Annotated in this window: 49 protein-coding genes (1 of these 49 running past the window's edge); 17 read left to right on the forward strand and 32 right to left on the reverse strand. The window is 64.8% G+C overall.

Annotated elements, in window-relative coordinates:
• Positions 1–402 precede the first annotated feature (402 nt).
• The 8 genes from tmcA to AB6M95_RS08485 form a co-directional block, all read right to left on the reverse strand.
• Positions 403–804 (reverse strand): acidic tetraheme cytochrome c3 TmcA, encoded by a 402-nt coding sequence (gene tmcA / locus AB6M95_RS08450; RefSeq protein WP_371386297.1) that lies wholly within the window; start codon positions 802–804, stop codon positions 403–405.
• Positions 805–813: 9 nt separating this feature from the next.
• Positions 814–2,133, reverse strand: a complete 1,320-nt coding sequence (gene tmcB, locus AB6M95_RS08455) for an electron transfer complex ferredoxin TmcB (RefSeq protein ID WP_371386298.1) — start codon at positions 2,131–2,133, stop codon at positions 814–816.
• A 33-nt stretch (positions 2,134–2,166) separates the two neighbouring features.
• Positions 2,167–2,826 (reverse strand): TmcC family electron transfer complex membrane anchor subunit, encoded by a 660-nt coding sequence (gene tmcC / locus AB6M95_RS08460; protein ID WP_371386299.1) that lies wholly within the window; start codon positions 2,824–2,826, stop codon positions 2,167–2,169.
• A gap of 12 nt (positions 2,827–2,838) precedes the next feature.
• Complete coding sequence (gene tmcD / locus AB6M95_RS08465) at positions 2,839–4,098, reverse strand: electron transfer complex subunit TmcD (RefSeq protein WP_371386300.1); 1,260 nt, start codon at positions 4,096–4,098, stop codon at positions 2,839–2,841.
• A gap of 695 nt (positions 4,099–4,793) precedes the next feature.
• The gene (locus AB6M95_RS08470) at positions 4,794–5,963 is read right to left on the reverse strand and encodes a pilus assembly protein TadG-related protein (RefSeq protein ID WP_371386301.1); all 1,170 of its coding nucleotides are present in this window, start codon (positions 5,961–5,963) and stop codon (positions 4,794–4,796) included.
• 5 nt (positions 5,964–5,968) lie between these two features.
• Positions 5,969–6,358 (reverse strand): TadE/TadG family type IV pilus assembly protein, encoded by a 390-nt coding sequence (locus AB6M95_RS08475; protein WP_371386302.1) that lies wholly within the window; start codon positions 6,356–6,358, stop codon positions 5,969–5,971.
• Between the two features lie 2 nt (positions 6,359–6,360).
• Entirely contained in the window at positions 6,361–6,768 is a 408-nt protein-coding gene (locus AB6M95_RS08480; RefSeq protein WP_371386303.1) for a TadE family protein, read from the reverse strand.
• Between the two features lie 309 nt (positions 6,769–7,077).
• Positions 7,078–9,144 carry a methyl-accepting chemotaxis protein gene (locus AB6M95_RS08485; protein ID WP_371386304.1) on the reverse strand — a complete coding sequence of 689 codons (2,067 nt, stop codon included), beginning with the start codon at positions 9,142–9,144 and terminating at the stop codon, positions 7,078–7,080.
• 228 nt (positions 9,145–9,372) lie between these two features.
• Between AB6M95_RS08485 and AB6M95_RS08490 the strand changes: the two genes are divergently transcribed.
• The 8 genes from AB6M95_RS08490 to AB6M95_RS08525 are packed head-to-tail and all read left to right on the forward strand — an operon-like array spanning position 9,373 to position 15,758.
• Positions 9,373–9,678, forward strand: coding sequence for a c-type cytochrome (locus tag AB6M95_RS08490; protein WP_371386305.1), 306 nt, complete (start codon positions 9,373–9,375; stop codon positions 9,676–9,678).
• A 10-nt stretch (positions 9,679–9,688) separates the two neighbouring features.
• Positions 9,689–10,735, forward strand: coding sequence for an SCO family protein (locus tag AB6M95_RS08495; RefSeq protein WP_371386306.1), 1,047 nt, complete (start codon positions 9,689–9,691; stop codon positions 10,733–10,735).
• Positions 10,736–12,358 (forward strand): cytochrome c oxidase subunit I, encoded by a 1,623-nt coding sequence (gene ctaD, locus AB6M95_RS08500; RefSeq protein WP_371386307.1) that lies wholly within the window; start codon positions 10,736–10,738, stop codon positions 12,356–12,358.
• Positions 12,345–12,941 (forward strand): cytochrome c oxidase subunit 3 family protein, encoded by a 597-nt coding sequence (locus tag AB6M95_RS08505; protein WP_371386308.1) that lies wholly within the window; start codon positions 12,345–12,347, stop codon positions 12,939–12,941. The genes ctaD and AB6M95_RS08505 overlap by 14 nt, the downstream gene beginning before the upstream one ends.
• A 10-nt stretch (positions 12,942–12,951) precedes the next feature.
• Positions 12,952–13,245 (forward strand): cytochrome C oxidase subunit IV family protein, encoded by a 294-nt coding sequence (locus AB6M95_RS08510; protein ID WP_371386309.1) that lies wholly within the window; start codon positions 12,952–12,954, stop codon positions 13,243–13,245.
• A gap of 3 nt (positions 13,246–13,248) precedes the next feature.
• Positions 13,249–14,472 carry a cytochrome c oxidase subunit II gene (coxB, locus tag AB6M95_RS08515; protein ID WP_371386310.1) on the forward strand — a complete coding sequence of 408 codons (1,224 nt, stop codon included), beginning with the start codon at positions 13,249–13,251 and terminating at the stop codon, positions 14,470–14,472.
• A complete protein-coding gene (locus AB6M95_RS08520; RefSeq protein ID WP_371386311.1) occupies positions 14,469–15,317 on the forward strand; it encodes a protoheme IX farnesyltransferase in 849 nt (282 codons plus the stop codon). Before coxB ends, AB6M95_RS08520 begins: the two co-directional genes overlap by 4 nt.
• Before the next feature lie 18 nt (positions 15,318–15,335).
• Positions 15,336–15,758, forward strand: a complete 423-nt coding sequence (locus tag AB6M95_RS08525; RefSeq protein ID WP_371386312.1) for a hypothetical protein — start codon at positions 15,336–15,338, stop codon at positions 15,756–15,758.
• Positions 15,759–15,832: 74 nt separating this feature from the next.
• On the opposite strand, the gene AB6M95_RS08530 is transcribed toward AB6M95_RS08525, so the two are convergent.
• Positions 15,833–16,543: an SIMPL domain-containing protein gene (locus AB6M95_RS08530; RefSeq protein ID WP_371386313.1), complete on the reverse strand. Its 711-nt coding sequence runs from the start codon at positions 16,541–16,543 to the stop codon at positions 15,833–15,835.
• A 171-nt stretch (positions 16,544–16,714) separates the two neighbouring features.
• On the opposite strand from AB6M95_RS08530, the gene AB6M95_RS08535 reads away from it, so the two are divergent.
• Positions 16,715–17,260, forward strand: a complete 546-nt coding sequence (locus tag AB6M95_RS08535) for a TlpA disulfide reductase family protein (RefSeq protein WP_371386314.1) — start codon at positions 16,715–16,717, stop codon at positions 17,258–17,260.
• Positions 17,261–17,269: 9 nt separating this feature from the next.
• The gene (locus tag AB6M95_RS08540; RefSeq protein WP_371386315.1) at positions 17,270–17,863 is read left to right on the forward strand and encodes a peroxiredoxin; all 594 of its coding nucleotides are present in this window, start codon (positions 17,270–17,272) and stop codon (positions 17,861–17,863) included.
• A 1-nt stretch (position 17,864) separates the two neighbouring features.
• Here the strand turns inward: AB6M95_RS08540 and AB6M95_RS08545 are convergent, their stop codons facing one another.
• The 9 genes from AB6M95_RS08545 to fdhD form a co-directional block, all read right to left on the reverse strand.
• A complete protein-coding gene (locus AB6M95_RS08545; RefSeq protein WP_371386316.1) occupies positions 17,865–18,581 on the reverse strand; it encodes a response regulator in 717 nt (238 codons plus the stop codon).
• Positions 18,578–20,587 carry an ATP-binding protein gene (locus AB6M95_RS08550; protein ID WP_371386317.1) on the reverse strand — a complete coding sequence of 670 codons (2,010 nt, stop codon included), beginning with the start codon at positions 20,585–20,587 and terminating at the stop codon, positions 18,578–18,580. The genes AB6M95_RS08545 and AB6M95_RS08550 overlap by 4 nt, the downstream gene beginning before the upstream one ends.
• Positions 20,584–21,807 (reverse strand): ABC transporter substrate-binding protein, encoded by a 1,224-nt coding sequence (locus tag AB6M95_RS08555; protein ID WP_371386318.1) that lies wholly within the window; start codon positions 21,805–21,807, stop codon positions 20,584–20,586. Before AB6M95_RS08555 ends, AB6M95_RS08550 begins: the two co-directional genes overlap by 4 nt.
• A 290-nt stretch (positions 21,808–22,097) precedes the next feature.
• Positions 22,098–22,823, reverse strand: coding sequence for a 4Fe-4S dicluster domain-containing protein (locus AB6M95_RS08560; RefSeq protein ID WP_371386319.1), 726 nt, complete (start codon positions 22,821–22,823; stop codon positions 22,098–22,100).
• A 14-nt stretch (positions 22,824–22,837) separates the two neighbouring features.
• A complete protein-coding gene (fdnG, locus tag AB6M95_RS08565; RefSeq protein WP_371386320.1) occupies positions 22,838–25,864 on the reverse strand; it encodes a formate dehydrogenase-N subunit alpha in 3,027 nt (1,008 codons plus the stop codon).
• 24 nt (positions 25,865–25,888) lie between these two features.
• Positions 25,889–26,119 carry a hypothetical protein gene (locus AB6M95_RS08570; RefSeq protein WP_371386321.1) on the reverse strand — a complete coding sequence of 77 codons (231 nt, stop codon included), beginning with the start codon at positions 26,117–26,119 and terminating at the stop codon, positions 25,889–25,891.
• Between the two features lie 284 nt (positions 26,120–26,403).
• A complete protein-coding gene (locus AB6M95_RS08575) occupies positions 26,404–27,288 on the reverse strand; it encodes a transposase (RefSeq protein ID WP_442604684.1) in 885 nt (294 codons plus the stop codon).
• A 60-nt stretch (positions 27,289–27,348) separates the two neighbouring features.
• On the reverse strand, positions 27,349–28,236 hold the full coding sequence (locus AB6M95_RS08580; protein WP_371386323.1) for a formate dehydrogenase accessory protein FdhE: 888 nt from the start codon (positions 28,234–28,236) through the stop codon (positions 27,349–27,351).
• A 236-nt stretch (positions 28,237–28,472) separates the two neighbouring features.
• On the reverse strand, positions 28,473–29,258 hold the full coding sequence (gene fdhD, locus AB6M95_RS08585; protein WP_371386324.1) for a formate dehydrogenase accessory sulfurtransferase FdhD: 786 nt from the start codon (positions 29,256–29,258) through the stop codon (positions 28,473–28,475).
• A 294-nt stretch (positions 29,259–29,552) separates the two neighbouring features.
• On the opposite strand from fdhD, the gene AB6M95_RS08590 reads away from it, so the two are divergent.
• Entirely contained in the window at positions 29,553–30,023 is a 471-nt protein-coding gene (locus AB6M95_RS08590; RefSeq protein WP_371386325.1) for an EF-hand domain-containing protein, read from the forward strand.
• 211 nt (positions 30,024–30,234) lie between these two features.
• Here AB6M95_RS08590 and fliD read toward each other — a convergent pair whose 3' ends face one another.
• The 7 genes from fliD to AB6M95_RS08625 form a co-directional block, all read right to left on the reverse strand.
• Complete coding sequence (gene fliD / locus AB6M95_RS08595; protein ID WP_371386326.1) at positions 30,235–31,959, reverse strand: flagellar filament capping protein FliD; 1,725 nt, start codon at positions 31,957–31,959, stop codon at positions 30,235–30,237.
• 10 nt (positions 31,960–31,969) lie between these two features.
• A complete protein-coding gene (locus tag AB6M95_RS08600; RefSeq protein WP_371386327.1) occupies positions 31,970–33,163 on the reverse strand; it encodes a flagellin N-terminal helical domain-containing protein in 1,194 nt (397 codons plus the stop codon).
• 16 nt (positions 33,164–33,179) lie between these two features.
• Positions 33,180–35,189, reverse strand: a complete 2,010-nt coding sequence (flgK, locus tag AB6M95_RS08605) for a flagellar hook-associated protein FlgK (RefSeq protein ID WP_371386328.1) — start codon at positions 35,187–35,189, stop codon at positions 33,180–33,182.
• A gap of 24 nt (positions 35,190–35,213) precedes the next feature.
• On the reverse strand, positions 35,214–36,764 hold the full coding sequence (locus AB6M95_RS08610; protein ID WP_371386329.1) for a flagellar hook protein FlgE: 1,551 nt from the start codon (positions 36,762–36,764) through the stop codon (positions 35,214–35,216).
• A gap of 29 nt (positions 36,765–36,793) precedes the next feature.
• A complete protein-coding gene (locus AB6M95_RS08615) occupies positions 36,794–37,471 on the reverse strand; it encodes a flagellar hook assembly protein FlgD (protein WP_371386330.1) in 678 nt (225 codons plus the stop codon).
• Positions 37,468–38,052 (reverse strand): RNA polymerase sigma factor, encoded by a 585-nt coding sequence (locus tag AB6M95_RS08620; protein ID WP_371386331.1) that lies wholly within the window; start codon positions 38,050–38,052, stop codon positions 37,468–37,470. The genes AB6M95_RS08615 and AB6M95_RS08620 overlap by 4 nt, the downstream gene beginning before the upstream one ends.
• A gap of 331 nt (positions 38,053–38,383) precedes the next feature.
• Positions 38,384–39,244: a flagellin N-terminal helical domain-containing protein gene (locus tag AB6M95_RS08625; RefSeq protein ID WP_371386332.1), complete on the reverse strand. Its 861-nt coding sequence runs from the start codon at positions 39,242–39,244 to the stop codon at positions 38,384–38,386.
• Between the two features lie 258 nt (positions 39,245–39,502).
• Here AB6M95_RS08625 and AB6M95_RS08630 point away from each other — a divergent pair, with 258 nt between their 5' ends.
• From AB6M95_RS08630 to AB6M95_RS08655, 6 genes are all read left to right on the forward strand, one after another.
• Complete coding sequence (locus AB6M95_RS08630; RefSeq protein ID WP_371386333.1) at positions 39,503–40,219, forward strand: response regulator transcription factor; 717 nt, start codon at positions 39,503–39,505, stop codon at positions 40,217–40,219.
• A complete protein-coding gene (locus tag AB6M95_RS08635) occupies positions 40,220–42,136 on the forward strand; it encodes a TonB-dependent receptor plug domain-containing protein (RefSeq protein WP_371386334.1) in 1,917 nt (638 codons plus the stop codon). It begins immediately after the preceding gene.
• Positions 42,136–42,675, forward strand: a complete 540-nt coding sequence (locus AB6M95_RS08640; RefSeq protein WP_371386335.1) for a YfiR family protein — start codon at positions 42,136–42,138, stop codon at positions 42,673–42,675. Before AB6M95_RS08635 ends, AB6M95_RS08640 begins: the two co-directional genes overlap by 1 nt.
• The gene (locus AB6M95_RS08645) at positions 42,668–44,167 is read left to right on the forward strand and encodes an ATP-binding protein (RefSeq protein ID WP_371386336.1); all 1,500 of its coding nucleotides are present in this window, start codon (positions 42,668–42,670) and stop codon (positions 44,165–44,167) included. Before AB6M95_RS08640 ends, AB6M95_RS08645 begins: the two co-directional genes overlap by 8 nt.
• Before the next feature lie 173 nt (positions 44,168–44,340).
• A complete protein-coding gene (locus AB6M95_RS08650; RefSeq protein ID WP_371386337.1) occupies positions 44,341–46,509 on the forward strand; it encodes an adenylate/guanylate cyclase domain-containing protein in 2,169 nt (722 codons plus the stop codon).
• Positions 46,499–47,896, forward strand: a complete 1,398-nt coding sequence (locus tag AB6M95_RS08655; RefSeq protein ID WP_371386338.1) for an ABC transporter substrate-binding protein — start codon at positions 46,499–46,501, stop codon at positions 47,894–47,896. The genes AB6M95_RS08650 and AB6M95_RS08655 overlap by 11 nt, the downstream gene beginning before the upstream one ends.
• An 81-nt stretch (positions 47,897–47,977) precedes the next feature.
• Here AB6M95_RS08655 and AB6M95_RS08660 read toward each other — a convergent pair whose 3' ends face one another.
• The 7 genes from AB6M95_RS08660 to potA all read right to left on the reverse strand — a co-directional run.
• Positions 47,978–51,085 (reverse strand): efflux RND transporter permease subunit, encoded by a 3,108-nt coding sequence (locus AB6M95_RS08660; protein ID WP_371386339.1) that lies wholly within the window; start codon positions 51,083–51,085, stop codon positions 47,978–47,980.
• A 2-nt stretch (positions 51,086–51,087) separates the two neighbouring features.
• A complete protein-coding gene (locus AB6M95_RS08665; RefSeq protein WP_371386340.1) occupies positions 51,088–52,179 on the reverse strand; it encodes an efflux RND transporter periplasmic adaptor subunit in 1,092 nt (363 codons plus the stop codon).
• Entirely contained in the window at positions 52,176–52,859 is a 684-nt protein-coding gene (locus AB6M95_RS08670; protein WP_371386341.1) for a CerR family C-terminal domain-containing protein, read from the reverse strand. Before AB6M95_RS08670 ends, AB6M95_RS08665 begins: the two co-directional genes overlap by 4 nt.
• A 207-nt stretch (positions 52,860–53,066) precedes the next feature.
• Positions 53,067–54,101: an extracellular solute-binding protein gene (locus tag AB6M95_RS08675; protein ID WP_371386342.1), complete on the reverse strand. Its 1,035-nt coding sequence runs from the start codon at positions 54,099–54,101 to the stop codon at positions 53,067–53,069.
• Positions 54,098–54,865: a spermidine/putrescine ABC transporter permease PotC gene (gene potC, locus AB6M95_RS08680; protein WP_371386343.1), complete on the reverse strand. Its 768-nt coding sequence runs from the start codon at positions 54,863–54,865 to the stop codon at positions 54,098–54,100. Before potC ends, AB6M95_RS08675 begins: the two co-directional genes overlap by 4 nt.
• The gene (potB, locus tag AB6M95_RS08685; protein WP_371386344.1) at positions 54,862–55,713 is read right to left on the reverse strand and encodes a spermidine/putrescine ABC transporter permease PotB; all 852 of its coding nucleotides are present in this window, start codon (positions 55,711–55,713) and stop codon (positions 54,862–54,864) included. The genes potC and potB overlap by 4 nt, the downstream gene beginning before the upstream one ends.
• Positions 55,703–56,597 carry the 3' portion of a spermidine/putrescine ABC transporter ATP-binding protein PotA gene (gene potA, locus AB6M95_RS08690; RefSeq protein WP_371386345.1) on the reverse strand. Its footprint extends 224 nt past the window's final position, so the window shows 895 of its 1,119 coding nt (coding positions 225–1,119); its start codon lies beyond the right edge, outside the window; it ends in the stop codon at positions 55,703–55,705. The genes potB and potA overlap by 11 nt, the downstream gene beginning before the upstream one ends.

Consider the following 56,597-nt stretch of genomic DNA (forward strand, 5'->3'; position numbering starts at 1 on the left):
GGCTGTGCGGGCTGGGGTGCCAGCAACGAAATGCTCAATCAGACGACCGGATATATGAGCCGACAAACGCGATCTTTTTAGCCTCATAGTCCCCCCTAATACGACGAGAGATCTATGTCAGCCCCAAACTTTTTATCGCCGCTTCGCGGGGGCAGCCCCTCCCAAATAAGCAATAGCGCCTTTGGATGTCCCGGCATCCAAACATCGCCCAAAAGAAATTCCAGTCCTCGGACCAGCCATTTCGTCCTCCACCACGGAGCGATTCGGGTGCGCAGCACCCGACAGCAGCTCTTGCTTTCCCCGTCGTACTTGCGCCCTCGGAAGCCGCCCCCCACTATACCTAAGAAAAAAGGCGGCTCCCCTGTGGAGCCGCCTTATTTTCGGGGGGTCTATCCTAATCTATTAGGATTTGGGATGGCACTGGGCGCAGGCCACGGGGCCCTTGCCTTGCTTCTTGTGGCAACCCTGGCACTGGAGGTGGTAGGCGCGCATGAGCGGGGTGCCGCCGTCGGTGCGCTTCTCCGCGTGGCAGGAGCTGCAGGGCTCGCCCTCGGAGGATGTCTCCATGTTTCGGGTGCCGTCGTCGTTCTTGGAATGGTGGCAGACGATGCAGTCGTCCAGGCCGGCCTTTTCGTTGTGCGCGTCATGGGCGAAGGGCACGCGGGGGCGTTCAAGCTTGGCGAAGCCGTCCGTGGGCACCTGGGTCATGTCGTCCTGGGAAAAGGCCGTGGGGGCCATGTACACGACGACCAGCAGAATGACGGTCAGCATGGAGGCCGCGAGCGTGAAGTTGTACTTTTTCATGGCGTCCTCCTAGACTTCCGGTTTTTCCATCAGTTCGTAGATGAGGTCACTGACGAACTTGCCGTGCATCCCGAGATCGTAGTAGCCGATCAGGTCTTCGATGCCGCCGTGGCAGTTGTGGCAGGGGATGACCACGTCGTGCACGCCGGTCGCCTTGAGCTGTTCGGCCTTGATGCGGTTGCCGGTCATGCGGGTGTTCTTGAACGGCGGCCCGCAGTTGATGACGCCGCCGCCCGCGCAGCAGCAGTAGTTGTGCTCGCGGTTGGGGGTCATCTCGACCACTTCCTTGCACAGGAAGTGGACCACGTCGCGCAGCTTGTCCATGAGGCCCCGGCCGCGGATGATGTTGCACGGGTCCTGAATGGTCACCGGGTTCTCGTACTGGTGGGTGATCTTGATCTTGCCCTCGTTGATCAGCTCCCAGTAGAACTCGATGGCGTGGTTGACCGGAACCGGCATCTTCTTGTGGCCGAGCCAGCGGTTGCCCATGTCGTAGACCGAGCGGAAGGCGTGGCCGCACTCGCCCATGACGATGCGCTTGACGCGCAGCTTCTGGGCGGATTCGTAGTGGGCGCGTTTGAGGCGGCCCATGTTTTCATAGTCGCCCACGAACATGCACATGTCCGAGTTGTCCCAACCCGGATGCGACGGCATGGTCCAGTCGATGCCGGCCGCGTTCATGATGGCCGCGGCCTGGTAGATGAGCTGGGTCCGGAACTTGGGTTCCGGGGCGATGACCGAGTAGTAGACGTCGGCCCCTTCCTTGTCGAGCGGGATGCGCAGGTCGGGGAACTCGTCCCGGGCCTCGTCCTCCTGCCACTGCAGGGAGTCGATCCACTCGTCGTCCTTGACCCACATCTGGTTCATGGTCGAGGCGTGGGAGTGGGCGGTGTCGCGGATATACTGCGGGACTACGTCCAGCAGGTAGCAGATGCGGCGCACCATGGACATGATGTAGCCGGTGTCGATGCCGATGGGACAGTAGTGGGCGCACCGTTTGCAAAGGTTGCATTCGGTGTAGGCCATCTGGGCCATCTCGTAGATCCGCTGGGGCGAGACCTTGCCCTTCTTGTCCATCAGTTCGTACATGGTCTCGGTGGCCTTGTTCACGGGCGAGTAGCTCGGGTCGGCGTCGTGGGACATGTAGTAGTGGCAGCCCTGCGAACAGAGGCCGCACCGCATGCACGTCTCCTTGTACGCCCGGAGTTTGGCACCGGTTTCACCTTTGAGCATCCGGTTGACCACCTTCTCGATCTTGTCGGTGGTCAACGCGTCGACGCCGGCTTGAAGGCCGACATCGGCTATGATTCTGTCAGCTATGTGACTCATTATTCGTACCTCGCGTTACTGTGATGGTTTGGCCTACCAGTCGTTGGCATGGCGGACGCCGCCGAACTCGGAACCCATGTACGCCCTGGTGAACAGGACGAACAGCGCGTGACTCAGACGGGTGAACGGGATCAGGGCGAGCAGCAGTTCCCCGGAGAGTACGTGCAGGGTGGTCATGACCAGGGGCGAGCCCACCTGATGGTAGGCCAGCACGCCGGTGATGAACGGCAGGGCAACGAGGACCAGGGCAAACCAATCCTGGCAGCGGGTGACGCCTTTGACGTGCGGCAGCGCGAAGCGGCGGTACGCGAAGACGGCGCAGCAGGCCAGGGCCACGAAGCTGACGATGTCGCCGAACTGCGAGGGCAGGCTCGGGATGGTGATGCCGAACGCGGTGTTCCACAGGACCACGTGCGCACCCAGGAACACGGCCACCAGCAGGAAGCAGAGGTGGAAGATGAAGGTGGTCACGGTCATCAGGGGATCGGACTTCCAACCCATGGACTTGAACGGGACCATCCACGCCAGGATGGAGCGGAGCCCGTAGTACCAGCTCATGTAGGCGATGGAGGAGCCGTCCTTGGCCTTGGCCAGCGAATACATGCTGACCAACCGGTAGATGGCGCCCAGGATGAAGATGCCGAAGGCGATCCAGGCGAGGGGGCCGGTGGCGAAGACATAGAAATCAGTCATATCTGCTCCCCCTTAAAAGTCGCATACTTCCGCGACGATGCGGATGTAGCTGTTGTTCTCGATGGCGCGGATGAGCACCTTGGTGCCGTCCTCGCTGAAGATCGGGGGCCACACGGCGTCGAAGTCCCGTTCATAGGACTTGCCGTTGACCAGAATCCGGAATCTGCCGTTCTTTTCCACCTTGGCGGCGACCGTCTTGGAGTCCTTCGAAAAGACCGCGGGCCAGGCCATGTCGTAGGTGCCGGACCAGGGGGTGCCGTCCACCACGATGCGGAAGTCCTTGTTGCAGTCGGAGGCCAGGATCGCGGCGCGCTGGCCGTCGGGGCTGACCACCAGGTCGGACACGGTGGGCCAGGTCTCGTTCCAGGCGGCGTTGTTCACGCAGGCGGTGAACTGGCCGTAGCTGGTGGCCACCACGCCCCACAGCTTCTCGCCGGAGGCGTCGTACTGGAGGTAGAAACACTGGACGTAGCGGGGTTCCCACAGGGTCTGGCCGTCTTTGGCCACGCCCCACTTGCCGGCCACGCGGACCGGAGCGGCCACGCCGCCGTCCTTGGGACAGAAGACCGGTTCCCAGACCTGGTTGTAGCTGACTGGCCAGGGCTTGTCGTCGACCACGATGGTGTGATCGTACACCGTGGTCCGGCAGGTGGCCGCCAGGGAGTCGCCGGAGTCGTTGAACACCGGGTTCCAGATGTTGACGTAGCGGCCCTTCCAGGCCTCGCCGTCCACGGCCACGGTGTACACGCCGCGCTTGAACCCCTCGAGGTCGGCGGCGGCCAGGCTCTGGGCCTGGACCACGGTGGCGGTGTGCGCGCCGTTCTTGGACAGGGCGGGCATGTTGGCGTTTTCAAACAGGGTTTCCCACGGCTCGCCGTTGACGCACATGCCGTACCGTTCCTCGGACTTGTACATGGTGGCGATGACGGAGCCGTCCTCGCTGAACATGGTGTCCCAGATGTAGTCGGTGGTTTCGCCCATGGCTTCGCCGTCCACCGTCAGGACCCATTCCATGTCCTGCTGGCAGATGGCGGTCAGGCGGCCGTCAGGGGAGAATTTCGGATACCAGATCTTTTCGAACGTGGCTTCCCAGACCGAGTCGTTGGTTCGAACGGAGAATTCGCCGTCGCCGACCTTGACGATCGCGACGAAAGTCTCGCCGTCGGGCGAGACGTACGGCTCTTCCTGCCATTCGTGTCCTTCGAGGAGGGAGAGGGATTTAACGACCGTTTTTTGGCCGGGTTCCCAATCCCAAGAGGAGATTTTTCCCATAGCACCCCCTTGTGTTGTGACACCGCCCCCAGGGGGCGGCAAAAAATCATCCCGCCCATGGGCGAGACCGTTCATTCAACGCGGGGTCGTGTGCATCAGGCGGCGTTCACTCCGGGCCATCCCGACACGGACATCGGATTGCAGCCATCCTCCGGGCCACTGCGGGCGGTCCGGGGGGTGTGTCTGAATCCAAGGGATGCCCCGTCGACTGGTGGTGAAGCCGTCGGAAACGATCCGACCGGGATCGCCGCTTTCGACGCTTTCGACTCCCAAGGATTCGAGGCGGTCCGGCGGCCTGCGCCGTCCGAACCAGGAAGTGCATCCCTTCCCGAAGTGCACCCTCGATTCCGTTGCTGATACCAGCTAGAATCTCGGCCCCAAGGCACGGCTTTGCAGGAAATGCTCAAACATTTCCGCATGTTACCCACAACCCGCAACCTCTTGGCCTGAGACAGAGCTATGTATAAGCACATGGCAAGAAAATAGTCCATTCTTTTCAGAGTTAAATGGGTATTCCACACCTGTCAGGTTCGTTATTTTACAGTAAAATAGCCAAAAGAACCCCTGATTTGGCTCAACGGCGGGGTTGGGGGACGTTTTCCCCCTGAAAAAGGAGGATTCGCCAGGTTGCGGCAGGGACGGCGGCCGTGTCGGCCGACGTCCCTGCCGGAGGACGAATGGGGGGAGGAGAGGGGCTATTGTCTGCTTGAATCGAGCATGAGGCGGCTGATGCGCAGGAGGCAGTCCGAGCCGTCGGCATCGGGGTCCACGGCCACGGTGTTGATGAACCGCGCCTGGACGTTGCCCGAGCTGTCCACGTTCTCGATGAAGAAGGCGCCCATTTCGTAGACGATCAGGGTGTTGCGTCCGCCGCTGGGCGGGTAGCGCGGGTCGTAGAAGGAGATGATGACCACGCGCGGGCTGTCCATGGGATCGCTGAAGGAGCTGCCCTCGATGGCGTTGGTGGATTGGTCCCAGGCGGCGTAGGGGTCGAGGCCGATGAGGGTGGACGCCCCGGCCTTGACCGGGCCGGCGGAGTTGCCGGGCTCCAGCAGCAGCTCGTCGCCCGGGGCCACGGTGGCCAGGCTGTTGGAGCCGGTGCATCCCTCGATGTTCTCCTTGACCATGGCCGCGCCGGTGACGGGGTCGCCCTTGTTCACCGGGGGCAGGTCCACCAGGTTGTACTGGCCGGGCACGATGGTCAGGCTCGGGTCGCCGGGCTTGATGATGATCTGGGTGCCCACGTCGTCCTGGGTGTAGCCCAGCACGTTGACCGTGGCCATCTCCTGGGGGCTTTCCACGTCCAGGGTTTCGTTCTGGTAGTACTTGGTCCCGGGAGCGGCATCGTCGTCCCACTCGTACTTGGTGGGCACCACGAAGGGCTTGGCGCACTTGCTCGAGCACATGCCCGCCAGCCCGGCGCGCGAGGTTACGGTGATGTCCATGGAGGGGCGGCCCACGGCCTTGCCGAAGTACAGGGGGAAGGCGTTCTCGCGTTGTCCGGTCAGGGAGATGGTCACCTCCACCTGGTTGGGGGCCTGCTCGTCGGGCACGCCGTCGCGCAAAAAGACGATGTCCGCGTCGGTCAGGGCCTTGGCGGGCGCGTCGGCCTCGGTCAGGTTCCGGGTGGCGTAGTTGGTCACGATGAGGCGGAGCTTTTCCATGTCCCGGCCTTCGGCCAGCAGGGAGTTGGCCCCGGCCAGGGCCCCGGCGTCGGCCGCCGTCTGCAGGGCGCTGCGCTTCAGGTAGGCCCGCCCGAGGTCCACGGCCAGGGCGGTCAGGCCCATGAGGGCGGCCATGCACATGCTGACCAGCACGGTGGCGAAGCCGCGTTCGTTGTTCAGTCTGCGGAGAAAATCGCGCATGGCCGTTACTCCATCTTGGCGCGGGCCACCGTGGTCATCCCGCCGGGCATGAGGTTCTCCCAGGGGTACACGGTGCTGTCCGCGAAGTTGTAGTTCAGGGAGACCGAGACCTCTTGGCCCAGGTCGCGGTCCTCGGGGCCGACCTCGACGGACACGGTCAGGTTGTCCGCGGTCAGTCCTTCGGAGGCCACGTAGGCGCGCACCGTCTCGGCGGGGTCGTCGCCGCGCGAGGCCATGATCACGCCCTCGCGGGCGGCCCGGGTCAGAATCTGGTTCATGTCTATCATCCTGGCCGCGTCCCAGATACCGGCCAGGAGGGGGGCCAGGAGCAGGGACATGAGCAGGGCGAATTCGATGATCGCGCTACCGCGTCGGCTGTCGGTGTTCTTGCGCATGGCTACCTCTCGTGCGTCATGACGGCCGTGGCCGTCACCCGGCTGCACCAGTCCGCCATGGACGGGATCAGGTTGTCGATGACCAGGAAATCGAAGGGCACGGACACGGTCACGTCCACGGGCCGGGACGGCTCGCGCGGGCCGACCTCCACCGAGGAGTCCTGGTTGACGCCGCCGGCGAGCAGCTTCTCCCGGACTTCGGTCTCTATCTGGTCGAGGCTCGTCTCGTTGAGCACGGCCATGCGCGCCCCTTCGAACGCGGCGTCCCGGACCACTCCCTGGGTCCAGAACAGCCGGGCCGCGTCCATGACGCCCATCAGGAGCATCAGGAAGATGGGCAGGAGCATGGCCATCTCCACCGCAGCCAGCCCGAGCCGCTTCGTCCCGCTCGTGTCGCTTCGTCTCATCATCGCATCCTCCAATCGGAATGTGCATTGTACGAAGCAAGGGACATGCCATGAAAATGCCGCAAAAAAAGTTTATAATACACTTTAACTATTGAATAAAAAAATGTGACCGAATCGGTGATGTCGTCGTAGGCCGCCCTCGTCTTCCACGATTGATGGAGTAAAACAGGGCCACGAAGTCTATTTTTAATGGATACATGTGGCCTTTTGCAGTGAGGTCGGAGGGTTGTGTTCGTCTATATCGTATGGCGGGACGAAAAAAAGGCGGCCCCGATGCCGGGGCCGCCCTTTACAGGGTGCGGAACAGGGAGATCAGAACCGCTCGAAGGTGTCGTCCCCGTCGTCCAGGTCGATGTCCGCGCCGACCACGGGTTGGGGGGCCGAGGCCTTCCGGGCGGCCGGGGGGAGCATGGCGGGCCTGGAGCCGTTCCCGGACTTGGGCTTGGACGGTCCGGCAGGCAGGGCTCCGGTGGAGCCATGGCCCAGGTTGAAAAAGCCCATGGTCGCTTCGAGCTGCACGGCGTGAGACGACAGTTCCTCGGCCGTGGAGGCGATTTCCTCCGAGGAGCTGGCGTTGGTCTGGACAACGGAGTCCAGCTGCTGGAGGGCGCTGTTGATTTCGGTGGCGCCCGCGTTCTGCTCGTTGCTGGCTGCGGATATTTCCTGGATCAGCTCGGCGGTCTCCTCGATGCTCGGGACTATGGAGTCGAGCATCTTGCCGGCGCGGGTGGCCACCTCCACGCTGGAGGCGGACAGTTCGCCGATCTCGGCGGCGGCGGTGCCGCTGCGTTCGGCCAGCTTGCGCACCTCGGCCGCGACCACGGCGAAGCCCTTGCCCTGTTCGCCTGCCCGGGCGGCCTCGATGGCCGCGTTTAGGGCGAGCAGGTTGGTCTGCCGGGCGATCTCCTCGATGATGGAGATTTTCTCGGCGATCTGGGTCATGGCTTCCACGGTCTGACGCACGGCCTCGCCGCCCTTGCGGGCCTCGTCGGCGGTGCGCACGGCGATCGTCCCGGTCTTGTTGGAGCTCTCGGAGTTCTGGCTGATGCTTGAGGACATTTGCTCCATGGAGGCCGAGACCTCCTCCACGGCGGCGGCCTGTTCGGTGGCCCCCTGGCTCATGGTCTGGGAGGAACCGGCCAGCTCTTCGGAGATGGAGGCCACGTTGGAGGCCGAATCCTGGACCTCGAAGACGATGGCCCGGAGCTTGTCGATCATGACGCCGATGGCCTTGGCCAGTTGGCCGATTTCATCCTTGCGGTTCACGTTCAGGCGCACGGTGAAGTCGCCCCCGGACAGGGACTCGGCCACGCTCGCGGCCTGCTTCATGACCGAGGCCATTCTGGAGGAGAAGACCAGGGTGACCGCCACGGAGGCCAGGATGAACAGGAGCGAGATGAGCACGTAGGTCCAGATGGTCCGGTTGACCACCACGCCGAGGTCGGCCATGCGCGCCTCGACCCGGGCCACTTCGGCCTGGCCGAGCCGGTCGATGGACCCGCGCATGGCTTCGAAGGTCTTCTCGCTTTCGGCCAGCAGGGTGATCCGCTTGAGATTCTTGTCCGCGTTGGCCGTGGACAGGTCGACCACCGTCTTGCTGTGCGCGGCCCACGTGTCGAGCTGGGACTGGAAGTCCTTTTCAAATTTCTGGCCCTCGGGACCGAGGAGCCTCGCCCCCTGGATCACGCGGTCGCGGGTCTGTCCCAGATTCTCGGTAAAGGAGTCGGCCCATTTCTTGATCTCCGTCGGATCGATGCTGCGGATGACCAGGAGCTGGGCAACGTAGGCCTGGTAGGCGTCGCGATCGGCGTTGAGGATCAGGGAGAAGGCGTTTTCGGTGCGCATGCGCTCGCCCTCGGGCAGCAGGGAACTCTTCAGCCGCGTGTCGGCGATCTCGCCGAGCTCGTTGATGATTTCGCGCATGGAGTCGAAAGAGCCCACGGCCGCCTTCTCCTCCTTGTCGCGCTCCAGGTTGGCGGCCAGGGTCTCGGCGGTCAACGCCAGGATGGTGTTGTTGGCCGTTTCCCATTGCTTGAAATCCGTTTTGAAGGTGGCGAAGTCGCCGTCCATCTCCGGGCTGAAGTTCTTTCCCGGGCCGGTGATTCTGTCCCAGGTCTGCTGCATGTTCTCGACGCAGGCGGCCTTTTCCGCGTTCAGGGCCTCCACGGAGGACGCGGTTTCCGCCTTCATGACCGCCACCTGGGCCTGATAGGCGTCGCGGTCGGCGTCGATCATGGTGGCCCTGTCCATGTGCAGTCCGTTCACCGAAACCATGTTCGAGTCCAGGATGTTGAAACTGGTCAATCCCACGACGAAGATGATCAGGATGGCGGAAACCGGCAGGCCGGTGATCAACAGCAATTTCCATTTAATACCCATACAGTGCCTCCAAAGGTTCGTTGCCGGGTCGCGCAGACCCGGTTTTAATGACTATATGGTGTATGTGGTAAAATAGGCTATTAGAAAATTGACGAGATGGCGCAACGGGCGGCGAATTCCTGCCGAATCGTTATTATTGCGCGGCGGTGGTTTGAAAAAACTTGAAAAAAGTTTATTGTGGCCAATAGGAATCGCACTGTAACCCCCATTCTAACCGTAGAGGACGATATGAAAAAACTGCTGGCTGTATTGACCATCGTGTGTTGTTTCGGCGTGACCGCCGCCTTTGCCGTGGACGGCGGGGATCTCTACAAGAAACGGTGTGCGGCCTGCCATCGCGACGGAACCGAGTCTTCCAAGGCGGGCGGCGACGTGGTCCTGAAGGGACAGACCGCCCAGGAGATCGAGATGAAGCTCACGGGCTACAAGGACGGCACCTACGGCGGGGCCAAGAAGCGGACCATGGAGCGCATGGCCGGCCAGTTGACCCCGGAAGACATCAAGGCCCTGGCCGCCTACGTCGGTTCCCTCTAGGATAAGGCGAATGCGTTTACTGATTCCGTTGCTCGTTCTCGCCGCCCTGCTGGCCGCCCCCTGCTGGGCGGCCGGCGGGACCGAGGACAGGGACAAGGGCGTCGAAGCGGCGCGGGAATCCCTGGAACATGCGGGTCCCGAGGTGGACGGCCGCGACCTGGGCAGTCCCGACATGGGCAGTCCCGAGCTCGACCGCCGGGGCGGCCCGGACCTGGACGACCTGTCCAAGCCGGACATGGGCAGCTCGGACACGGACGGTCAAAGCGTGACTGGTCCTGACATGGGCGATCACGACATGGGCGACCAGTCCATGAACGAATCCCACGACCATGCCAAGATGATGGAGGAGGCCGGGAAGGCCGACCTCCCGGTGGGCATCGAGGAGCATCTCGGGGCCCAGCTCCCGGACGTGCCCTTCACCGACTCCGAGGGCAATCGGGTGACCCTGCCCGAGCTGGCCGACGCGCCCATCCTGCTGCTGCCCATCTATTACCGCTGCCCGGACGTGTGCAGCCTGCTCCAGGGCTCGGTGGCCTCCATCCTGCCCCAGGTGAAGCTGACGCCCGGCAAGGAGCTCAAGGTGGTCTCCCTGAGCTTCGACCCCCACGAGACCGTGAAGGACGCGGCCCGGGCCAAGCGCAACTACACGGCCATCGCGGGCGACGCCTTCCCGGCCGAATACTGGACCTTCCTGACCGGCGACCAGGCGTCCATCGACGCCACGCTCAAGGCCATCGGCTACACGGTCCAGAAGCAGGGCGGGCTGTGGGCCCACCCGGTGGCGGCCATCGCGGTGGCCCCCGGCGGCAAGGTGGTCCGCTATCTCTACGGCTCCAGTTTCCTGCCCTTCGACATCACCATGGCGGGCACCGAGGCCGCCCAGGGCAAGACCGGGCTGTCCGTGAAGCGGCTGCTTTCCTTCTGCTACAACTATGATCCCCAGGGGCGGCGGTACGTCTTCGACATCCTGCGCGTGTCCGGGTTCACCATCGTCGGGTTCGTGGCCATCTTTCTGGCCTGGCTGCTGCTCGGCGGCAAGAAAAAGAAGAGGCGCTAGATGGCGACGGAGGCGGTGAGTCCCGGTTTCATGGCATCGGGCGGCAAGTCCTGGGTCCGCGAGTGGCTGTTCACGCTGGATCACAAGCGCATCGGCATGCTCTACCTGTGGTGCATCACGCTCTTCTTCGCGATCGGCGTGTGCATCGGCATGGTCATCCGGATGGAGCTCTTCTGGCCGGGCAAGGATTTCATCGGCCAGCAGGCCTACAACGCGCTGTTCACCGTGCACGGGGTGATCATGATCTTCATCGTGGTCATTCCGAGCATCCCGGCGGCCTTCGGCAACCTCTTCCTGCCCCTGCAGCTGGGGGCCGAGGACGTGGCCTTCCCGAGGCTGAACACGTTCTCGTTCTGGCTGTACGTCATCGGCGGGGCCACGGCGCTGATCTCGCTGTTCACCGGCGGGGGCGCGCCCGACACGGGCTGGACCTTCTACGTGCCGTTTTCGGCCGTGACCACCACCAACGTGTCCGTGGCCGTGGCCGGGGTGTTCATCCTCGGCTTCTCGTCCATCCTCACGGGGTTGAATTTCATCGTCACCATCCACCGGCTGCGCGCGCCGGGGCTGACCTGGACCCGGCTGACCCTGTTCGCCTGGGCGCTTTACGCCACGGCCTGGATCCAGGTCCTGGCCACGCCCATCCTGTCCATCACCGTGGTCCTGATCATCGTCGAGCGGCTGCTCGGCCTGGGCATCTTCGACCCGGCCCGGGGCGGGGACCCGATCCTCTACCAGCACCTGTTCTGGATCTATTCGCATCCGGCGGTGTACATCATGATCCTGCCCGCCATGGGCGTCATTTCGGACATCATCCCGGTCTTCTGCCGCAAGTCCATCTTCGGCTACAAGACCATCGTGGGCTCGTCCCTGGCCATCGCCTTCGCGGGCTCCCTGGTCTGGGCGCACCACATGTTCGTGTCCGGCATGTCCGACACGGCGGTCATGGTCTTCTCGTTTCTGACCTTCATCGTGGCCGTGCCCTCGGCGGTCAAGGTCTTCAACTGGCTGTCGACCATGTACAAGGGGTCCATCCGGCTGGAGCCGCCGCTGATCTACGCGCTCGGCTTCATCTTCCTCTTCGCCATGGGCGGCATCACCGGCCTGGTGCTCGGCTCCGCGGGCACGGACATGCACGTCCACGACACCTACTTCGTGGTCGGCCATTTCCACTACGTCATCTTCGGCGGTACGGGGTTTGGCATGTTCGCGGCCATCCACTACTGGTTCCCCAAGATGTACGGGCGCATGTACAACCGCAAGCAGGCGATCACGGCGGCCCTCATCCTGGTCGTCGGCCTGAACGGGCTGTATTTCCCCATGTACCTCCTCGGGCTGGAGGGCATGCCCCGGCGCTACTACGACTACCTGCCGCAGTTCACCTCGCTGCACCGGCTGTCCACCTACGGCTCCTGGATCACCTTCGCGGGGCTCGCGCTGATGTTCTGGAACCTGATCCATTCGCGCTACCGGGGCGAGCCCGTGGGCCGCAACCCGTGGAAGGCGGCCACCCTGGAGTGGACCCTGCCGTCCCCGCCGCCCACGCACAACTTCGACACCGAGCCGGTGGTCACCCACGGACCCTACGACTTCAGCGAAGTGAGGGACGATGACCATGCATAGGGACTACCAGGGCGCCAAGATGGGCATGTGGCTCTTCCTGTTCACGGAGATCCTGCTCTTCGGCGGCCTGTTCGTGCTCTACTCGGTGACGTTCGGGCGCTACCCCACGGAGTTCCACGAGGCGAGCCTGCTTCTGGACGTGACCATGGGGACCACCAACACCGTGGTCCTGATCACCTCGAGCCTGTTCGCGGCCCTGGCCGTGGTCGGCCTGCAGCGGGGCGACCGCAGGCTGGCCCAGGTGTTCATGGGGGGGACCCTGATCCTGGCCTGCTGCTTCCTGGTCATCAAGTATTTCGAGTGGTCCCACAAGATCCACTTGGGCATCTACCCCGGCGGGGAGACGCTCATCCAGTGGGAGCCGGGCAAGCAGGCCTTTTTCGCCCTGTACTATGTCATGACCGGGCTGCACGGGCTGCACGTGATCATCGGCATGGGCGTGTTCCTGTGGGTCTGGACCCGCATCGCGGTCGGGACGTGCACCCCGGAGCATTCCGTGGCCCTGGAGAACGCCGGGCTGTACTGGCACCTGGTGGACCTGATTTGGATCTACCTTTTTCCGCTCTATTACCTCATCACCTAGGCGGGCAGGCATGAACGAGAACGAACAGACGAAACACCACGGTCCGGGCTACGGCCTGTTCGTGGCGGTATGGGCCGGGCTCATGGTCCTCACGGCCATCACCGTGGAGGTGTCCACCATCCACCTCGGCTTTTTCAACGTGATCTCGGCCATGACCATCGCCTCGATCAAGGCGTCCCTGGTGGTCTTCTTCTTCATGCATCTCAAATACGAGAACTGGACGCTCAAGACCATGGTCCTGGTGGCCTTCGTCATCCTGGCCATCTTCATCGGATTCACCTTTTTCGACACCGCGAACAGGTAGCCCATGTATCCGCAGATATTCACCGCCGCCGAGGGAGTGGACCAAGCCTTTCTGATCATCCTCGGATTCGCCGTGTTCATCCTGGTGGCCGTGACCGTGACCATGCTCTATTTCCTGTGGCGCTATCACTACACGCGCAACCCGCAGCCCACGGAGATCAAGGGGTCGGTCACCCTGGAGATCCTCTGGACCGTCCTGCCCCTGCTCATCGTGCTCGGCCTGTTCTGGACCGGCTGGACCTCGTTCAAGGCCATGCGCAACATCCCGGAAGGGGCCATGACCGTGGGCGTGGAAGGGCGCATGTGGTCCTGGCGGTTCACCTACGCCAACGGCAAGACCTCCAAGGAGCTGGTCATCCCGGTGGACACCCCGGTCAAGCTGGCCCTGACCACCCGCGACGTGATCCATTCCTTCTACGTCCCGGCCATGCGCGTGAAGTGGGACCTGGTGCCCGGCATGGACACCCAGGCCTGGATACAGTCCGACACCGTGGGCGACTTCGACATCTTCTGCGCCGAGTACTGCGGGCTCAAGCACGCGGACATGATCACCATCCTGCGGGTGGTGGACAAGGACGAGTTCGACTCCTGGCTGAACGGCGAGAAGGATCCCGCCGAGGAGGAGCTGGGCATGTCCCTGCTCGAGGAATTCGGCTGCTTCGAGTGTCACTCCATGGACCTGTCCTCCGAGTCGGCCCCGAGCCTGCTCGACCTGGGCAACCGCGAGGAGACCGTGGTCCTGCCCGACGGCAAGGAGAAGAAGATCCGGCCCGACGAGGCGTACATCCGCCAGTCCGTGCGCGATCCGGGCGCGGCCGTGGTCAAAGGGTGGGACGACATGATGCCGACCTACGGCAAGGAACTGTCCGACGCCCAGCTGGGCGTCATGGCCGCCTACCTGCTCAAGGGCGGGCAGGGCAAGGACAAGGGCGCGGCTCTGGCCGACGAGCTCGGCTGCCTGGGCTGCCACACCACGGACGGCACGGACGACGTGGGCCCGACCTTCCTCGGCCTGTACGGCAGCGAGCGCAAGGGCAAGACAGCGGACGGCAAGCCCTACGAACTCGAAGCGGACGACGGTTACATCCGCCGGGCCATCACCGACCCGGGGGCCGACGTGCCCGAGGGGTTCGACGACGGGATGCCCGCCTTCGACGACCTGGACGCGGCCTCGTTGGACCAGCTCGTCGGCTACATCAAGTCCCTGGGGAAGAAGGACGCCGAATGATCCCGGACCGTATCACCTCCGTTTTCCCGCTGATCCGGCCCAAGGTCAGCCTGGCCGTGGCCGCCGGGAGCCTGTTCGGCGCGCTCTACCACGTCCATCTGTACGGCGGCCCGGACCACGCCTTTCCGGCGGCGGCCGGGGCCTTCCTGCTCTGCGGCGGGTGCTCGGCCCTGAACCAGGTCCAGGAGCGCGGCCGCGACGCGCGCATGGAACGCACCCGGAACCGGCCCCTGGCCTCCGGGCGCATGACGCCCGCGCTCGGCCTGCTGTGGGCCGCGCTGTTCGGCCTGGCCGGGCTCGCACTGTTCTTTTGGGCCGGGGGGTGGCCGACGCTGCTCGCCGGGCTCGGCGTGGTCGCCGTGTACAACGGCCTGTATACCCCGCTGAAGCGGGTCTCGCCCATGGCCCTGCTGGCCGGGGGCGTGGCCGGGGCCGCGCCGCCCCTGACCGGCTGGCTGGCCGCCGGGGGAGGGTGGCTCGACCCGCACATCCTCGGGGTGGCCGTGATCTTCTACCTCTGGCAGGTGCCCCATTTCTGGCTGCTGGCCGAAAAGCACCGCGAGGACTACGGCCGCGCCGGGTTCGCCGTGCTGCACGTGGGCCTGTCCCCGGCCGTGCGCGCCGGGCTCATGGCCGTCTGGGTGGCCGCGTACTTCGTGGGTCTGAGCTGCTTCGCGGGCCTGGCCGGACCGGCCTCCCTGCGCTTCATCGTCCCGCCCGGGCTGCTTCTGGCCGGGGGTGCGGCCGCCTGGCTGGCCGCCTCGAACCGGCACAAGCCCGCCCTGGCGGCCATGCACCTGTCTCTGCCCCTGGGGCTCGCCCCGCTCCTGTTCGCCACCGTCTAACCCTCTTCAAGGACGACCATGCTCTGGATACATCCCCTCCTCCAGCTCGCGGCCCTGCTCATCGCCATCCGGGTCCTGTTCATGGGCATCAACCGGTTCCGCTTCCAGCATCTCAAACGGAAATGCCCCTTCGACTGGAAGGGGCACGTCAAATACGGCAAGGTCGCGGCCTGGCTCTGGATGGCCGGGCTGGTGCTCGGCCTGTACATGGCCCAGCAAAGCTGGGGCGCGCTGGGGCTGACCGGGCCGCACTATGACGTGGGCATGCTCATGTGGCCGTTCATCCTGGTCGGCCTGGTCACCGGCTACATCCTGCAGAAGCCGAGCGGCAAGCGCCCCGGCATGGCCCTGGTCCACGGCGCGTCCAACGCGGTCGCCTTTGTCCTGGCCCTGCACCAGACCTGGTCCGGGGTGGAGGCCGTCCGGCTCCTGCTGCTCTAGCCGGTCGATGGATTTCCGCAATACAAAGGCCGCTCCCATTGCCGGGAGCGGCCTTTGTGTTGTGTTGGCGGGGGCTAGTCCTCCAGGAAGTAGTCCACGCTGGTGACCACCCGGACCTTCTTGATCTCCGGGGTGTACTGGTCGCGGTCCTGGAGGGAGAAGTATCCCTGGGAGGCGCGCCGGATGCCGCCCACGCGGGAGCCGGAGTCCTCGGCGAACTGTTTGGCCGCGTCCCGGGCGTTGCGTGTGGCTTCGGCGATCATGTCCGGCTTGATCTTGTTCAGGCCGGTGAAGGCGAAGGTCGGGCGGAATTCATAGTTCTGGACCAGGAGCACGCCACGCGAAACCAGTTCGCCCGCCACGGACATGCCCTTCTTGACCTTGGCGATGTCGTTCGAGCGCACGGTGACGACCGCCTGGGCCGTGTAGCGGTGCACGGGCCGCTGGTTGGGCGAGTTGTACTGGTTTTCCTGCACCTGGGGGGCCGCGTTCATGATCTCGGCCTGGCCCAGCCCCTGTTCGTTCAGAAAGTCCAAAACCTTCTTGCGGGAGTCGGCCAGGGCGGCGTCGAGGTCGGGCAGGGTGTCGGCGGCCACGCTGAAGCTGATGGGCCACATGGCCAGGTCGGCGGGCACCTCGCGTTCGGCCAGGCCCTTGACCGAGACGAAACGGTCCATGGCCTTGAAGTCGACCAGGGCCCCGGCCAGGACCCAGCAGCCGGCCACGAAGCCGATGGCCAGGATGAAGCCTTTCAACAGGGAGGGGACGACGGGTCTCTGTTCCATGATGGTTCCTTTTTTTGTTGGGGATGCTGTCCAGTCTGGAACAATACCGCGATCCCCCGGGTCAGGCAAGGTGCGGAAGCGGCCGAGTGAGGCGTGTTGTTGCCGAATTCCGCGTTTTGGGATTATACTGGATATCTTGTACCGGACCCCTAACGCGACGAGGACGACGCCATGAAACGATATCTCCCGGCCCTGGCCGCCTGCCTGTTCATGGCGGCCGCAACGTTTGCGACCGCAGCCCCGGTCACCGACGTGTTCCCCGACGTGGCGCTCGAGGGCGAAATCAGCCCGGAGCAGCGCCAGTACCTGGGCGTCCACGACGGGGACATCCGCCTCTCGGACATTGATGCCGACTTCGCGTTTGTCGAGGTCTTCAGCATGTACTGCCCCATCTGCCAGCATGACGCGCCGGGGGTGAACGACATGTTTTCCCGGGTCCTGGCCTCGGACAAGGCGGACAAGGTCCGGTTCGTAGGCATTGCCGCAGGCAACACGCCCTTCGAGGTGGCCTTCTACCGCAAGAAGTTCGACGTCCAGTTCCCGCTCTTCGAGGACCCGGACTACGTTGCCCACAAGGCCGTGGGCGACGTGGGCACCCCGGCCTACTACCTGGTCGACCTGCGCGACCGCAAGCGGGCCATCCTGGTCTTCCACGAGGGCGAGATCAAGGACAAGGGAGCGTTTTTGAAGAATATGCTGGAATTGATCGGGAAGTAGGAGGGAGCCATGAAACGCGCACTGCTTTTCTCACTGCCGGTCTGGGGGCTGCTCGCCTGGGTCCTGCTGGCTTCGGCGGCCCTGGCCGGTCACGTGGAGACCTTCGACCCCGGCCGCCTCAAATCCACGGATTCGACCCTCAAGGTCAAGGTGGGCGACACGGCCCCGGACTTCACCTTGCCGTCCATCAAGGGGGGCACGGTCTCCCTGAGCGACTATCGCGGAAAGAAGAACGTGGTCCTGTCGTTCGTCCCGGCGGCCTGGACCCCGATCTGTTCGGACCAGTGGCCGGGCTACAACCTGGCCCTGGACATGTTCCACGGGCTCGGCGCCGAGGTCATCGGCATCAGCGAGGACAACATCCCGTCCCAGGCCATGTGGGTCAAGGCCATGCACGGCCTTGACTTCCCGGTGCTGTCGGATTTCTGGCCCCACGGCAAGGCGGCCGGGGCGCTCGGCATCCTGCGCTCCGACGGCATGGCCGAGCGGGCCATCGTGATCATCGATAAACAGGGCGTCATCCGCTACATCGACGTCCACGACATCAATTCGCGGCCCGACTTGGGCGGCATCATCCACGAGCTGGAAAAGCTCGCCCGGTGACCTAGCCCCCGGTCAGGTTCGTGGTCTCCTGGTCGAACAGTTCGGCGTACCGGGTGATGCCCAGGGCCTCGAACACGGACCGGAAGTTGCTCGACAGCCCGGCCAGGAAAATCCGCGTGCCCGAGCCAGCGTTGCCGCGCAGCAGCTCGGTCAGGCCGGTGATCCCAGCCCCGTTGATGGAGGCGTTCTTCTCGAATTCGATGAGCACGGCCTCCTTGTCCATGTCCACGGCCTTTTCAAACGCCTCGGTCAGCCGGGGCATGGTCATGGCCGAGACGTTGCCGCGCACGCCGATGACCGCGGCCCGGTTCTTCTCCTCCAGGACCACCTGTCCCTCCGCGTTGCGCGCGATGGTCATGCGCTCCTTGGCGCGGGTCAGGGCCTTTTCCAGGGCCTCGCGCTTGAGCGGCTTGTTGATGAAGTCCGTGGCGTCGAGGTTCAGGGCCTGGATGGCCAGGTCCATGTCGCCGTGCCCGGTGATGACGATGACCTCGGTGGCGGGGTTCAGCTTCTTGATGGCCTTCAGGGCCTCGATACCGTCCATGATCGGCATCTTGATGTCCGTCAGCACCAGTTCCGGGGCCTCGCGCCGGAATGTCTCGACCCCCTCGCGGCCGTTCTCGGCGGTCAGGACCTCGTAGCCGTAGGCCGAGAGCAGCAGGGTGAACATCTTCAGGGTGGGCCGTTCGTCGTCTATGACCAGTACTTTGTCGTTCATGCCTTGGACTCTCCTCGCGCGGTGGCGGCAGGGAACTCCATGCGGAAGACCGTGCCTTGTCCCTTGCTGCTTTCGATGCGGATCTCTCCGCCGTAATCCTTGATGATGCCGTAGGTGATCGCCAGGCCCAGGCCCATGCCCTGGCCCGCTTCCTTGGTGGTGAAAAACGGTTCGAAAATCTTCTGCCGATCCTTCTCGTCTATGCCGCCGCCCGTGTCCTCCACCTCGATGAACACCTTGCTCTCGTCGTCGCCGGTGCGGATGATGATCCGCCGGTCCCCGCCGCCGTCCGCGTGGGACACGTCGTTGATGGCATCGCGGGCGTTGGTCACCAGGTTGAAGATGACCTGCTGCAACCGGTTGGAGTGGGCCCGCACCGGGGACAGCCCCTCGGCCAGCTTGAGCTCGAAGCGGATGTTGTCCAGCTCGAACTGGCGGCGGACCATGGACAGGACCGCCCGCACCGGCTGGTTCAGTTCCACGGACTCCTCCATGAGGTCGGACTTGCGGCCGAAGGAGCGCAGGGTGTCGATGATCTCGGCGGCCCGGTCCACCTGGGCCGAGATCTCGTTGACCACCTCCTCGAAGTGTTCCTTGGGGATCTCCAGGTCCTCCTCGCGCATCATGGACAGGAATTCGCTGCCCACCTTGATGGCGTTGAGGGGCTGGTTGATCTCGTGGGCCACGCCGGCCGACATCTCGCCCAGCGACTTCATCTTGGCCGCCTGAATGAGCTGGGCGTCCTTCTCGATCAGCTCGGTGATGTCCGTGACCGCGATGATGATGGCCTGCTTGCCCCGGTAGGAGATGGGGCAGGCGTGCATGTTCACGAAGAAGGGCTCGCCGCCGTTCTTGTAGTGCAGCCGCTTGGGGTAGTAGACGCACCCGCCGCCGCCCTCGGTGAAAAAGTCCAGGCAGGCCGGGTTGTGCTCCGGGCCGAGGTCCAGGAAGGGCATGCCCAGCAACTGCTCGCGGGGGTAGCCGTAGAGCTCGGTGGTCCGGGGGTTGGCGTCCCGGATGGTCCCGCTGGCGCAGTCCACCACGAAGATCGGGTCCGGGCCGGAGTCGAACAGGGAGCGGTATTTTTCCTCGGACTCGCGCAACCTGCGGCGATAGAGCTTGATGGACCAGACCATGTTGCGGAAGGAGTCGCCGAGCTGGACCACCTCGTCGCCCTGGTGCTTGCGGTAGAAGGCGCAGTCCGCGCACTTGCGGTGGGTCTCGGCGGGCGTCTGGCCGCTGCGCGACTGGTCGAAGTGCCAGCAGGGCAGGTCCGTGTTGGTGAAGGCCGGGCACTCGGCCGAGTTCCAGTCCTCTCCCGAGCCGAGCTTGAGCGGGATGTCGAAGTTGCCCCGGCTGATCTCGTCGGACAGGCGGGTCAGGTCCGAGACCGGCTTGGTGATGTACTTGGACAGCCAGGAGGACAGGATGACGGTGATGACGACCACGGCCGAGATGAAGCCGAGGAAGGCCACGCGCAGCTTGCCCACCAGGGTGTCGATGTGGCGCTTGTTCAGCCCCACGTGGACCGTGCCGATGCGGTACAGCCCCTCGTTGATGGCCGCGGCCAGGTCGTAGACCTCCTGGTTGCCCAGCTCAATGAGCTTGATGGCGTCGGGCCGGCCCGGCGGCAGGGTGTTGGCGCGCAGGTTGTCGGGCAGCCTGTGGGTCAGGGTGTGGGCCAGGATGTTGCCCGCCTGGTCCTCGATGAAGATGTAGGCCACCAGGTCCTTGCGCTGCCGCAGCCTGGCCTCGTCGAAGATGAGCACCAGCAGCTTGGGGATGTCGTTGTCCAGGATGTAGGAACCGCCGCGCTCGGCCACGGAGTGGGCGATGGCGAATCCGCGCATCTCCAGCTCGTTGGTAAGGGAGGAGACCAGGATCCAGCGCGAGATCAGGGCGATGGCCACGGAGATGAACAGGACCGCGGCCAGCATGGAGAAGAGCAGCTTTTCGCGTAGGCCGATGCGGGTGAATCGGGCCGCCATGCGTTCGCCGAAGGTCATTGCGGCCTCCCCAGCTCGCCCTTGAACTCGGCCCAGTCCGTGAAGGGGATGAACTTGCCGTCGTGCAGCTTGGTGAAGTGGATGGCGTCCAATCCCTGACGGTCATAGGGGCCGTAGGTGATGGTCAGGTTCGGCCCGAGCTTGAAATCCTTGATGGATTCGATGGCCCGGATGAACCCCTCGCGGGTCAGGTCGCGGCCCGCCCGGCGCAGCCCCTCGACCAGGATCTCGGCGTTGAGGAACCCTTCGAGCCCGACGAAGCTCGGGGTGTCGTCCGGGTAGTAGCGCCGGAGCAGCTTGACGTAGTTGGAGGCCGAGTCGTTCTTGTCGTCGGACTCCACGGGCGGGGGGACCACCTGGGACATGAACACGTGGGCCGGGGAGGCCCTGCCCACGCGCCAGGCCAGTTCCTCGGCGCCGACGAACGACACGGTGTAGAAGATCGGGTTGTAGCCCTCTTCCTCGGAAAGATTGATGAACCGGGCGCAGGCCCCGTAGGTGCCGATCATGACCACGGCCTCGGCCCCGGACCTGCGGATGCGGTCCAGGCCGTCCTGGACGTCCAGGGTGCCCCGGATGTAGGAGCCGCGCGCCACGGGCTCCAGTTCGAATTTCTTCAGCGCCAGCTCGGTGCCGATGAGGCCGTCGAAGCCGTAGGCGTCGTATTGGTAGAAGACCGCGATCTTGGTCAACCCCAGGTCCTCGACCATGTGCCGGACCGCGGCCATGGTCTCCTGGTAGTAGGAGGCGCGGATGTTGATGACGTAGCGGTTGGGCGGCTGCCTGAGCGCGTTGGCCCCGGTGAACATGCCGATGAGCGGGACCTTGGCGTCCTCCACCAGGGGCAGGGCCTTCACGGTGGTCGGGGTGCCCACGTAACAGAACAGGGCGAAGACCTTCTTGTCGATGATGAAGCGCTGGGTGTTGGCCAGGCACTGGGGCGGGTCGTAGGAGTCGTCCAAGGCCTCGATCCGGATCCTGCGGCCGTGGACCCCGCCCTGCTCGTTGACGTAGCGGATGTAGGCCAGCGCGCCCTGCAGGGTCTGGGTGCCGAGGTAGCCCGCGTGGCCGGACAGGGGCAGGGAGGAACCCAGGGTGAGGAGGTCGTCGGTCACGCCCGGCGTCCCGGCGTCCTCGGCGGCGGTCTTTTCGGACCGGCCGCACCCGGCAAGGGCCAGCGCCAGGCAGATGAGGATGCAGAGAACAGGGACTTTTCGCACGGTTCGGCTCCATGTTGGGGTCGGCGACCAGATTATTGCCACTACCCGTTACCGTCTCGACGTTCAAAACACAAGAAGGGACCATTTCCCCACAATGCAACATCGTTTTTCGCCCCGATTCCGGGGAAAAGACCCCGGCAGGACGGGCCTGCCGGGGTCATGAAAAACTCCGCTTGCCCCGATGGCCTGTCGGGCCGCCGGACGGTGTGGCTTACGGAGGTGTTCCCGCATGAAGCGTTCGAGATGGAGAACCCCGGCGCGGGGGAAAACCCGCGCCGGGGGGATGATCGTTAGGAGGTCATGCGTTTGACCGGGCGTCCCAGGCTGGCCAGGAACTGCTTCCTGGACATGGGGCCGCGCCGGATGCCGGAGGCATCGGCGGACAGGGACTCGTAGTAGCTGTCCGGATCGGTCTGCACCAGGTAGATGACCCGCACCGAATCGGCGTCCACCAGCTCCGCGTCGGGGTACTTCTCGGCGGCGGCCGCCAGGCGCTCCTCGGCCAGGGCCAGCATCTCGTCCCGTTCACCGAAGTTCATGGTGCCGGTGGGACAGGTCTGGACGCAGGCGGGCAGGAGCCCGACCTTGACGCGGTCGATGCACATGTCGCACTTGACCACCCGGCCGGATTTCTCTTCCACGCGGGGGATGTTGTACGGACAGGCCATGGAGAAGGCGTCCTTGTCGGGTTCGTCGGCGGTCAGATCGGTGTAGACCACAGCGCCGGTCTCCTGGTCATGGATGATCGAACCGGGAATGGTCATGGCATCCAGGCAGGGCGGCTCCACGCAGTGGCGGCATTGTTCCGGGAAGAACAGCCACTGCATGCCGTTGTCGGTCTCCACTTCCTCGAAGCGGACCAGTTTGAGGGTCGAGCCGGAGAGGTCCTTGGGGTTCTGATGGGAGCCCCAGTTCTCGGTCTTCTCGGCGGGCAGCTTCTTCCATTGCTTGCAGGCAACCTGGCAACCACGGCAGGCCGTACACTTGGTCAGGTCGATGAAGAATGTCTTACTCATGTGTCATTCCTCCTTTACGCCTTACGGACGTTGACCATGAAGGCCTTGGTTTCGGGGATGCCCGTGTTCGGGTCGCCTACGGACGGGGTCAGGATGTTGGCGGAGTCGCCGCCGTCCTTGGGCCACGTCCAGCCGAAGTGCCAGGGCAGGCCGACCTGATGGACGGTGGTGCCCTGGACGAGGAACGGCTTGAGCCGCTTGGTCACGATGGCCTTGGCCCAGATGGAGCCGCGCAGGGACTCGACGACGACCTTGGAGCCGTTCTCGATGCCGCGGAGCTCGGCCAGTTCCGTGCTCATTTCCACGAAGACCTGCGGCTCGGCCTCGACCAGCCACGGGCAGTTGCGCGTCATGAGGCCGGTCTGCCAGTGCTCGGTGACGCGGTAGGTGGTGCCCACCAGGGGATACCTGGGGTCGCACACGGCCTTTTCCTCGTCGTCGAACTTGAGGGCGGTCGGGTTGTGCAGGACGCTGGAGAAGGGGTGCGTCTTCACCGGGCACTCCAGCGGTTCGTAGTATTCGGGGAACGGACCGTCGGCCCGGCCGGGGCCGAAGAGCTGGCCGAAGCCGTTCTTGCGCATGATGAAGGCGTACTTGGTGCCGGGGGCCCAGCCGCCGTCGGGCACGTCGCCGATCCACTTCTCGCCGTTCCAGGCGATGACCGCCTTCTCCGGGTTGTAGGGCTTGCCCTTGAGGTCGACCGAGGCGCGGTTGTAGAGCACGCGGCGGTTGACCGGCCAACACCAGGAGAAGTTCGGATACAGGCCGATGTTGGCCTGCTCCGGGGTCTGGGCCAGGTCGCGCCGGGCGGCCATGTTGCCCTTCTCGGTGTAGGAGTGGCAGTAGAGCCAGTTGCCCGAGGTGGTCGAGCCGTCGGCCTGCAGGAAGGCGAAGCTGGGAACCTGCTCGCCCTTCTTGTACTGCTTGCCCTTGATCTCGATGTCGCGGGTGAACTGGCCGTTGATCAGCTTGGCCGTCTTGTGGGGGTCGAACACGCCGTCGGTGGCGATGGCGTCCCAGGTCAGGCGGGTGATGGGATCGGAGTAGACCCCGCCCTCCTTCACGTACAGGTGCTGGATCTCCTTCATCAGTTCATAGATGAGGTCGCCGTCCGGCTTCTGGCCGTTGGGCGAGTCCGGGCCCTTGTAGCGCCACTGCATCCAGCGGCCGGAGTTGGTGATCGAACCTTCCTTCTCGATGGACACGGCGCAGGGCAGGAAGAAGACCTCGGTCTTGATCTTGGACGGGTCCATTTCCGGTCCTTCCCAGAACCAGCCGGTTTCGTTGGGGAAGATGTTGACGTTCACCAGCCAGTCCAGCTTGGTCAGGGCCTGCCTGGTCTTGTTGGAGTTGGCGCCCGAACAGGCCGGGTTCATGCCCCAGGACAACAGTCCCTTGAACTGCCCGTCGTCCATTTTGTCGAACAGGCTCAGCCAGGAGTATTCCCTGGCCGAAAGCGAGTCGAGCCTGGGCAGGAACTGGTAGGCGTCCTCCGGGGTGTCGTTCTGCCACATGGACTTGAGCAGCGAGGCGGAGTACTTCGGGAAGTTGCCCCACCAGTTGGCCGATTTCGGATCATGGGAGACCGGGGTGTGGGCCTTGTTGTACGCTTCCAGGTCGGGCTGGGAGCCCAGGGGGGTCCCCAGGTAGCCGGGCAGGATGTGGAACAGCAGGCAGTGGTCCGTGGACCCCTGGACGTTGGATTCGCCGCGCAGGGCGTTGACGCCGCCGCCGGCCACGCCGATGTTGCCCAGCAGGAGCTGGATCATGGCCATGCAGCGGATGTTCTGCACGCCGACGGAGTGCTGAGTCCAGCCCATGGCGTACATGATGGTGCCCGCCTTGTCTTTCTTGCCGGTGGCCGCGTACGTCTCGTACAGCTTGACCAGGGCTTCCTTGGGCATGCCCGAGATGGAGGAGACCTTGTCCATGTCGTAGCGCGCGTAGTGCTTCTTGAGCAGCTGGTACACGCAGCGGGGGTCGGCCAGGGTCGGGTCCTTTTTGGGATTGCCTTCGGCATCCATGGCAAAGGCCCAGGTGGACTTGTCGTAGGCCCGGGTGGCCTCGTTGTAGCCGGAGAACATGCCGTCATCGAAGGAGAACTTGTCGCCGACGATGAAGGAGGCGTTGGTGTAGTTGACCACGTAGTCCTTGAAGATCAGGTCATGATCCAGGATGTACTTGATCATGCCGCCCAGGACGGCGATATCCGCGCCGGAGCGGATGCCCGCGTAGAAGTCGGCCTTGGCCGAGGTCCTGGTGAAACGGGGGTCTACGTGAATCAGGGTGGCGCCGTTTTCCTGCGCCTTGGTCACCCACTTGAAGGAAATGGGATGGTTTTCGGCAGCGTTGCTGCCCATGATGAGAACACAATTGGAATTCTGGATGTCAATCCAGTGGTTGGTCATCGCACCGCGTCCGAACGACTCTGCCAGAGCCGCAACAGTTGCGCTGTGTCAGATACGCGCCTGATGTTCTATGTACACCAGGCCGAGGCTGCGGAGCATGGTCTGGTAAGCCCAGCACTCCTCGTTGTCGAGAGCGGCAGAGCCCAGGGAGGCGATGCCGTCGCAGCGGTTGACCACCTGGCCCTTGGCGTTCTTCTCGGTCCAGGTCTTGTCGCGGGTTTCCTTGATCCGTTTGGCGATGGTTTCCAGCGCCCAGGACAGGGAGACCTTCTTGAATCCCTTGGAGTAGGGCGCCCGGTACAGGACGGAGTCCGGACGGCGGTCGTTGTCGCCCAGCTGCCAGATGGAGGCGCCCTTGGCGCACAGGGCGCCTTCGTTGATCGGATGGTCCGGGTCGCCCTCGACGTTGACGGCCTTCATGTCCTTGAGGGACGTGTTCACGACCAGGCCACAGCCCACTGCGCAATAGCAGCATACGGACGTGGTCTGCTTGCTCCATTTCGGGTCCAGGGCGGCGGCGAAGTTCGGCAGTGTCGCCGTCTTGGCCTTGCAGCCGAACCCCAGCCCGCCGAACGCCGTGGCCGTGGCCGCGACAGCGGAGAGCTTGAGGAAGTCTCTACGGTTGGTGTGCATCATACCTCCTGTGTTGAATGCGGGTCAGCGCCCGCGGATCTCGCGGCTCAGCGCCACGAGCAGCTTGTAGCCGCCGGACTGTACGGCGGGGGCGCAACCGGCCGGGATGGCGACGGGCTCGCCGATGTGGCGATGGACCGCCGGGGTCATCTCCCGGGCCGCTTGACGGACCTCGGCCGCAGCGAATCCCAGCCCGTCGAAGGGCATGGGCACCGCGGCGGCGGCAGCCGGCAAATGTTGGTTGTTCATGCGCATGCGCGTACCTCTCCCATTACTACTGTTATCCCCCTTATGATGAATCCGGGGCGAGCGGGCAAAGGGAGGGGTCTTGCGGCCCTTTTCACACAGGGAAAAACGTGTTTTTTTTAGCAGGATGGCGCTATTGCTGGGCTCACTTTATGTCAGTTTTGACATAAAGTGATTTCCGCCTCACGGTTTGACACCGGGAAAATCCGTCCGAAACAGGGTGCGGCGGACGGGGGAAAGCCTGGATCCGGATTGCCGGACCGGGTCTCTCCCCGACTCGCCGGCGCATGGAGCTAGTCCGTATTCGGCACCAATGCGCAGAGATAGGCGGCCAGGATTTCGGCCAGGGGCTTTTCGCGGTTGTTGAAGCGGAACTCCAGCTCCTTCATGTACAGGGGGAAGCGCTGGCAGGAGATGCCCCGGAACTTCTTGATGCGCGACTGGGCGTACTCCCAGAACTCGTCGTGCACCGCGTCGATGTGCGGGGGCTCGTCGTAGCGGCGGATGACCTCGTAGGGCAGGGAGTCGTTGCCGCAGAACATGAGCGCGTCGTACTCCTTGTAGCGGTCCGTGTAGACCAGGTTGCCCGAGCGGATGAGCTTGAGGTGGAAGTTCATGTGGAAGTGGAACAGGGTCTCGGCCTGGAAGCCGGGCACCAGGTCGATGAAGACCAGGTCGTCGCGGCGCAGGACGCCGTAGACCGGGATGGTGTCCATGCGCATCTCGCGCGGCCCGCCGGTCAGCCGGTTGCCCTTGAGGTAGGAGTCCAGGCCGGTGGCCGGACTGATCAGCTGCCGGGCGTCCAGGGCGTTGGCCAGGATGGCGAAGCGGATGGCGGTCAGGGCCTTGTAGACCGTGTTGTAGGACAGCCCCAGCTCCTCCTTCATCTGGTGGACCGAGCGCTCCTCCACGAACAGGACGATGAGCCGGAGCCACTCGTCGGGATTGAGCGCGCCGTTGTTGATCCACCGACCCGAGAAGGGCTGGAAGGTGTACTTGCAGGCAGCGCAGCGCAACCGCTCGCCGGACAGGGTGTAGACCTTGCGGTGGCCGCAGCGCGGACAGAAGGGGTCGCCCGTGGGCCAGGCCAGCTCCAGGAGATAGTCCCTGGCCCTGTCCTGGTCGTGGAGCAGCGCCTCGAAGGCGGCGCCGTTGTCCGGCGGCGCGACGACCGGCATGATGTACGGATTCTTCGGCATGACGTCCCGTTGCGTTTCGGGCATGGCCCCCTCCCGCTGTTAGAACCCCCAGGCGGACAGGGTGGCCCGCCGGTATCCCTGGTTCGCGGCCACGTAGTCCAGGGCCAGGGAATCCAGGTCGTCCAGGACCGGGAGCGCCACGCGGTCCAGGTTCCGGAAGTCTATGGTCTTCACGTAGCTTTTGCAGCTCTCGCAGACGTCCACCCGGAAGCCGGGCTCCTCGTCCACGGTGAAAAAGGTCAGCTTCTTCTGGTCGTCCTCGCCGCAGACCGGACAACTGATGCGCTTGATCCGGTAGTGGTGGCGGCAGAACGAGCAGGTGGCGTGCCGGAACCCCTCCTTCTGTTCCAGGGAGGAGATGAGCGGCATGGACCCGCAGACCGGGCAGGTGCCCACGGGCATGACCTTTACGTCCGGCAGCTTTTCGGCCAGCATCCCGGCCGCGGCCTCAATGGACGGCCCCATGGCCGCCAGGGCCAGGAAGGGCAGGGTCCGGGGCGCGTCGGGCATGCGCTCGGCCCAGGTGGCGAAGAAGGTCGTGTCGTCGTCCAGGATGTGCCGGAACAGCTCGGCCAGGGTCAGGTCGCCCTTGTCCAGGGCCTCGGCCACGATCTTCGCGCCGTCGCCCAGGGGGCCTTCGGACTTGGACACGATGGCGACCAGCTTGCCGAGCAGGGTTTCGGCCTGGGCCGAGTCAAAGGGGAAATCCTCGCGGTTGATGAGGGACACGCCCTGGAGCACGGCCTCGGGCGGGGTGAGCTCGCCGTCCGGCGGCAGGGTCACCTCGGCCTCGGGCAGGGCGGCCAGTTGCAGGTGCGTCACTTCATCGAGCAGGTCGATGAGGTCGGCGGAGATGTAGGACTTCTTTCTGAGCTGCGCCAGCTTGCGGTCGAGCCTGCTTGTCTCAAGGGCCATGTTGCGTTCCATGTGGTTCTCCAGAGTGTTTTCCAATCTTGAAAAACAGTATCAAGGGGGAACGCTATCTTGCCAAAGGTTTTACACTTGCTCAAGGTTTGGCACAGAAATTGATAATGGCTTGAAATATATGTAATTTATTTGGTCAATTATGCTTGAATGGACATATAATCGATAGAATGGCTCAATAAAACGGGTTGGTTACAAAGATGGAAAAAATCATGCTTCCGCCCTTGGAGAGCCCGGAATCAGAAGCCGATGATCCGTCCGTTGTCGTTGTAGACCCAGAAACTGTCGTCGCGGATGTTGCCGATGAGGGTGATGCCGATCTTGCGCGCCAGCTCCACGGAGAAGCTGGTGGCCACGGCCGTGGAGGCCAGCACCGGGATGCCGATGCGCGCCACCTTGAGCAGGATCTCCGAGGCGATGCGCCCGGTGGAGACGATCATCTTGTCGTCCACGGCCACGTCGTCCAGGAAGCACTGGCCGCAGATCATGTCGATGGCGTTGTGCCGTCCGATGTCCTCGCGGAACAGGAGCATCTCCCCGGGCGTGCACAGGGAGGAGTTGTGGCAGCCGCGTGTGCTCTTGTACAGGGTCGAGCGCTCGTGCAGCTCCCTTGCCAGGGCCAGGATCTGGTCCGGGGTGACGCGCACGTCGCCGCCGACCTTGCGCTTGGAGATGGTCGTCACGTTGCGCCCGAAGTTGGTGCCCTTGCCGCAGCCCGAGGTGATGGAGCGCTCCATGATCCGGTCTTTCCACGGATCGTGGCAGGTCTCCACCTCGGCCACCAGCCGGTCGCCCTCGTCGCGCACGGTCAGGTCCGTGATCTGGGCCGGGCTGGAGACGAAGGCGTCGGACTTGAGAAAGCCCACGGCCAGGTACTCCGGGTACTTCGCGGTGCACAGCAGGGTGACCACCTCGCGCCCGTTGAGCATGATGGTCAGCGGCACCTCCCGGATGGAGTCGATCCGCTTGCGGGTGAAACCCCGCTTGTATTCATGGACGTCGTATTCGTATGATTCCGAACTCATTTCCGCCTCCGTGCCGCTGCGCGGCGTCCCTTCCTGACCCCCTACCTACCGCCTGGCGCGGCGACCGGGCAAGCGCGCCCATTTACCCCTGACTCTCACACCCGGCCGCGTTCCGGCCGCGCCGGACAACCTTAATAAATCTTGATGGGCGGCCGGGTATCCCCGGAGGGGGCCGGTTCGATACAGTCTATGAACTGTCCGCTTCCGCCCGTCCGCCCGCCCACGGGAAGGGGAGACTGTCGTTTGGCAGTTGCCGGGCGGCGGGACGAAGCGGAACAACCCAGGAGATGCCTTATGGATATTCAATCCGTGAGTTCCATGAGCGGTATGATGGGAATGCAGGGCGGCATGATGCAGCCTCCGGAGAAACCGGATGCCGAGCAGATGTCCACCGACTTCCTTGACGCCATGGATTCGGACGGCGACGGCCAACTCAGCCAGGCGGAGTTCTCCACGGGCGATGGCGAGACCATCGACACCGAGGCGTTCGACGCCCTGGACACCAATGAGGACGGGTTCGTCTCCCAGGAGGAACTTGAGGCGGGCGACCAGTCCAAGATGGCCGCCTCGGCGTCCCGGCTCCAGTCCGGGGGCATGTTCTCCGGCATCGAGCAGGCCGGCGACAGCGAGCAGTTCCAGCAGTTGCTGGACATGATGGGTTCTTCCTCGACGGACCAGGCGTCCGGCGCGGAGACCTACGGGCGGATGCAGGCGGGGGGCTACGACATGAGTTCGTACGCTTCGACCCTGAGCCTGAGCGCGTAGCCGGTTCCGGCAGACCTTCATGAGGGGCCGACACCCCCGGCCGCCCCTCGGGGCGGCCGTTTTTCTTTATCGCAAGGAGGCTTGAGCGATGCTTTTCCCGGCTCCCATTCCCCTGGATCGGCTCAAGCGGGTGCTGCGCGCCATGCGCGCCGACCCCGGCCTGACCCCCGCCGCCCTGGAACGCGGGCGGGTGTCCGGAAACGGGCCCCGGCTACAGGGCCTCGATCAGCGAGGTCAGGGTGGAGCTCTGCGCGTCGTAGGTGGCGAGCAGGGCGTCGAGGGCGGCGTACTTCCGCTCCAGTGACGTCTCCATGGCGTCGAGCCGCTTCTCTTCATTATATATCTGGTTGTCCAGGCTGGTGACGCTCTCCTCGTAGTGGTTGATGAGGATGGTCAGGGAGCCGGTTTCCGCATTGGTCACCGCGTCCAGCGAATCGGACAGCTCGCCGATCTTTCCCTGCTTGACCCGGGCCGTGCCCTCGTAGTCGCCGTCGTCGGCCGAGCCCACGGAGAGGTACAACCCCCTGGCGTCGCCCGAGGTGGCGAGGATGGTCCAGCCGTCCACCGTGGCCTCCTCCCCGTCGATGTACGCCGAGACCAGTGCGCCGCCGGACACGGTGTACTCCACGCTGTGCTCCCCGGCCCCGGTGACCCCGTCGATGACCGAGATGACCTGGAAGTCCTGGCTGTCCGACTCGCCCTCGGCCCGGGCCGCGAACAGGGAGGCCACGGCCTCGGCGTCCGTGTCCAGGGCGTCTTCCAGTTCGTCCTCGTCCAGGAGCAGCTGGCCGTAGGTGTCCGAGTCCTCGTCCGTGTCCGTGTGGAAGCCGATCTGGGACAGGGCGTTGTAATAGTCGCCGCCGGTCTCCTCGTCGTAGCGCGTGAAGCCCAGGGCTGAAGAGGACAGGATGGACTTGATGTTGTTGTAGACGATGTCAAGGGCGTAGCTGTCCACGGTGTAGGTCTCCTCGTCGGAGTCCTCGTCGTCCGTGGTCGAGGTCCGTCCGGTCAGGATCTGGATGTCCTCGATGATGGCGTTGAGCGATTCCTGGAATTCCACGATCTTGTCGTACATGTCGTCGGTGTCGTACTCCACCGAGACCTGGAGGGTGTCGCCGTCCGTGGTGTCCTTGAGGCTGAAGGTCAGGCCGCTGATCACGTCGTCTATGGAGTTGGAGTCGCGCTCGATCCAGTCGTCGTCGCCGGGCGGGAAGCCGTCGACCTTGATCTGGGAGTTCTGCCCGGTCTGGGTGTTGGCGAACCCGTCCACGGTCATGCCGGTCAGGGAGCCCGTGCCGGTGATGGTCAGGGTGTTGTCGGCGCCCGCGTCGCAGCTCTTGAGCACCAGGTAGGAGGAGTCGCCGTCGTCCATGATGGAGGCCTCGAACTTGTCGCGGGCGTCCACCGAGCCGTTGATGGCCGAGACCAGCCCCTCCAGGGTGGTTCCGGCGGACACGTCGACGGTGATCTCCTCGCCGCCGAATTCCACGGTCAGGGAGGTGGCCTCGGTGGCCACGACCGATTCCTCGGAGTCGTAGGCGGTGCCGGTGTTGACCCAGACGTCGTTCAGGGCCAGCTGGTTGACGATGATGGTGTGGATGCCCGGCTCGGCTTCGCCGTCGGCGTCCACCTCCACCTGGTCGTCGCTGACCTCGGCGACCATGGAGTAGAACTCGTCGGGCTCGTCCATGTCGTCGAGGACGTCGTTGAAGTCGTCGATGGCGTCGGACAGCTGCTCCATGAGGTCGATGCAGTATTCGTACTCGTCCTTCTGATCCTCGTACGACTCCAGCTGGTAGCTCTCGGAGTCGATGATCGCGTCGATGATCTCGGAGAAGTCCGTGCCGTTGCCGAGCCCCGAGAAGGATACGCCGCCCGAGGTGGTCAGCGGTTCGTAGGCCTCGACGGTGCTGGAAAGGGAAGAGACGTAACCCATGGCTTGCCTCCTAGATATAGTCGAGCAGGGACATGCTCATGACGCTGGCCGACGTGGACAGGACCGCCTGGTACACGTAGTTGGCTTGCTCCAGCTCGGTCACGAGCTGGGTGGCGTCGGCGTCCTCGATGGAGCTGATGGAGTTGGAGGTCAGCTCCTTGACCAGGGACAGGGAGGTCTGGGTGTAGGTGATCTTGTTCTCCCTGGCGCCCACGTTCGCGGCCCCGGTCTCCACGGTCTCATGGCAGTCGCCCAGGTCCTCGAGGCACTGGGCCACCGCGTCGGAGTCGCCGTTCTCCATGTAGACGATGCAGTTGGACAGGGTCTCGAACAGGTTGGGGGAATCAAAGGGCTGGCCCGTGGACTCGTCCACGCCGCCGAAGATGTCGCTGCCCACGGTGGTCATGTCCTCGGACGTGCTCTCGGACACAGATACGGACATGGCCTTGGAGCTGCCGGTGTAGACGCACGCCTCGCGCAGGTAGAACTGCGAGCCGTTCCCGTCGTCGTCGGCCGCGGTGATGGCCGTGCCCGTGGCCAGCTCCACCTGGGCGTCGCCCAGGTCCAGGACCGTGTCGCCGGCGGCCAGGGTGCCCGTGGTCCAGGTCTCGCCGCCGTCCGTGGAGTATTCGTAGTCCAGGGCGTCGGTGCCCACCGTTCCGTCCGAGGTGAAGCGTACGGCCATGGTGGCGTCCACCTCGCCGGTCATGCCCACGAAGTCCGCGTTGGTCAGGGATTCGTTGGCCAGGGTCACGCCCAGGCCCATTTCGTAGGCGTTGTCCCCGGTGTCGTCCCCGGCGAAGATGGAGTCCGAGCCCATCTGGGTGTTGGCGATGGAATAGAGGGCGTCCAGATAGCCCTCCATCTCCAGGGCCATCATCCGCAGCTCCTCGTCGGTGTAGGTCTCGGTGGAGGCCTGCTCGGCCAGTTCCAGGGCGGCGGTGATGGTCTCGCTGGCCGTGGACAGGACCTGGTCGGCGGTGTCCAGATAGTCCAGGGCCACGCCGCAGTTGTCGATGTAGCCCGTCAGGGACTGCTTGTAGCCGCTGAGCTCGACCATCTTGCCCATGCCCGCCGGGTCGTCCGACGGGCTGTTCACCTTCTTCTGGCTGGCGTTCATGATCGTCAGTTCGGTGACGTTGTTGAGGGACGAATTTATCTGGTTCAGAGACAGCGAGAAAATCTGTGCCGTGCTGATGCGCATATGGGCCTCCTGTTGGTCAAATCATGTCGAGAACGGTTTCCATCATGTCCCGGGTCACGCCGATGATCTGGGCAGCGGCCTCGTAGGCCTGCTGGTACTTGGTCAATGCGATGAGTTCCTCGTCCACGTTGACCTCGGTGGTCGACGCCTGCTGCTCGTAGAGGTAGTCGACCGAGGTCTGGGCATAGGTCTGCCGGAGCTCGGCGGCGGAGGCGGCCGAGCCCACCGAGGCCACCAGGGCGGCCAGGGCCGAGGTCAGGCTGGATTCGGTCCCGCCCACGGTCACGGTCTCGTCGCCCAGCCCGGCCAGGATGGTGGCCACGTCGTTGGAGCCTGTGGCCACGAGGCCGTCGTCGCCCACCGCGCCGGTGTTGATGTGCGAGGTGTCCGTGGCCACGTATTCGTCTATGCCGATGGTCCCGGCGTCCGTGCCGGTGAAGTAGGTGTTCATGCCGAGCGCGGCCATGACGCCCGAGGTGTCGCCCGCGATCTCGAACTCCATGTCAGTGCCCGCCGCCAGGACCAGCTGTCCGTCCGTGATCGTGGCCGTCAGCTCCGTGCCGAAGGCCGCGTTGATGTCGGCGGCCAGGTCGTCCAGGGAGTCGGTGTCCGGATCGATGGACAGGATGGAGGTGGTCGAAACGTTGCCGTCCGCGTCGTAGGTGATCAGGGTCAGTTCGCCCGACGCGATGTTGTCCTCGTAGACGAGGCCGCTGTCGCCGAGGGCGGCCGTTGCGTCGTCCGCCTCGTAGCCGGCCGTGAGCGACGTGTGGTGCGTCAGCCCCGCGCCCTGGGAATGGGCCAGGTTGACCTCCCAGATGATGGACTCGGCCAGGTCGTCGAGGGCGTCGATGGTGTCGTAGACCGTGTCGTCGCGGGTGGTGAACAGCCCGGCCAGGCTGCCGCTCTGCGTGCGCCCGGACACGTTGTCGCCGCTGCCGTCGGTCAGGGGGGTGATGTTCTTCAGCTCCCCGCTGCCGGACTCCCAGTACAGGCCCGACTTGGCCATGACCGTGTAGCGGTCGCCCTCGGCGTGGTCCGTGGCGCCGTTCTCGAACCACAGGGTGATGCCCTCGATCTCCACCGAGCCGTCCTCGTCGTCGGCGGTGTAGAGCATGGTGTTGCCGCTGTCGTCGGCCAGCCAGGTGTTGCCTCCATCCGTGGAAACCTTGAACTGGGCCGTGCCGTCCGCGCCCGAGGAGACGAATTCGATGAGCAGTTCCTCGCCGGACTCGCCCGAGTAGTTCAGGGTCCCGTCGTAGTCCGAGGCCCGCACCAGGGATTCGGTCACCCCGGTTTCCGTGAAGACCAGGTTGTGGGTGTCGGTTCCGTCCACGAGCGTATATCCCTCCTCGGTCATGATGGTGACCGTGTTGTCGGACTGGTAGAGGACGTCCACGCCGATGAGGGCGTCCAGTTCCCGGATCAGCTGGTCGCGGTCGGACACGGCCTGGTTGTCGTCCGGGTTGGCCGCGATGGCCGCGTTGGCCGCGGCCAGGTCGCTGATGATCTGGTTGGCCTCGTCAACCTGGTCCTCGATGTCGGCGTTGATGGTGTCGACCATGGTGTCCAGGGTGGAGGAGGTGGAGTTGAGCGCGTAGACCAGGGCCTCGGTCTGGCCGAGCAGGTCCTCGCGGGCGGACAGGGAGTCCGGGTCCGTGACCAGTTCGTTCCAGGCGTCGAAGAACTCCTCCATGATGTCGGACAGGCCGCCTTCGGATTGGTTCAGCAGGGAATCGAGCTGGTTCAGGTAGTTCAGCGCGCTGGTCTGGGTGGCCAGGTCGGCCACGGCGTCCAGGTACTGGGTCTCCACGAACTTGTCCCACTCGGACTGGATGGCCGTGACGTCCGCGCCCGTGCCAACGGTCAGGCCCAGGCTGGTGATGGAGCTCGAGCTCTCGTAGACCACCGAGGTGCGCTGGTAGCCGGTGGTGTCCGCGTTGGCGATGTTGTTGGACGCGTTGTTGACCGAAACCTGCGCGTTTTGCAGCGCGGTCTTCCCTATGTTGTAGAGATTGTTGATCATCACGTCCTCCGATCAGGTTGCGGTCTAGCGCTTCAGGCCGATGGCCGTGGACAGCAGGGTGTCCGCCGTGGTGATGATCTTCGAGTTGGCCTGGTAGGCCGCCTGGATGATGATCAGGTTGGTCAGCTCGGTGGCCGTGTCCACGTTGGACTGCTCCAGCGAGTTGGAGGCGATGGTCCCGAACCCGGCCGAGCCCGGCGTGCCGATCAGGGCCTGGCCGGAGTCCGTGGTGGCGGAGTAGAGGTTGCCGCCCTCGGAGTAGAGCCCCTGGGTGTTGGTGAAGTCGGCCAGGGCGAAGGTGTAGAGCTCCTGGCTCTGCCCGTTGGTGTAGCTGCCCTCGATGACGCCGTTCTCGCTGATGGAGATGTCGGTCAGCTCACCGGGCGCGTAGCCGTCCTGGCTCAAGGTGTAGGTGGCCGAACTGGACGTGGTGCTGGTGGTGGCCCGGGTGGACAGGACCCCGGTGTTGAACGCGGGCAGCTGGTCCGGGGTGGTCGTCGCGGTGAAGTCGTCCAGGGAGTCGATCCCGCCCGAGGTGTTCCAGCCCGTGCCCGTGGCGAAGTCCGAGTTGGAGATGCCGAAATCCAACGATATCTCCTGGTTCTCGGCCGCGCCGGTGAAGTTGACCTCGAACACGGGCAGCCCGTTGTCGTCGAATTCGGCCAGGACCCAGTTCTCCGCGGCCAGAGGGTCGGTGGTGTCGGTCGGGGTATCGGACAGGGTGAAGGCGGTCATGGACTGCAGGTCGCCCGAGGACGAGAAGGTCAGGGTGCCGGTGACGAGCATGCCCGCGCCGCTGGTGTCGGCCATGTCCGTGCCCGCGAAGTCGCGCATGTCCTCGTCCGCGTCGCAGCAGACCGTGTATTCCCAGACGATGGAACCGTCGTCGGTAGTCACCGGGTCGTAGTACACGGTCAGGTCGTGGGCCGCGCCGTTCTCGTCGTAGACCGAGATGGTCGTCTGGTAGGCGTAGCGCGAGTCGTCCAGGGCCGGGTCCGAGGTGCCGTCGTAGATCTCGAACAGGGAGGCGTAGGGGGTGGTGGAGGAGGCGGTGTTGTCCGTCTCGGTGGAGTCCAGGTTGACCTGGATGGCCACCTCGCCCGTGGCCTGGGGCGGGGACTGGGAGTTGTCCAGCTGGATGTCCACCAGCCCGCCGGTGATGGAGCCGTCCACGGTCTCCCAGCCCTGGACGCGGTTGCCGTGCGAGTCCACCAGGTAGCCGTTGGTGTCGAAGGTGAAGCCGCCGTCGCGGGTGTAGTAGGTGGTGTCCGTGTCCGGGTCGACCACGATGTAGAAGCCGTCGCCGTTGATGGCCACGTTCGTGACCGTGTTGGTGGACTCGTAGGCCCCCTGCGAGAAGTCCGTGGTCAGCGACGAGGTGGTCACGCCGTTGCCGACCTGACCGATGGTCCCCCCGGCGTAGACCTTGGAGTAGAAGACGTCCTCGAAGGCTATGGACACGGACTTGTAGCCCGTGGTCGTCGAGTTGGCGAGGTTGTTGCTGACCACGGAGGTCGCCTGGCTCTGGGCCTGCAGCCCGGAGATGCCGGTGTACATGGATCCGCTGATGCTCATGATGTCGCTCCTTGAAGGGTTCGGTCGGGTTACTGGGTGGCGTAGGTCACGTCGGCCAAGTTCACGGTCCGGCCGTCGGACAGGGTCAGGATCACGCCGTCGTCGGTGTTGCTCACGCCGGTCACGGTGCCGGTGGTCGTGGTGTTGCAGTCCACGTTGTCGCCGTTGGAATCGGTGGCCTTGGCCAGGATGTAGTAGTAGCCGTCGTCCGCCTCGTCGCCGTCGTAGTCGGTGCCGTCCCAGGTGAAGGACACGGTGCCGGCGTCGATGTCGGAGAAGGTCTGGGTGTCCACGATGGACCCGTTGGAGTCGTAGATGTTCAGGGTCACCTCGGCGGCGTCTTCGGCCAGGGTCAGGTACAGGGTGGAGATGTCTTCCCCGTCCTTGCGGATGGTGTAGCCGTCGGCCTCCACGTTCTTGCCGATGTAGTCCAGGCCGTAGGAGGCGCTCAGCGAGGAGATGCTGTCGGTCAGGGTGTCCATCTTCTCGTTCATCTCGGTCAGCTGTTCGAGCTGGGAGTACTGGGTCATCTGGTCGACCATCTGAGAGTTGTCCACGGGCTCGGTGGGGTCCTGGTATTGGAGCTCGGTGCACAGCAGGCTGATGAAGTCGTCCGAGGTCAGGGACGCGGAGCTCGACGAGGTCGTGGTCGCGGAGGTCGTCGAGGCGAGCAGGGACTCGTAGTAGCTGGTGGTGTCGATACTCATGAGACCTTCCTCCTTTGGGTTTGTTCGGCTTCGGGGTTGTCGGGCGCGGGGGCGGCGGCCCCGTAGTGGCTGCGCAGCCGGTCCAGGGCCTGGAACTTGATGCTGCGCACCGTAGGCGGGGTGATGCCGAGCCGCTGGGCGATCTCGCAGGCGATCAGCCCTTCCTTGTAGAAGAGGGTGATGACCTCGGCCTGCCGGTCGGTCAGCACGCCCGCGGGCAGGCTGAACATGGCGGCCTCGAGGCCCCCCTCGGAACTGCGCGGGGGGGCGTCCGTGAGTACGGACTCCATCCAGCGCAGCTTCTTTCTGTAGTAATCGATGGCGGTGGTGCGGCAGATGATGTTGAGCCAGGTGATGAAGGAGCTCTTCTCGTCGTTGTAGCGCGAGATGTAATCGTTCTTGAAGATTTTCAGCGCTATTTCCTGGTATATATCATCTATCTCGGAAGTCTGGAGGTTGATGTTTCTGGATTTTACGAAGTTTATGATGAGCTTGTATATGAGCCTCGAATGTTCATTGAACAAACTCTCATAGGATATCTCGTCATATCGCTTTTGAATTTCCATTACTGTGCTGCTCATTTTGAACCTCCTGCATCACTGTTGAGCAATGCAGGTGCCGACCAACGTCAAGAAAGCGTAAAGTCGGATTGATTTTGATTTGTCTTGTGTTGGCGGGAAATAAAGATTTTCCGCCGGGCAACGGCTTTTGCCTGAGAAACTGAAGAAAATTTGAGGTGGATCGGCTGAAAAAAAGACGTGGGGCGGCCCGGTTCGGGCACGCGGCGGGGGAGGGGATTATTTTTCCTTCTCATGACGGAAAAGTGCAACCGCCCAAGGATTTCGGGCGATAGAACCAATGGAGCCCGGTTCCGAATCTTAGGAACCGGGCTCCGGTTGGAGAAGGTGCGGACTAGCCGCCGATGAGCGACAGGGCCATCTGCGGGAGCGAGTTGGCCTGCGAGAGCATCGCCACGGCAGACTGGGTTATGATCTGCTCCTTGGTGTACTCGGTCATTTCGGTGGCCACATCCACGTCGGAGATGCGGGACTCGGAAGCCTGCAGGTTCTCGGCCTGGATCTCCAGGTTGGAGATGGTCGCGGTAAGCCTGTTCTGCATGGCGCCGAGGTTGGCCCGGACGTTGTCCTTGGACTCGATGGCCGCGTCCAGGGCTTCGAGGGCGCTCTGAGCCGCCGCCTGGGTGGAAACCACCGCGCCGGCCTTGTCCGTTCCGGCGGCCAGGCCCACGCCCAGTGAAGAGGCGGTGCAGCTGTTGATGGTCACGTCGTACTTGTCCTCGGCCGCGTCGTTGCCCGTTCCGAAGTGGATGGTCACGCCGTCGGCGGAGAGGTTGCCGTTGAGCAGGTAGATGCCGTTGAAGTCCGTGGCGTTGGCGATACGAGTGATCTCCGAGGCCATGGCCTGGTACTCGGAGTCGATAATCAGCCGCTGGGCGTCCGTGTAGGTGCCGGTGGCGGCCTGCTCGGCCAATTCCTTCATGCGGATGAGCTTTTCATCGATGACGGACAGCGCGCCGTCGGCGGTCTCGATCATCGAGATGCCGTCGTTGGCGTTGCGGATGCCCTGGTTGAGGGTGGAGATGTCCGAGCGCATCAGTTCGCGCACGGCCAGCCCGGCGGCGTCGTCGGCCGACGAGTTGACGCGCAGGCCCGAGGACAGCCGTTCCGTGGACGTGCCCAGCTTGGTGTAGGCGCTGTTCAGGTTCCGGGCTGCGGCATTTGCCATAAGGTTGTTGTTGACTACGAGAGACATGATTCCTCCTTGAATGGTTATGCTTCCATGCATTTTCTCCGTCCCGATGATCGGAGAACCAAATCTGCCCCATGTATACGGATGCAACATGGCGTGGCGTTCATGGAGGAAAAAAGTTCCGGGCGAAGGTTCCACCGGTCCATTATGGATTTCTGAACATTGCAATGATGTTTCTTGATGTTCTTAACATTTATTAACTCTGATTTTATGTCATAATTTTTTCTGAATCTTTATGATGCATTCAAAAGGAGTGTGCGGATGAAAGATCTGTTGCTGATCGACGACGACCCTGAACTGGCGGAGATGCTGAAGTCCTATCTCGGCGGCGAGGGGCTCGGCCTCGATGCGGCCGTTTCCGGAAGCGCCGGTTTGGAGATGGCCCGGGCGGGTGATTACGAACTGGTCATCCTGGACGTGATGCTCCCGGATACCAGCGGGTTCAACGTGCTGACCAAGCTGCGCGCCGTGTCCGGCGTGCCGGTCATCATGCTCACCGGCCGGGGCGAGGAGATCGACCGCGTGGTCGGCCTGGAGATGGGCGCGGACGACTACGTGTCCAAGCCGTTCCAGCTCCGCGAGCTGCTGGCCCGCATCCGCGCCGTGCTGCGCCGGTACGGCAACGGCCCAGAGGGCGAGGACGAGGCGGGGGCCGCGGCGGTCAAGGCCAAGCCGGGCATAGAGATCGGCGAGGTCCACCTCAACCGCAACGCCCGGAACATGACCGTGGGCGGCTCGCCCGTGCACCTGACCTCCACCGAGTTCGACATCCTGGAGATGCTCGCCCTGAACATGGGCAGCGTGGTGGAGCGCGTCAACCTCATGGAAAAGGCGCTCGGCCGCAGTGAGGATTTCGACGACTACGTGCTCAACGTGCACATGAGCAACCTGCGCAAGAAGCTGGACCGGCACGTCAGCATCAAGACCATCCGGGGACGCGGCTACCTTCTGGCCGTCCCCCAGGAAGAGGCCGTGTAGATGGGGTTCGACCGGTGGCGGCCGGTTTTCCTGTGCATAGCGTTCCTGCTTCTTCTTTCTCCGGCCGCGAAGGCCGATGACGACCTGTCCGACCTCGGCCTCGAGGAGCTCATGCAGGTGGAGTTGGCCAGCGCCACCCGGCGGTCCGAGCCCCTGTCCCGGATCCCGGCCGCGGTCACGGTCCTGACCGAGGAGGACATCTTCCGCTCCGGGGCGGCCAACGTGCCCGAAGCGTTGCAGCTCGTGCCCGGCGTGCACGTGGCCCAGATGAACACCGACCGCTGGGCCGTGGGCATCCGGGGCTTCAACGGGCTTCTGAGCAACAAGCACCTGGTCCTGGTGGACGGCAGGCCGGTGACCTCGCCGGTCATGACCGGGGTGCAGTGGGACAACATCGTGCCCATCAGCATGGTCAAGCGCATCGAGGTGGTGCGCGGCACCCGCACCAGCCTGTGGGGCGCGGAGTCCTTCACCGGGGTCATCAACATCATCACCAAGAACGCCTACGAGCTGAAGGGCGGGCAGTCGGTGACCACGGCGGGCACGCGGGGCGCGTCCCAGACCGTGCGCCAGGGCTGGGAGACCGGCGACAATGCGGCCGTGGCGGTCTACGGCACGGGCGGGTACCTCAACGGCGACTGGCTGACCAGCAGTCGCGCGGAGCACGACGGCCACGAGTGGTCCAAGGTCCAGGGCGGCCTGCGCGCGGACTGGGAGAACGCCTTCACCGACGCCCTGTCCGTGCAGGCCGACGTGGTCCGCTCCAACACCGAGGAGGAGATGCCGGGCGGCCCGGGCGGCCCAGGCGGCCCTCCGGAGAACCGGTCCAGGAGCGACATCAACGGCTACACCCAGTTCGTCTGGGACCGGGCCACCGGCCTGGACTCCAACCTGCGCTTCCGGACCTCCTTCACCCGGGACTCGGCCCAACTCGCCGATCTGGACGGCGGGGTGAACACCCTGGACGCGGAGCTGACCTCGGCCATGGAGCGGATGGGCCGCCACTACCTGACCTGGGGGTTGGGCACGCAATACATCTGGGACGACGTGCACGGCGACGGCCTGGGCAAGTCCAACCAGGGGCACATCTACAGCTGGACCGGCAGCAGCTTCATCCGCGACCGGATCACCCTGCTGCCCGACAGCCTCTATTTCATCGCGGGCCTGAAGGCGGACATGCTCGGCGACGGGGACGTGGAGCTCCAGCCCACGCTCCGCCTGCTGCACACCAGGGACGACGCCGAGTACTGGCTGGCGGTCTCGCGCGGGGTGCGGGCCAACACCCGGTACCAGCGCAGCGGCAGCTACCGGATCCACTTCGGGGGCACGGACTACCAGGTTCTGGCGCCAAGCAATCTCCAGACCGAAAAGCTCATCTCCTACGAGGCCGGGTACCGCCAGGCTCTGACCCCGGATACCAGGTTCGACCTCTCCCTGTACGTCAACGACTACTCCGAGCTGCTCATGCTCGAGCTGGACGAGTCCACGCACACGGCCAGGGTAACCAACTCCCTCAAGGGCACGGCCTACGGCATGGAGGCCATGCTCGAATGGACCGCCACCGACTGGCTGACCCTGAAGCCGTCGGCCAGCCTCATCTACCAGAATATCTACGGCCTGGAATCCGGGCCGGTGGGCGACTCCATGCCCGAGGAGGGTTTCGAAAGCGAGATGAAACTCCAGATCCTGACCAGGCCGCTCAAGGACGTCGGGCTGGACCTCTTCCTCGGCTACATCGACAGCCCGGACCAGCTCCACCTGCCCGCCTATTTCAGCGTGGACGCGCACGCCTCCTGGCGAGCCTCGGACACCCTCCTGCTCGAGCTCATCGGCCGCAACCTGGGCGGCTCACACAGACAGTTCTCCGACCTCAAGGTGGGGCCGAGCCTGGATTGCAGGATAACCTGGGATTTCTGATGGGTGCGTTGCGGCCAATCCTCCTCGCCGTCCTCTTCTGGGCGCTCCTGGGGCCGGTCGGCCCGGCCCTGGCTGGGGATCGCCTGACCGCCACCCCGGACCAGCTGCGCGCCCTGTACGTGCAGCGGCTGGTCAGGTACGTGGCCTGGCCGGACGGCGCGGGCCCGGCCCCGGGCGAGCCCTTCGTGGTCGCGGCCACGGACCCGGCCCCGCTGCGCCCCTATTTCCCGGCCGCCGGCCAGGGCGACGGCCCCCGTTTCCGCCTGGTCCAGTGGCCCGCCGAGTGCGACGTGCTCGTCCTGGCCGGGGCGTCCCGACGCGAGACGGCGGCCATCCTCAAGCGGGTGGCGGGCAAACCCGTGCTGACCATCACCCAGGACCCGGACGCCCCGGCCCTTGGCGCGGTCATCAATTTCTACATGCAGGGCGGCAGGCTCAAGCTCGAAGTCAGCCCCGAAGCGGCCAGGCGCTCCGGTCTGATCGTCAGCTCCCGGCTGTTGCAGCTGGCCCGCATATACGAGGGGGCGCCCGGTGAGTGACGCCAAGATGACCCCGCTGGGCCGGAAGATCGCGGCGGCCATTCTCGGGACCACCCTGTTGGCCCTGGCCCTGAGCTTCCTGCTCAACGCCCTCCCCATGATCCACGCCTACCGTCAGGAGGGCGTGGACAAGGCCCGGAGCCTGGCCGAGCTGATGGCCGCGTCCCTGGCCGCGCCCGTTGATTTCGACGACCCCGAGGCCGCCGCCGAGAACCTGCGGACCCTGTCCCTCAACCCCGTCGTGCTCGGCGCGGCGGTCTACCTCGGAGATGGCACGGCCTTCGCCGCCTACGGCGCGCCGCCGCCCTTTGCCGCCCTGGCCGGGCCGGGCGTATCCACGGCCCTGTCCTCCCTGACCGTCGCGGCCGCCGTGCCGTCCGGTAACAAGGGGTGCATGGTGGCCCTGACCGTCTCCCTGGCCGGGCAGTGGGATTTCCTCGAGTCCTACCTGATCAGCGGGGCGGTCATCCTGCTCGGCGTGTTCGTCATCAGCCTCAAGCTGGCGGGCAGGGTCCGTCGCAGGCTGGGCGACCCCCTGCGCGAACTGACCGAGGTGGTCGGCGACATCTCCGGCAGCCGCGACTACTCCCGCCGGGTGGAGTACCGGAGCAACGACGAACTGGGCGTGCTCGTGGCCGAGTTCAACGCCATGCTCGGGCGCATCGAGGACCGGGACGCGCGCCTGAACCGCCACCGCGAGATGCTCGAACAGCGGGTCGAGGAACGCACCCTGCAGCTCAAGGTCAAGCAGCTCGAACTGCTCAAGAACAACCGCCAGCTCTACAGCGAAATCCAGCGCCGCGCCCAGGCCGAGATGATCCGCGAGGAGGTCGAGCGCATCAACCGCCACGACCTCAAGTCCGGGCTGAGCCTGGTTATCGGCTACCCGGAGCTGCTCCTCCAGCAGGGCGACCTGTCGGCCGAACAGATCAAGCTCATCAAGCGCATCCGGGCCGCCGGCTACCGCATGCTCGACATGATCCGCAACCACCTGGACATGTTCAAGATGGAGAAGGGCGTCTACGCCCTCAACCGGCTGCCCATCGACCTGGTACAGACGCTCTGCGACCTCGAGGAGGAGCTCGCCCCTCAGTTGACGAGCGGGGGCGTGCGCCTGGCCATCCGCCTGGACGACCGGGACGTGGTCGGCGACGAGACCTTCACCGTGTCCGGCGAGGGGCCGCTTTTGCGGACCATGTGCCGCAACCTCGTCCAGAACGCCATCGAGGCCTCGCGGGCGGGCGACGAAGTGGCCGTCATCCTGGCCCACGACCACGCCGGGCGGCCCTGTCTGACCGTGACCAACCCCACGCCCGTGCCGGCGGAGATCCGCGAGCGGTTCTTCGAGAAGTACGTCACCCACGGCAAGGAGAACGGCACCGGGCTGGGCACCTACTTCGCCGCCCTCATCGCCAGAACCCACGGCGCGGACATCACCATGAACACCGGCGACGAGACCGGCACCACCCTGCGCATCACCTTCCGCCGGTGATTTGCCGGCCGGGTCTCCGGCGCGGTTCCCGACGCCCCTTTATAAAAACGGGCCGCAAGGCCTCACGGGGTTGAGCCCGGAACGATTTCAGGTGTATGCAATCCATAAGGAGCGCCCTGTATCCGGTCCGGCACAATCGGGTCCGGCCGGAGAACTCGCCGGGGATGAGTCGCATGAAACGGTGCTTTCCCTTCCACCTGAACATCGTCACGGTGTTCTCCATCCTGATTACGGTCATCGTTTCCGCAGTGGTCATGTACGGCTACCGGGGCAATTCCTCGGCCGCGCTGGTCTCGGCCCGGCAACTGCTCGTGCGGGTCGGCTCCTCGATCTCCGAGCGGTCGAGGACCCTCTTCGACACGGCCTTCGACACCACGAACATCTATGTGGACTTTCCGGGGATCGCCGAAAAGGCTTCGGTCCATTCCCATCCCATGAGCCACGCCTTTTTCCGTTTCCTGGAGCAGCACCCGGACTTCACCTCCGTGTACATCGGCTTCGACGACGGCGATTTCTACCTGGTCTCCCCCCTGCGCGGGCGGGAGGGCATGATGCGGCGGCAGGGCATCCCCGACGACGCGGCCTGGTATACCCAGAACATCGGCCATCTGGCGGACGGGACCCGCTACGAACTGAAGAAGTACCTGGATGCGGGGTTCGTCACCGTGGGCTCCTCGGTCACGCGCGGGGTGCGCTACGACCCCCGGGAGCGCTGCTGGTACAAGGCGGCCCAGGTGCGGGACGCTCCCACCCTGAGCGACATCTACGTCTTCTCCCTGTCAGGGGAGCCGGGCATCACGGTTTCGCGGCGGTTCGAGAGCCGGGTCTCCGGGGTGTTCGGGGTGGACCTCTCCCTGGCCGATCTCTGCCGCTTCGTGCGGCGGCAGGCCATGGGCGACAACAGCGAGATCGCCATCTTCGACGGCGCGGGCAAGCTCTACGCCTATTCGAACCTGGACCGGCTGGTGCGGAGCATCGGGCCCGACCCGCAGGCGTCCGATGCGGACGCGCCCGGAGAGACCGGGATTGAACGGCTGGGCGTTCCGTCCCTGACCGCGCTGGTGCGGAATTTCAGGGCGGGCGGCGAGCAGGGCGTGGAGGCCGGGGAGATGTCCGTGGGCGAGGTGCGCTACCTGTTCCGGGTGGCTCCGCTGCCCGCCGAATACGGCAGGAAGCTGTTCGTGGCCGTGGCCGTGCCCGAGGAGCAGTTCACCGGGCCCATCGCGGCCATCGGCAAGAAGACCCTGCTCGTCTCCCTGGCCCTGTTGCTGCTGAGCATGCCCCTGGTCTACGGCGTGGCCAAGCTGATCAGCCGCCCGCTCATCCAGCTGACCGAGTCGGTGGACAACATCAGGGCGTTCAACCTGCGCGTCCCGGTGGCCATCAAGACCTTCATCCTGGAGATCCGGGACCTGGGGGCCGCCCTGGAGACCATGCGCAGTTCGCTCAACGCGTTCGGCAGCTACGTTCCCCGGCCGCTGGTCAAGCAGATGATCACCAACGACATATCCCCGGTCCTGGGCGGCGACCGGCGCGAACTGACCCTGTTGTTCAGCGACATCGAGGGGTTCACCAGCCTGTCCGAGGGGCTGTCGCCCGAGACGCTGACCTCGGACATCACCGAGTATTTCAAGCGCGTCAGCCAGGTCATCCTGCGCACCAACGGCACGGTGGACAAGTATATCGGCGACGCGGTCATGGCCTTCTGGAACGCCCCGGTGCGCAACGCGGCGCACGCCCACGACGCCTGCCTGGCGGCCCTGCGCTGCCGGGCGGCCCTGCGGATATTCAACCGGGGGCGGCGCGAGGCGGGCCGCCCCGAGTTCAAGACGCGCATGGGCGTCCACACCGGGGAGGTCGTGGTCGGCAATATCGGGTCCGCCGACCGCATGGCCTACACGGCCATCGGCGCGAGCGTGAACCTGGCCTCCCGCCTGGAGGGGCTGAACAAGTACCTGGGCTCGTCCATTCTGGTCAGCGAGACCACCCGCCGCGCGGCCGGGGACGTGTTCGTCTTCCGCTTCGCCGGGCGGGTCGTGGTCAAGGGCACCTCCTCCGGGGTGGGCGTCTACGAGTTGCTCGGCACGCGGCACGGTTCGTCCGGTGCGTACGCTCCGCTGGCCATGGACGAGGGTGCCGAGGACCGGATCAGGGAGTGGGACGTCTGTTTCGGCCTCCTCCTGGCCAGGGAATTCGCGGCGGCGGCCGCCGCCTTCAGGGCCTATATAGATGCCCACGGACCGGACCGGCTGGCGGAGCATTTCCTGGCCCTGTCCGAAACCTTCCTGTCCCGGCCTCCGGCTGCCGACTGGAACGGGGAGCAGGTCTTCGATGCCAAATAGACGCTCGAGCCACGGACGTTTCGTCCTTCTGCTGGCCGTGATCCTGCTGTTCCGGGCCGGAGCCGCCGGGGCGGCCACGCCCGTGAACTTCTGGACCACCGAGGTCGCCCGTGACAGGCAGGCGGTCGTCGAGTACCTGGCCAAGGTCTTCACGATCTTCAACCCGGACGTGGAAGTCCATGTAACGGGGGTGGAGGAGAACGCCATGGCCGGGACCCTGGAGGCGGCCATCCGGGAGGGGCGCGGCCCGGACATGATCAGCTGCGCCTCCAATCTGGTGGTGGCCTTCAGCAATCGGGGCTGGATGGACAGGGACGGGGCCGCCAGAGTGATCGACGCGGTGGGGCGCAGGCGGTTCTTCGCCGGGACGCTCAGCCGGGTCAGCCTGCCCGACGGCAGGCCGTGCGGCATCCCCTTCAACGGCTGGATCCAGGGCGTCTGGTACCGCAAGGACTGGTTCGAGGCGGCCGGGCTGGCCCCGCCCGACACCTGGGACGCCCTGCTCAAGGCGGCCAGGACCCTGCACGACCCGGCCCACGGGCGTTATGGGGTCCTGGTGGGCACCCGCAACGACGCCTATGCCGAGCAGGTCTTCACCCACCTGGCCAAGTCCGCGGGCGTGCGCGAGTTCACCCCGGACGGCAAGGTGGTCTTCGACTCCCCGGCCACGGTCAAAACGCTCGAGTTCTACGCCGAGCTGGCCCGCTACACCCCGCCCGGCCCGCAGTGGTGGCGCGGCAGGGACTATTACCTCCAGGGCAGGCTGGCCATGATGTTCTATTCGACCTTCATCATGGACGACCTGGCGGTGCCGTCCGTGGCCGCCGACTCCCTGACCGGCAGGAATTTCGCGGACCTTGAGGGCGCGCCCTTCGACGGTCTGCTCCCGGAAAAGACGGGCATGGTCTCCAGCCTGACCGGGATCCGGACGGCCGGGTACGGGGTGCTGCATGCCCTGGGGCTGGTCAAAAGCGGGGACCCGGCCCGCAGCGAGGCGGCCCGGCGGTTCGCCCGGTTCCTGTTCCGCGAGGACGCCTACGTGACCTGGCTGCACATGGCCCCGGGCGGGATGATGCCCGTGCTCCAGGACATCGCCGCCTCCCCGGCCTTCTACCGCGACCCTCAGGGAATCTTCCAGAAGTACCGGCGCAAGCGGCTGGAATCCATCCTGGCCGGATTCGACTCCCTGCAAAGCTTCGAGTTCGAGGACGGCCGGCTCATCCCCGAGGCGGCCCAGGTCTCGGCCCAGGGGATCATCGGCCGGATGATCGAGGAGACGCTGTCGGGCAGGGCTGCGCCGGAGCGGGCCGTTCATGAGGCCGCCGGGCGCATGAAGGCCATCGCCGGGCGCATGAAGGCCATCGCCGGGCGGCAAGCGGCCCGCTGACCGGATGGTCTCTCCACCGGGAAAGGGAAAAGGGCGGCCCCGCCGAAGCGGGCCGCCCTTTCTTGTCGTTCTTCCGGGCGCCTATTCGGCGGCCGTTTCCACGTGGAGGTCGCTGCCCCTTTCCACGATCCGCTGATCCCACACATAGTCCTTGAACTTCTGGCGGAAGAAGAAGGAGTAGAGGACCGGGCAGAGCACCAGGGTCAGGACCGTGGCCACGGTCAGGCCGGACATGATCAGGTTGGCCATGGGCCGCCACATCTCGCCGCCCTGGAGGGAGAGCGGGACCATGCCGATGATGGTCGTGGTGGCGGTCATGATGATCGGGCGGGCGCGTTCCATGGACGAGAGCACGATGGCGTCGGCCATGGCCAGCCCCCGGCCGCGCTGTATCTCGATGCGGTCGATGAGCATGATGGCGTTGTTCACGATGATGCCGAGCAGGGAGATCATGCCGAGCATGGGCATGAACCCGAAGGGCGAGTTGGTGGACAGCATGCCCACCGAGATGCCGATGAACATGGGCGGCAGGGTGAGCAGGATGATCAGCGGGCGGCGGATGGAGTTGAACTGGAAGATGAGCACCAGCACGAGCAGCCCCATGGCCAGCGGCATATGGGCGTTGATGGCCTCCTGGGCCTCGGCGCTCTCCTCGAATTCGCCGCCGTACTCCACGTTGTAGCCCAGCGGCCAGTCGCCGCCGTCCATGAGCTTCTGCACGGCCGGGCGGACTTTGCTCAGGATGGACAGGGCGTAGTAGCCGTCGGCCACGTCCGCCTTGATGGTCATGGTCCGGCCCTGGTCGCGGCGGCGGATGTCCGACGGCTGCCATTCCAGCCTGGTGGTGGCCACCTGGGACAGGGGCACGCTCGCCCCGGTGTCGTAGGAGTAGACGTTCAGGCTGTCGATCTTGTCCAGGTGGTTGCGGAATCCCTCGTCGTTGCGCAGCAGGATGGGGATGATGGTGTCGCCCTCGCGGTAGTCCGAGGCGGGCAGCCCGGACATGGCGGCCTGGAGGGACACGGCCACGTCGAAGCTGGACAGCCCGGCTTCGCGGGCCTTGTCCTGGTCCACCTTGACGATCATCTTCTTGGTCCACTGGCCCCAGTCGTCCCAGACGCGGGTCACGCCCGTCTGATTCTCCACGATGGGCACGATCTTGTCGCGCAGGGCGTAGAGGGTCTTGATGTCCGGGCCGGACAGGCGGATCTGGAGCTTGGCGCCCACCGGCGGGCCGTTCATCAGCTTGTTCAGGCTGTAGTCGGCGTCGGGAAAGCCCTTTTTCAAGGCCTCGCGGGTGCGTTGGATGACCTGGTCCACGGCCTCGATGGAGGCGGTGTTGACCACGAAGGTGGCCAGGTTGTCGTTCTTCTGCTCCAGGTTCAGCGGCAGGTACCAGCGCGGCCCGCCGTGGCCCACGAACACGCCCACGCCGGTCACTTCCTTGTCGGCCAGGAGGACCTTTTCCAACCGCTCCACGCGCCGCTGCGTGGCGGTGATGTCCGTGCCGTAGGGCTGCCAGAAGTCGATGGTGAACTGGGCCCGCTCGTTGGGCGGGAAGAACATCTTGGGCACGTACCGGAAGGCCCAGCCCGAGACCGCGCAGCACAGCAGTATCCCGGCCACGAACGCGACCCGGTGGCGCAGGGACCACAGGAGCAGGCCCCGGTAGGCGCGGTACAACCGGCTCGAAAAGGTCTGGACCGTCAGCTTGGGCTTGAGCAGGTAGTAGCACAGCATGGGGACCATGGACATGGACAGCCCCCAGGAACAGGTCAGGGTCAGGGTGATGACGATGAACAGGGACGCGCAGAACTCGCCCACCGGGTGGGTGGTGGCCAGCGGGATGGGCAGGAAGGCGAAGATGGTCGTCAGCGACGCGGCCAAGAGCGGCATCCACAGTTCGCCGACCGCGCCGGTGGCGGCCTTGAGCCGGTCCTCGCCCGCGGCCAGCCGGACCAGGATGGCCTCGGACACGACCACGCCGTTGTCCACCAGGATGCCCAGCGAGATGATCAGCGAGGCGATGGAGATGCGTTGCAGCCCCACGCCGAGGTAGGGCATGAGCGCGATGCAGCCGAGCATGGCCATGGGCACCAGGGACCCGGCGATGACGCCCGTGCGCAGCCCCGCGAAGAGCAGGATGATGACCACCACGAAGGCGAAGGACTCGATCAGGTTGATCATGAAGTCGTTGATGGCCGTGTTGACGTAGTCGGGCTGGAACACGACCAGGTTGGTGTCGAGCCCGACGAACATGTTGGCCTTGATCTCGCCGAGGCGCTTGGCGACCCGCTGCCCGAGTTCGGTGATGTTGCCCCCGTCGGCCATGGACACGGCGAGCATGAGGCACGGCTTGCCGTTGTACCGGGCCATGGTGGACGGCGGGTCCGTGAAGCCGCGCGTGATGTCGGCCACGTCGGCCAGCCGGACCGAGGTTTTCTTGCCCGGCGGGCGGATGGACAGGGAATGGATGTCCTGCACGCCCTTGAACTCGCCCGTGGGCTCGATGACGATGCGCTCGGGCCCGACCATGCTCGAACCGCTGGGCTGGAGCGTGTTCTGGCGGTCGATCATCTGGGCCAGGGTGAACGGGCTGACTCCGGCGGCGGCCATGCGCGAGTTGGTGAAGTCCACGAAGATGCGTTCGTCCTGAACGCCCCAGCGCTCGACCTTGCCCACGCCCTTGATCTTGAGCAGTTCGTCGCGCATGTCGTCGGCCGCGTCCTTGAGCTCGCGGTAGGAGAACCCGTCGCCGGTCAGGGCGATGACGATGCCGTATACGTCGCCGAACTCGTCGTTGACCAGCGGGGTCCGGGCCTCGGTGGGCAGGTCCGGGGCGGCGTCGTCCACCTTGTTGCGCAGCTTCTGCCAGTAGGGCTGCATGTCCATGATGGTGTCTTCGAACTCCACCTCGATGATGGACAGGCCGGACATGGACTGCGACTTGACGGTCTTGACCCCGTCGATCTCGCGGATCTTCTCTTCGAGCTTGTCGGTGACCAGCTCCTCCACCCGCTGGGGCGATGCGCCGGGAAAGACCGTGGAGATGACCCCGGTGCGGATGGTGAAGTCCGGGTCCTCGCTCTTGGGAATGGAGAAGAAGGTCATCACCCCGCTGACCGCGATGAGCAGGAACAGGACGAGGGAGGTGCGGTTGTTGGTGATGCACCACTTTGCCAGGTTCATGATCAGCCCTCCGCCCCGTTGTTGACCAGCCGGACCTTGCGGCCTTCCTCAAGGCTGTGCACGCCCCGGATGACGATCACGTCGCCCTCGCCGATGCCGCCGAGTACTTCGAGCCCGGCCGGGGTCAGCTGGCCCACGGTGACGTCGCGGCGGGTCACGGTGGAGGTCTTGGGGTCCACTACCCAGACCGCGTGCGCGCCGTCGGGCTCGCCGACGACGGCCACCGGGGGCAGGTAGAAGGCGGCCTTGGCATGGCCCAGGCCGGTGAAGTTGACGTGCCCGGACATGCCGCTGCGCACCATCCGGTCCTCGTTGTCCAGGTAGACCTTGACCGGGTAGGTGGAGCCCGTGCCGGATTCCACGCTGATTTCCTGGACCGTGCCCTTCATGGTCCGGCCCGGCAGGGCGTCGAAGACCACGGCCACCTCGTCCCCTTCCCTGACCTGGGAGATGAGGGTGTCGGGCACGGAGATGTACATCTTCATCTGGCGGCCCGCGTTGTAGGTGGCGATGGCCTGCCCTGCGGTCACGTTCTGGTGCACGTCGGCCTCGACCTCGCCGATCCAGCCGTCGAAGGGCGCGTGCAGGGTGGTGTAGCCCAGGCGCTTGCGGGCGATGTCCAGCTGCTTGGCCGAGGCGCTCAGCTGTGCCTCGAAGGACTTGAAGTCCGCTTCCACCTGATCGAGTTCGCCGCGCGAGATGACCCTGCCCTCGAACAGCCGGGAGTTGCGCTCCATGTCCGCCTTGGCCCGGACGTAGTTGGCCCGGATCTGCTCCATGTTGGCCTTGGCCTGCCTGAGCTCCAGCTCGTAGTCGGACGGATCGAGGCGGGCGATGACCTCGCCCTCGGCGAACTTGCGGCCGATCTGGTTGCCGGGAAATTCGACGATCTTGCCGCCCACGCGGAAGGAGAGCCGGGTGGCCAGGGCGTCCTCGGCGGTGCCCGCGAAGGACCACAGCTTGCTGCTGTCGGCCCGTACGGCCTTGGTCGTCTTGACCGGTCGGACGGGCTCGGGCACGGGCTCGGGCGAGCGGTCGCAGGCGGCGAGCAGGGTCAGGCAGATCAGGGCGGCGATAGGAAGGAAACGGTTCATTGTGCATTCTCCATGGGGAGGCCGAGCAGGCCTCGGATGCGGGTCTTGACGATGGCTTCGATGGTTTTGTGGTGCCCCTGGTAGGAGTCCCAGCCCAGGCGCTTGCAGATCAGGGCGTGGCTTTCCAGGAGCTGGATGATGATGCTGACGATCAGGTGCCCGGTGAGGATCGCGTCCGTCTCGTCCCGGCAGTGGGCTGCGGTTTCCCTGACCAGGACGGACAGGGATTCCAGGTTCGGGCTGAAGAATTCGGCCTCCATTTTGGAGAAGATTTCGGTCGGATGGACCAACTCGCGGGAGATGATGACCACGCCCCATAGATAGTCGGTGCGGACCAGCAGCCCGTCGATCAGGGCGCCCATGAACCAGTCCACCACCTCGGCCCTCTCCTCCGGCGTTTCCCCGGCCTCGGCCAGGCGCGCCCGGACCGCCTCTGTGGGCGGGAATATCTGGTCGCGGACGTTGGTGATCTCCTGGATAATGGCCTCGTACAGCCCGGCCTTGCCGCCGAAATGGTAGCTGATGGTGGCCAGGTTGACCCCGGCCTCGGCCGCAAGGGTGCGCATGGAAACGCCGTTGTAGCCGTTCTTGGCGAACAGCTCCGCGCCCGTATCCAGCAGCGTGATCCGGGTTTCCTCGCCTTGGGCCCGCTTGAGGGACTTGCGTCCTCTTTCAGTCATGCCTGCCTCCGTGGGATGGGTGTCGATTGTCGGAAAAGTGGATTCTTACTCCCGCCTCACCATGTTTGTCAAACGTTCGTTTAAGATAAAAACAAATGTTTTAAAGTTGGCGCGCTCTAAGTGCGGGGCGTCTTCGGTGAGGTCGGGCAAAAAAAAAGGCCGGACGCTCGTCCGGCCTTTGGCGTTATCGTCGGAAGAAGTCTCCGCCTATTCGTTGGAGCCCTTGAGCTTGACCCAGTAGTCCTCGTAGAGCTTCATGGCGTCGCCGATGTCGTCCTGGAACTCGCCGCGCGCGGCGGTGGCCGCGTCGGGGTAGACGATGGGGTTGTCCGCCACTTCGGGCTCGAGGAATTCGGCGGCCTTGGCGTTGGGGGTGGAGTAGCCCATCTCGGTGGAGATGGTCGCGGCCACGTCCGGGCGCAGCAGGTAGTTCAGGAAGGCGTGGGCCTCATCCAGGTTCTTGGCCCCCTTGGGGATGCACAGGGAGTCCATCCACATGGAGAAGCCCTCCTTGGGGTAGACGTACTTGATCTCCGGGTTCTCCTGGTTGGCGACGTAGGCCTCGCCGTTCCAGATCACGCCCACGGAGACCTCGCCGGACAGCAGGGCCTGCTTGGGCGAGTCGGAGTCGAAGACGCGCACATAGGGCATGAGCTTCTTCAGCTTCTGATAGGCCTGCTCCAGGTGTGCCGGGTCGGTGTCGTTCAGGGAGTAGCCCAGGCTCTTCAGGGCGATGGCGAAGACCTCGCGCGGGTCGTTGGGCAGGAGCAGGCGGCCCTTCATCTCCGGCTTCCAGAGGTCGGCGTAGGAGGTCACGGCGCCCTCGCCAAGAAGGCCCGTGTTCACGGCGATGGCCGTGGAGCCCCACATGTAGGGCACGGAGAAGGTGTTGTCCGGGTCAAAGGGCTGGTCCGTGAACTTGTCCGAGAGGTTGGGGAAGTTGGTCAGCTTGGACTTGTCGAGCGGCAGGAGCATGTCCTGGCGGCGCATGAGCCCCACGTAGTCGGACGAGGGCACGATCAGGTCGTAGCCGTCGCCGGCCAGCTTGATCTTGGCGTACATCGCCTCGTTGCTGTCGTAGTTGGAGATGTGCACCTTGATGCCGGTCTCCTTGGTGAAGTTCTCGACCACCTCGTCCGGGATGTATTCGGACCAGATGTAGAGGTAGAGTTCCCCGCTGCCGGCAAGGGCCGGGACCGCGAAGGCGAGGGTCAGGACGATTGCGAGCAGTAGCTTTTTCATGACTTCTCCTTGAGCAGCCGCCGCGACAGGAGGACGGCGGCCACGGTTATAATGATCATCAGCACGCTCAGCGCGTTGACGTCCGGCTTGATGCCGAGACGGACCATGGAATATATCCGCAGGGGCAGGACCTCGTAGGTCGGCCCCGTGGTGAAGAAGGAAACGATGACGTCGTCCAGGGACATGGTGAAGCTCAGCAGCCAGCCCGCGATGAGGCCGGGCGCGGCCATGGGCAGGACGATGCGCCGGAAGACCTGGTACTCCACGGCCCCCAGGTCGCGGGCGGCCTCGACCACGGTGGGGTCGAACCCCTTGAACCGGGAGTAGACCGTGGCCGTGACGAACGGTACGCACAGGGTCACGTGGCCCAAGAGCAGGGTCCAGAAGCCGAGCGACAGGCCCAGGCCGAGGAACAGGACCAGCAGCGAGATGCCGATGACGATGTCCGGGGACATCATCATGACGAAGATGGAGGCGAAGACCGCGCGGCGGCCCTTGAAGCGATACTGGTGGAGCATGAACGCGGCCAGGGTGCCGATGACGCAGGAGACCGTGGCCGAGACCACGGCGATGGTCATGGAGCGCAGGGCCGCGTCGATCAGGGTGTCGTTGTGCAGCAGCCTGCCGTACCAGTGCAGGGTGAACCCCTTCCAGGCCAGGGAATACTTGGAGGCGTTGAAGGAATAGACCGCGATGACCACCAGCGGCAGGTAGAGGAAGGCGAAGACCAGGGCGGCGTAGGCCCGCTTTATCCAGATGTTCATATGCGCACCTTCCTTCCGGCCCGGCGCACGCTCTTGTAGTACAGGGCGAGCATCAGCCCCATGATCAGGGTCATGGCGATGGAGGCCGCCGCCCCCAGCGGGATGTTCCGGGCCGCCAGGAACTGGTCGCGGATGTAGTTGCCGAGCAGCATGGTCCGCGCCCCGCCCAGGATGTCCGGGATGTAGAACATGCCCAGCGCGGGCAGGAAGACGAGCATGCAGCCCGAGACGATGCCGGGCATGGTCAGCGGGATGGTGATCTTGCGGAAGGTCGAGAAGCGGCTCGCCCCGAGGTCGCGCGAGGCCTCCAGGAGCTTGCAGTCCAGCTTCTCGATGGCCGCGTACAGCGGCAGGATCATGAACGGCAGCAGGGTGTAGACCAGGCCGATGAAGACGGCGGTGGGCGTGTACATGAGCTTGACCGGCGCGTCGACCACCCCGAGGAAGAGCAGGAACTTGTTGACCACGCCGTCGGCCTTGAGCACGGCCACCAGGGCGTAGGTGCGGATCAGGGTGTTGGTCCAGAACGGGATCATGACCAGCAGGAGCAGGGTAGGGGTGTAGCGTTTGTCCGCCCGGGCCACGATGTAGGCGAAGGGGTAGCCGATGAGCAGGCACAGCAGGGTGGCCGTGGCGGCCATGACCATGGACTCGGCCAGCATGGACCCCAGGGCGGGCTGGAGCAGTTCGCGGTAGCTCGCGAAGGAGATAATCGGCTCGATCAGGCTGTCCGGGTCGCGCTTGAGGAAGCTGACCGCCAGGAGCATGAGGGTGGGCACGGCCCCGAACAGGACCATCCAGCCGAGCACGCCGGTGACGACCAGCCGTTTGAACAGGCTATCCTTCATGGGGCAGGATCACCTCCCATCCCTCGAACCAGCCCACGGCCACGCGGTCGCCGGTATGGAAGTACAGGGTCTCGCTGTCCTCGTCGAAGAATTCGGTCACCAGGATGCGCTTGCCGTCGTCCAGGGTGATGTCCACATCGTAGGTGGCCCCCCGGTAGCAGGTGCCGTCCACCGTGCCCTTGAGCAGGGCCTTGGCGAACTTGTCGGCCAGGTCCGGGGACTCCTCCAGGTCCTTCATGACCTCCACGCGGAAGTCCTCGGGCCGCAGGAGCACGTGCACGCGGTCGCCGTCCGCGAACTCGCGCCTGGCCTTGACCAGCACGGAAGCGCCCTCGACCTCGGCGGTGTAGCTCTCGCCCCGGCGGCCGGTGATGGTCCCGTCCAGGACGTTGATCTCGCCCACGAAGCGGGCCACGTACAGGTTGGCCGGTTCCTCGTAGATCTCGCGCGGGGAGCCCACCTGTTCGATGCGCCCGTCGTTCATGACCACCACCCGGTCGGACATGGAGAAGGCCTCCTCCTGGTCGTGGGTGACCAGGACGAAGGTGATGTCCAGGGTGCGCTGCAGCTCCTTGAGCTCCTTCTGCATCTGCTTGCGCAGCCGGTAGTCCAGGGCGGACAGGGGCTCGTCCAGGAGCAGGACGCGGGGCTTGTTGACGATGGCCCGGGCGATGGCCACGCGCTGCTGCTGGCCGCCGGACAGCTCCTTGGGCATGCGACGGCCCATGGATTCCAGGCAGACCAGCCTGAGGGCCTCGTCCACGGTGCGCCGGACGTCGGCCTCGCCCGTCCCGGCGATGCGCAGGCCGAAGGCCACGTTGTCGAAGACGTTCATGTGCGGGAACAGGGCGTAGCTCTGGAACACGGTGTTCACGGCCCGAGAC

Origin of the sequence: Pseudodesulfovibrio karagichevae, from assembly GCF_041414475.1 — a bacterium.
Classification (GTDB): Bacteria; Desulfobacterota; Desulfovibrionia; order Desulfovibrionales; family Desulfovibrionaceae; genus Pseudodesulfovibrio; species Pseudodesulfovibrio karagichevae.

What these genes read in the sequence shown, in the direction of transcription:
- tmcA (WP_371386297.1), bottom strand. Translation starts at nt 804, where the DNA reads ATGAAAAAGTACAACTTCACGCTCGCGGCCTCCATGCTGACCGTCATT.
- tmcB (WP_371386298.1), bottom strand. Translation starts at nt 2,133, where the DNA reads ATGAGTCACATAGCTGACAGAATCATAGCCGATGTCGGCCTTCAAGCC.
- tmcC (WP_371386299.1), bottom strand. Translation starts at nt 2,826, where the DNA reads ATGACTGATTTCTATGTCTTCGCCACCGGCCCCCTCGCCTGGATCGCC.
- tmcD (WP_371386300.1), bottom strand. Translation starts at nt 4,098, where the DNA reads ATGGGAAAAATCTCCTCTTGGGATTGGGAACCCGGCCAAAAAACGGTC.
- AB6M95_RS08470 (WP_371386301.1), bottom strand. Translation starts at nt 5,963, where the DNA reads ATGCGCGATTTTCTCCGCAGACTGAACAACGAACGCGGCTTCGCCACC.
- AB6M95_RS08475 (WP_371386302.1), bottom strand. Translation starts at nt 6,358, where the DNA reads ATGCGCAAGAACACCGACAGCCGACGCGGTAGCGCGATCATCGAATTC.
- AB6M95_RS08480 (WP_371386303.1), bottom strand. Translation starts at nt 6,768, where the DNA reads ATGATGAGACGAAGCGACACGAGCGGGACGAAGCGGCTCGGGCTGGCT.
- AB6M95_RS08485 (WP_371386304.1), bottom strand. Translation starts at nt 9,144, where the DNA reads ATGGGTATTAAATGGAAATTGCTGTTGATCACCGGCCTGCCGGTTTCC.
- AB6M95_RS08490 (WP_371386305.1), top strand. Translation starts at nt 9,373, where the DNA reads ATGAAAAAACTGCTGGCTGTATTGACCATCGTGTGTTGTTTCGGCGTG.
- AB6M95_RS08495 (WP_371386306.1), top strand. Translation starts at nt 9,689, where the DNA reads ATGCGTTTACTGATTCCGTTGCTCGTTCTCGCCGCCCTGCTGGCCGCC.
- ctaD (WP_371386307.1), top strand. Translation starts at nt 10,736, where the DNA reads ATGGCGACGGAGGCGGTGAGTCCCGGTTTCATGGCATCGGGCGGCAAG.
- AB6M95_RS08505 (WP_371386308.1), top strand. Translation starts at nt 12,345, where the DNA reads ATGACCATGCATAGGGACTACCAGGGCGCCAAGATGGGCATGTGGCTC.
- AB6M95_RS08510 (WP_371386309.1), top strand. Translation starts at nt 12,952, where the DNA reads ATGAACGAGAACGAACAGACGAAACACCACGGTCCGGGCTACGGCCTG.
- coxB (WP_371386310.1), top strand. Translation starts at nt 13,249, where the DNA reads ATGTATCCGCAGATATTCACCGCCGCCGAGGGAGTGGACCAAGCCTTT.
- AB6M95_RS08520 (WP_371386311.1), top strand. Translation starts at nt 14,469, where the DNA reads ATGATCCCGGACCGTATCACCTCCGTTTTCCCGCTGATCCGGCCCAAG.
- AB6M95_RS08525 (WP_371386312.1), top strand. Translation starts at nt 15,336, where the DNA reads ATGCTCTGGATACATCCCCTCCTCCAGCTCGCGGCCCTGCTCATCGCC.
- AB6M95_RS08530 (WP_371386313.1), bottom strand. Translation starts at nt 16,543, where the DNA reads ATGGAACAGAGACCCGTCGTCCCCTCCCTGTTGAAAGGCTTCATCCTG.
- AB6M95_RS08535 (WP_371386314.1), top strand. Translation starts at nt 16,715, where the DNA reads ATGAAACGATATCTCCCGGCCCTGGCCGCCTGCCTGTTCATGGCGGCC.
- AB6M95_RS08540 (WP_371386315.1), top strand. Translation starts at nt 17,270, where the DNA reads ATGAAACGCGCACTGCTTTTCTCACTGCCGGTCTGGGGGCTGCTCGCC.
- AB6M95_RS08545 (WP_371386316.1), bottom strand. Translation starts at nt 18,581, where the DNA reads ATGAACGACAAAGTACTGGTCATAGACGACGAACGGCCCACCCTGAAG.
- AB6M95_RS08550 (WP_371386317.1), bottom strand. Translation starts at nt 20,587, where the DNA reads ATGACCTTCGGCGAACGCATGGCGGCCCGATTCACCCGCATCGGCCTA.
- AB6M95_RS08560 (WP_371386319.1), bottom strand. Translation starts at nt 22,823, where the DNA reads ATGAGTAAGACATTCTTCATCGACCTGACCAAGTGTACGGCCTGCCGT.
- AB6M95_RS08570 (WP_371386321.1), bottom strand. Translation starts at nt 26,119, where the DNA reads ATGCGCATGAACAACCAACATTTGCCGGCTGCCGCCGCCGCGGTGCCC.
- AB6M95_RS08575 (WP_442604684.1), bottom strand. Translation starts at nt 27,288, where the DNA reads ATGCCGGTCGTCGCGCCGCCGGACAACGGCGCCGCCTTCGAGGCGCTG.
- AB6M95_RS08580 (WP_371386323.1), bottom strand. Translation starts at nt 28,236, where the DNA reads ATGGAACGCAACATGGCCCTTGAGACAAGCAGGCTCGACCGCAAGCTG.
- fdhD (WP_371386324.1), bottom strand. Translation starts at nt 29,258, where the DNA reads ATGAGTTCGGAATCATACGAATACGACGTCCATGAATACAAGCGGGGT.
- AB6M95_RS08590 (WP_371386325.1), top strand. Translation starts at nt 29,553, where the DNA reads ATGGATATTCAATCCGTGAGTTCCATGAGCGGTATGATGGGAATGCAG.
- fliD (WP_371386326.1), bottom strand. Translation starts at nt 31,959, where the DNA reads ATGGGTTACGTCTCTTCCCTTTCCAGCACCGTCGAGGCCTACGAACCG.
- AB6M95_RS08600 (WP_371386327.1), bottom strand. Translation starts at nt 33,163, where the DNA reads ATGCGCATCAGCACGGCACAGATTTTCTCGCTGTCTCTGAACCAGATA.
- flgK (WP_371386328.1), bottom strand. Translation starts at nt 35,189, where the DNA reads ATGATCAACAATCTCTACAACATAGGGAAGACCGCGCTGCAAAACGCG.
- AB6M95_RS08610 (WP_371386329.1), bottom strand. Translation starts at nt 36,764, where the DNA reads ATGAGCATCAGCGGATCCATGTACACCGGCATCTCCGGGCTGCAGGCC.
- AB6M95_RS08615 (WP_371386330.1), bottom strand. Translation starts at nt 37,471, where the DNA reads ATGAGTATCGACACCACCAGCTACTACGAGTCCCTGCTCGCCTCGACG.
- AB6M95_RS08620 (WP_371386331.1), bottom strand. Translation starts at nt 38,052, where the DNA reads ATGAGCAGCACAGTAATGGAAATTCAAAAGCGATATGACGAGATATCC.
- AB6M95_RS08625 (WP_371386332.1), bottom strand. Translation starts at nt 39,244, where the DNA reads ATGTCTCTCGTAGTCAACAACAACCTTATGGCAAATGCCGCAGCCCGG.
- AB6M95_RS08630 (WP_371386333.1), top strand. Translation starts at nt 39,503, where the DNA reads ATGAAAGATCTGTTGCTGATCGACGACGACCCTGAACTGGCGGAGATG.
- AB6M95_RS08635 (WP_371386334.1), top strand. Translation starts at nt 40,220, where the DNA reads ATGGGGTTCGACCGGTGGCGGCCGGTTTTCCTGTGCATAGCGTTCCTG.
- AB6M95_RS08640 (WP_371386335.1), top strand. Translation starts at nt 42,136, where the DNA reads ATGGGTGCGTTGCGGCCAATCCTCCTCGCCGTCCTCTTCTGGGCGCTC.
- AB6M95_RS08650 (WP_371386337.1), top strand. Translation starts at nt 44,341, where the DNA reads ATGAAACGGTGCTTTCCCTTCCACCTGAACATCGTCACGGTGTTCTCC.
- AB6M95_RS08655 (WP_371386338.1), top strand. Translation starts at nt 46,499, where the DNA reads ATGCCAAATAGACGCTCGAGCCACGGACGTTTCGTCCTTCTGCTGGCC.
- AB6M95_RS08660 (WP_371386339.1), bottom strand. Translation starts at nt 51,085, where the DNA reads ATGAACCTGGCAAAGTGGTGCATCACCAACAACCGCACCTCCCTCGTC.
- AB6M95_RS08665 (WP_371386340.1), bottom strand. Translation starts at nt 52,179, where the DNA reads ATGAACCGTTTCCTTCCTATCGCCGCCCTGATCTGCCTGACCCTGCTC.
- AB6M95_RS08670 (WP_371386341.1), bottom strand. Translation starts at nt 52,859, where the DNA reads ATGACTGAAAGAGGACGCAAGTCCCTCAAGCGGGCCCAAGGCGAGGAA.
- AB6M95_RS08675 (WP_371386342.1), bottom strand. Translation starts at nt 54,101, where the DNA reads ATGAAAAAGCTACTGCTCGCAATCGTCCTGACCCTCGCCTTCGCGGTC.
- potC (WP_371386343.1), bottom strand. Translation starts at nt 54,865, where the DNA reads ATGAACATCTGGATAAAGCGGGCCTACGCCGCCCTGGTCTTCGCCTTC.
- potB (WP_371386344.1), bottom strand. Translation starts at nt 55,713, where the DNA reads ATGAAGGATAGCCTGTTCAAACGGCTGGTCGTCACCGGCGTGCTCGGC.